50 protein-coding genes and 2 pseudogenes (2 of these 52 running past the window's edge) are annotated in these 57671 nt (G+C 44.5%); 28 read left to right on the top strand and 24 right to left on the bottom strand.

Features of this window, described 5'->3' with window-relative positions; genetic code table 11:
* Positions 1-52: the 5' end (the start) of a hypothetical protein gene (locus QT990_RS09780; RefSeq protein ID WP_333140884.1), read on the bottom strand. It extends 389 nt beyond the left edge of the window; the window shows 52 of its 441 coding nt (coding positions 1-52); it begins with the start codon at positions 50-52; the stop codon falls past the left edge of the window.
* A gap of 248 nt (positions 53-300) precedes the next feature.
* Between QT990_RS09780 and QT990_RS09785 the strand changes: the two genes are divergently transcribed.
* Entirely contained in the window at positions 301-513 is a 213-nt protein-coding gene (locus tag QT990_RS09785) for a helix-turn-helix transcriptional regulator (protein ID WP_333140882.1), read from the top strand.
* Positions 514-582: 69 nt separating this feature from the next.
* Positions 583-720, top strand: coding sequence for a hypothetical protein (locus tag QT990_RS09790; RefSeq protein ID WP_445252045.1), 138 nt, complete (start codon positions 583-585; stop codon positions 718-720).
* Here the strand turns inward: QT990_RS09790 and QT990_RS09795 are convergent.
* The gene (locus QT990_RS09795; protein ID WP_445252046.1) at positions 712-1956 is read right to left on the bottom strand and encodes an RNA-guided endonuclease InsQ/TnpB family protein; all 1245 of its coding nucleotides are present in this window, start codon (positions 1954-1956) and stop codon (positions 712-714) included. The two genes, QT990_RS09790 and QT990_RS09795, sit on opposite strands and share 9 nt — an antisense overlap.
* A pseudogene (locus tag QT990_RS09800) lies at positions 1850-2469 on the bottom strand (IS607 family transposase). The gene QT990_RS09795 and the pseudogene QT990_RS09800 overlap by 107 nt, the downstream one beginning before the upstream one ends.
* A 399-nt stretch (positions 2470-2868) precedes the next feature.
* Here QT990_RS09800 and QT990_RS09805 point away from each other — a divergent pair.
* The 4 genes from QT990_RS09805 (at position 2869) to QT990_RS09820 (ending at position 6434) form a co-directional block, all read left to right on the top strand.
* Positions 2869-3696, top strand: a complete 828-nt coding sequence (locus tag QT990_RS09805; protein WP_333140878.1) for a M15 family metallopeptidase — start codon at positions 2869-2871, stop codon at positions 3694-3696.
* 183 nt (positions 3697-3879) lie between these two features.
* Positions 3880-4458, top strand: a complete 579-nt coding sequence (gene coaD / locus QT990_RS09810) for a pantetheine-phosphate adenylyltransferase (RefSeq protein WP_333140875.1) — start codon at positions 3880-3882, stop codon at positions 4456-4458.
* Complete coding sequence (locus tag QT990_RS09815; protein ID WP_333140873.1) at positions 4341-5027, top strand: DivIVA domain-containing protein; 687 nt, start codon at positions 4341-4343, stop codon at positions 5025-5027. The genes coaD and QT990_RS09815 overlap by 118 nt, the downstream gene beginning before the upstream one ends.
* 354 nt (positions 5028-5381) lie before the next feature.
* Entirely contained in the window at positions 5382-6434 is a 1053-nt protein-coding gene (locus QT990_RS09820) for an acyltransferase (protein WP_333140871.1), read from the top strand.
* 14 nt (positions 6435-6448) lie between these two features.
* Here the strand turns inward: QT990_RS09820 and QT990_RS09825 are convergent, their stop codons facing one another.
* Positions 6449-7180: a TIGR04283 family arsenosugar biosynthesis glycosyltransferase gene (locus tag QT990_RS09825; protein WP_333140869.1), complete on the bottom strand. Its 732-nt coding sequence runs from the start codon at positions 7178-7180 to the stop codon at positions 6449-6451.
* Positions 7181-7405: 225 nt separating this feature from the next.
* Here QT990_RS09825 and ubiG point away from each other — a divergent pair, with 225 nt between their 5' ends.
* The 5 genes from ubiG to QT990_RS09850 all read left to right on the top strand — a co-directional run bounded on the left by ubiG (position 7406) and on the right by QT990_RS09850 (position 12107).
* Positions 7406-8251 carry a bifunctional 2-polyprenyl-6-hydroxyphenol methylase/3-demethylubiquinol 3-O-methyltransferase UbiG gene (gene ubiG / locus QT990_RS09830; RefSeq protein ID WP_333140867.1) on the top strand — a complete coding sequence of 282 codons (846 nt, stop codon included), beginning with the start codon at positions 7406-7408 and terminating at the stop codon, positions 8249-8251.
* Positions 8252-8737: 486 nt separating this feature from the next.
* A complete protein-coding gene (locus tag QT990_RS09835; RefSeq protein WP_333140865.1) occupies positions 8738-9064 on the top strand; it encodes a cupin domain-containing protein in 327 nt (108 codons plus the stop codon).
* A 162-nt stretch (positions 9065-9226) separates the two neighbouring features.
* On the top strand, positions 9227-9745 hold the full coding sequence (fldA, locus tag QT990_RS09840; RefSeq protein ID WP_333140863.1) for a flavodoxin FldA: 519 nt from the start codon (positions 9227-9229) through the stop codon (positions 9743-9745).
* A gap of 170 nt (positions 9746-9915) precedes the next feature.
* Positions 9916-10653, top strand: a complete 738-nt coding sequence (locus tag QT990_RS09845; protein ID WP_333140861.1) for an alpha/beta hydrolase — start codon at positions 9916-9918, stop codon at positions 10651-10653.
* A gap of 545 nt (positions 10654-11198) precedes the next feature.
* Entirely contained in the window at positions 11199-12107 is a 909-nt protein-coding gene (locus tag QT990_RS09850) for an alpha/beta hydrolase (protein WP_333306157.1), read from the top strand.
* Positions 12108-12187: 80 nt separating this feature from the next.
* Here the strand turns inward: QT990_RS09850 and QT990_RS09855 are convergent, their stop codons facing one another.
* From QT990_RS09855 to QT990_RS09875, 5 genes are all read right to left on the bottom strand, one after another.
* The gene (locus QT990_RS09855) at positions 12188-12631 is read right to left on the bottom strand and encodes a DUF4079 domain-containing protein (protein ID WP_333140855.1); all 444 of its coding nucleotides are present in this window, start codon (positions 12629-12631) and stop codon (positions 12188-12190) included.
* Positions 12632-12825: 194 nt separating this feature from the next.
* Complete coding sequence (locus tag QT990_RS09860; protein WP_333140852.1) at positions 12826-13620, bottom strand: WecB/TagA/CpsF family glycosyltransferase; 795 nt, start codon at positions 13618-13620, stop codon at positions 12826-12828.
* A 445-nt stretch (positions 13621-14065) separates the two neighbouring features.
* Entirely contained in the window at positions 14066-15433 is a 1368-nt protein-coding gene (locus QT990_RS09865) for an O-antigen ligase domain-containing protein (protein ID WP_333140850.1), read from the bottom strand.
* A 105-nt stretch (positions 15434-15538) separates the two neighbouring features.
* A complete protein-coding gene (locus tag QT990_RS09870; RefSeq protein ID WP_333306159.1) occupies positions 15539-16660 on the bottom strand; it encodes a glycosyltransferase family 4 protein in 1122 nt (373 codons plus the stop codon).
* Between the two features lie 436 nt (positions 16661-17096).
* Positions 17097-18257, bottom strand: coding sequence for a glycosyltransferase family 4 protein (locus QT990_RS09875; protein WP_333140846.1), 1161 nt, complete (start codon positions 18255-18257; stop codon positions 17097-17099).
* Between the two features lie 1194 nt (positions 18258-19451).
* Between QT990_RS09875 and QT990_RS09880 the strand changes: the two genes are divergently transcribed.
* On the top strand, positions 19452-19592 hold the full coding sequence (locus QT990_RS09880; protein ID WP_333465175.1) for a hypothetical protein: 141 nt from the start codon (positions 19452-19454) through the stop codon (positions 19590-19592).
* 27 nt (positions 19593-19619) lie between these two features.
* A pseudogene (locus tag QT990_RS09885) lies at positions 19620-19873 on the top strand (ATP-binding protein); the annotation flags it as partial.
* 134 nt (positions 19874-20007) lie between these two features.
* Here QT990_RS09885 and QT990_RS09890 read toward each other — a convergent pair.
* The 3 genes from QT990_RS09890 to QT990_RS09900 all read right to left on the bottom strand — a co-directional run bounded on the left by QT990_RS09890 (position 20008) and on the right by QT990_RS09900 (position 22847).
* On the bottom strand, positions 20008-20697 hold the full coding sequence (locus QT990_RS09890; RefSeq protein WP_333411249.1) for a type II CAAX endopeptidase family protein: 690 nt from the start codon (positions 20695-20697) through the stop codon (positions 20008-20010).
* 271 nt (positions 20698-20968) lie between these two features.
* Positions 20969-21514 carry a hypothetical protein gene (locus QT990_RS09895; protein WP_333411250.1) on the bottom strand — a complete coding sequence of 182 codons (546 nt, stop codon included), beginning with the start codon at positions 21512-21514 and terminating at the stop codon, positions 20969-20971.
* A gap of 1 nt (position 21515) precedes the next feature.
* Positions 21516-22847, bottom strand: coding sequence for an AAA family ATPase (locus QT990_RS09900; protein ID WP_333465176.1), 1332 nt, complete (start codon positions 22845-22847; stop codon positions 21516-21518).
* A gap of 74 nt (positions 22848-22921) precedes the next feature.
* On the opposite strand from QT990_RS09900, the gene QT990_RS09905 reads away from it, so the two are divergent.
* Positions 22922-24511 (top strand): Hsp70 family protein, encoded by a 1590-nt coding sequence (locus QT990_RS09905; RefSeq protein WP_333465177.1) that lies wholly within the window; start codon positions 22922-22924, stop codon positions 24509-24511.
* A gap of 73 nt (positions 24512-24584) precedes the next feature.
* Positions 24585-25412 carry a YwqG family protein gene (locus tag QT990_RS09910; protein ID WP_333465178.1) on the top strand — a complete coding sequence of 276 codons (828 nt, stop codon included), beginning with the start codon at positions 24585-24587 and terminating at the stop codon, positions 25410-25412.
* A 345-nt stretch (positions 25413-25757) separates the two neighbouring features.
* Here the strand turns inward: QT990_RS09910 and QT990_RS09915 are convergent, their stop codons facing one another.
* A complete protein-coding gene (locus QT990_RS09915; RefSeq protein WP_333465179.1) occupies positions 25758-26279 on the bottom strand; it encodes a L,D-transpeptidase in 522 nt (173 codons plus the stop codon).
* A gap of 101 nt (positions 26280-26380) precedes the next feature.
* Positions 26381-27019: a bifunctional 4-hydroxy-2-oxoglutarate aldolase/2-dehydro-3-deoxy-phosphogluconate aldolase gene (locus QT990_RS09920; RefSeq protein WP_333465180.1), complete on the bottom strand. Its 639-nt coding sequence runs from the start codon at positions 27017-27019 to the stop codon at positions 26381-26383.
* Between the two features lie 244 nt (positions 27020-27263).
* Between QT990_RS09920 and QT990_RS09925 the strand changes: the two genes are divergently transcribed.
* Together QT990_RS09925 and QT990_RS09930 are read left to right on the top strand one after the other, a co-directional pair.
* Positions 27264-27473: a hypothetical protein gene (locus QT990_RS09925; protein ID WP_333306176.1), complete on the top strand. Its 210-nt coding sequence runs from the start codon at positions 27264-27266 to the stop codon at positions 27471-27473.
* Between the two features lie 56 nt (positions 27474-27529).
* Positions 27530-28150 (top strand): hypothetical protein, encoded by a 621-nt coding sequence (locus tag QT990_RS09930; RefSeq protein ID WP_333306178.1) that lies wholly within the window; start codon positions 27530-27532, stop codon positions 28148-28150.
* A gap of 199 nt (positions 28151-28349) precedes the next feature.
* Here QT990_RS09930 and ftsH3 read toward each other — a convergent pair whose 3' ends face one another.
* Entirely contained in the window at positions 28350-30188 is a 1839-nt protein-coding gene (gene ftsH3 / locus QT990_RS09935; protein WP_006633639.1) for an ATP-dependent zinc metalloprotease FtsH3, read from the bottom strand.
* 285 nt (positions 30189-30473) lie between these two features.
* Here ftsH3 and QT990_RS09940 point away from each other — a divergent pair, with 285 nt between their 5' ends.
* The 7 genes from QT990_RS09940 to QT990_RS09970 all read left to right on the top strand — a co-directional run bounded on the left by QT990_RS09940 (position 30474) and on the right by QT990_RS09970 (position 42802).
* Positions 30474-30857, top strand: coding sequence for a hypothetical protein (locus QT990_RS09940; RefSeq protein WP_333465181.1), 384 nt, complete (start codon positions 30474-30476; stop codon positions 30855-30857).
* A gap of 352 nt (positions 30858-31209) precedes the next feature.
* On the top strand, positions 31210-31665 hold the full coding sequence (locus tag QT990_RS09945) for a hypothetical protein (RefSeq protein ID WP_333411256.1): 456 nt from the start codon (positions 31210-31212) through the stop codon (positions 31663-31665).
* Positions 31666-31681: 16 nt separating this feature from the next.
* Complete coding sequence (locus QT990_RS09950) at positions 31682-32941, top strand: class I SAM-dependent methyltransferase (protein ID WP_333140829.1); 1260 nt, start codon at positions 31682-31684, stop codon at positions 32939-32941.
* A gap of 36 nt (positions 32942-32977) precedes the next feature.
* The gene (locus QT990_RS09955; RefSeq protein ID WP_333465182.1) at positions 32978-35512 is read left to right on the top strand and encodes a methyltransferase domain-containing protein; all 2535 of its coding nucleotides are present in this window, start codon (positions 32978-32980) and stop codon (positions 35510-35512) included.
* Positions 35509-36381, top strand: a complete 873-nt coding sequence (locus tag QT990_RS09960) for a GDP-mannose 4,6-dehydratase (RefSeq protein WP_333465183.1) — start codon at positions 35509-35511, stop codon at positions 36379-36381. The genes QT990_RS09955 and QT990_RS09960 overlap by 4 nt, the downstream gene beginning before the upstream one ends.
* A 27-nt stretch (positions 36382-36408) precedes the next feature.
* Positions 36409-41898 (top strand): glycosyltransferase, encoded by a 5490-nt coding sequence (locus QT990_RS09965; protein WP_333465184.1) that lies wholly within the window; start codon positions 36409-36411, stop codon positions 41896-41898.
* A gap of 340 nt (positions 41899-42238) precedes the next feature.
* Positions 42239-42802 carry a DUF7638 domain-containing protein gene (locus tag QT990_RS09970; RefSeq protein WP_333140821.1) on the top strand — a complete coding sequence of 188 codons (564 nt, stop codon included), beginning with the start codon at positions 42239-42241 and terminating at the stop codon, positions 42800-42802.
* A 112-nt stretch (positions 42803-42914) separates the two neighbouring features.
* Here QT990_RS09970 and QT990_RS09975 read toward each other — a convergent pair whose 3' ends face one another.
* The 3 genes from QT990_RS09975 to QT990_RS09985 all read right to left on the bottom strand — a co-directional run bounded on the left by QT990_RS09975 (position 42915) and on the right by QT990_RS09985 (position 45895).
* Complete coding sequence (locus QT990_RS09975; RefSeq protein ID WP_333140819.1) at positions 42915-43106, bottom strand: hypothetical protein; 192 nt, start codon at positions 43104-43106, stop codon at positions 42915-42917.
* 290 nt (positions 43107-43396) lie between these two features.
* Positions 43397-44290, bottom strand: a complete 894-nt coding sequence (locus QT990_RS09980; protein WP_333465185.1) for a CNNM domain-containing protein — start codon at positions 44288-44290, stop codon at positions 43397-43399.
* Positions 44291-44809: 519 nt separating this feature from the next.
* Positions 44810-45895 carry a hypothetical protein gene (locus QT990_RS09985; protein WP_333465186.1) on the bottom strand — a complete coding sequence of 362 codons (1086 nt, stop codon included), beginning with the start codon at positions 45893-45895 and terminating at the stop codon, positions 44810-44812.
* A gap of 113 nt (positions 45896-46008) precedes the next feature.
* Between QT990_RS09985 and QT990_RS09990 the strand changes: the two genes are divergently transcribed.
* Entirely contained in the window at positions 46009-46917 is a 909-nt protein-coding gene (locus QT990_RS09990) for a YihY/virulence factor BrkB family protein (protein WP_333140811.1), read from the top strand.
* A gap of 404 nt (positions 46918-47321) precedes the next feature.
* The gene (locus QT990_RS09995; protein WP_333306189.1) at positions 47322-48335 is read left to right on the top strand and encodes a glycoside hydrolase family 104 protein; all 1014 of its coding nucleotides are present in this window, start codon (positions 47322-47324) and stop codon (positions 48333-48335) included.
* 80 nt (positions 48336-48415) lie between these two features.
* Here QT990_RS09995 and QT990_RS10000 read toward each other — a convergent pair whose 3' ends face one another.
* The 3 genes from QT990_RS10000 to QT990_RS10010 form a co-directional block, all read right to left on the bottom strand.
* Positions 48416-49132, bottom strand: a complete 717-nt coding sequence (locus QT990_RS10000; protein WP_333465187.1) for a DevA family ABC transporter ATP-binding protein — start codon at positions 49130-49132, stop codon at positions 48416-48418.
* A 325-nt stretch (positions 49133-49457) separates the two neighbouring features.
* A complete protein-coding gene (gene devC / locus QT990_RS10005) occupies positions 49458-50642 on the bottom strand; it encodes an ABC transporter permease DevC (RefSeq protein WP_333306193.1) in 1185 nt (394 codons plus the stop codon).
* Between the two features lie 166 nt (positions 50643-50808).
* Positions 50809-52236 (bottom strand): HlyD family efflux transporter periplasmic adaptor subunit, encoded by a 1428-nt coding sequence (locus tag QT990_RS10010; protein ID WP_333465188.1) that lies wholly within the window; start codon positions 52234-52236, stop codon positions 50809-50811.
* Between the two features lie 115 nt (positions 52237-52351).
* Between QT990_RS10010 and QT990_RS10015 the strand changes: the two genes are divergently transcribed.
* A complete protein-coding gene (locus QT990_RS10015; RefSeq protein ID WP_333465189.1) occupies positions 52352-52960 on the top strand; it encodes a TetR/AcrR family transcriptional regulator in 609 nt (202 codons plus the stop codon).
* A gap of 88 nt (positions 52961-53048) precedes the next feature.
* Here QT990_RS10015 and QT990_RS10020 read toward each other — a convergent pair whose 3' ends face one another.
* The 3 genes from QT990_RS10020 to QT990_RS10030 are packed head-to-tail and all read right to left on the bottom strand — an operon-like array spanning position 53049 to position 55519.
* Complete coding sequence (locus QT990_RS10020) at positions 53049-53828, bottom strand: hypothetical protein (RefSeq protein ID WP_333306197.1); 780 nt, start codon at positions 53826-53828, stop codon at positions 53049-53051.
* Between the two features lie 16 nt (positions 53829-53844).
* On the bottom strand, positions 53845-53997 hold the full coding sequence (locus tag QT990_RS10025; protein WP_333465190.1) for a hypothetical protein: 153 nt from the start codon (positions 53995-53997) through the stop codon (positions 53845-53847).
* 10 nt (positions 53998-54007) lie between these two features.
* Positions 54008-55519 (bottom strand): mechanosensitive ion channel domain-containing protein, encoded by a 1512-nt coding sequence (locus tag QT990_RS10030; protein WP_333411268.1) that lies wholly within the window; start codon positions 55517-55519, stop codon positions 54008-54010.
* 1218 nt (positions 55520-56737) lie between these two features.
* On the opposite strand from QT990_RS10030, the gene QT990_RS10035 reads away from it, so the two are divergent.
* Positions 56738-57671 carry the beginning of a PAS domain S-box protein gene (locus QT990_RS10035; protein WP_333465191.1) on the top strand. Its footprint extends 3548 nt past the window's final position, so 934 of the gene's 4482 nt are visible here — the first part of the coding sequence; the start codon lies at positions 56738-56740; its stop codon lies off the right edge, out of view.

The raw sequence follows: 57671 nt of genomic DNA on the forward strand, positions 1-57671 counted from the left end.
AGCGAGAGAGTGGATTTATTTGCTTGGCTTCTGAGTTTTGTTTTGGTATCATGGTTGGTGACTCCGACTTTTTTGGGGTGACTCCGACTTTTGTGGGTGAATGCGACTTGATTTTGGGTGAATCCTACTTTTTGTTGGTGAATCCTACTTTTTGTTGGTGAATCCTACTTTTTGTTGGTGAATGCCAAATTGTCGGTCATTTGAATAAATAGCTGTTCGCTCTTCAGTTTTCGACGCCGGGGGGCGATCGCTATTTATGATGTAAATATTTTAAGGCCAATACTGGCCTATTGTCAAGAAATGGGATTGGTTAAGTTGCGGATTCGAGAGCTGGCTGCCGAGAAGGGTTGGACTTTGACAGAGGTTTCTGAGCGATCGGGAGTTCACTACAGCACGCTTAAGAATTATGCTCGTTCGCCCGGGTTAGCAACGGTTGACGTTACTCATTTGCAAAAATTAGCTCGAACTTTTGACCTGTTGATTGAAGATTTGTTTGAGGTTGTGGAAGATTAGGCCCCGTCCTGCGGTTGCGGTGGTCGGCGCTTTCAATCTCATATATAGGTGAGGTGAAATTTCACCCTGATGTCAAGAGGCGAATTGGTTAAATTGCGGATCAGAGAGTTTGCTGCTAGGGAAGGCTGGACGCTAAAGGAAGTAGCCGATCGCTCTGGAGTATCCTACAATACTGTTAAAAGTTATGCCCTGACGGTATTACGCTGAACATATGTGGACAAACACATCTGACGCGATAGCAATGCTTCCAACGGCTAGGTTGAGAGCAAAGGAGCCGTCCCTCAAAGCACGGAGCATAATATTCCGTGCGCCACCCCAGTCTCGGTCGTGTTCATGACCGCATCGAGGGCATTTGAATGTTTTGGAGCCGCCTAACTTGTCATGCTGAAATCCGCAATGGGTGCAAGTCTTGCTAGTATAGGATTCGTTGACATCCACAACCACAACGCCACGACGCCCGGCCAAAGACTTAAGAAATGTCTTAAATCGGTAGCTTGCCCAAGTCAACATTGCTCTAGCTGTTTTAGTATTCAGCTTGCGTTTTGACTTGATAACCATTTGAGAGGTTTCAAATTTGGGCAGAAAGATGATTTTGTAGTTTGTGGTTAAATAATTGGCAACCTGCTTGTGACATTCATCAATCAAATTGCGAATGCGATTTCTGATTCGGTGAGCAGCTTTATACATTTTCTGTTTCTGTTTGCGCCCAGCTTTGGCTGCTTTACCTATTAGTTTGTCAAGGTGAGAACACAATCGATGAATGCGTCCAATGTCTGCCTTGCCAAACTCTAAAATAGCTTCACCGTCGTAGCCAGTTAAAAACGTTCTCACGCCAGGGTCTAACGCAATTACCTTACTAGCTTTGGAAAGAACTTCCTCTACACGAACGGGAAAAACAGCAAACCAGCGCTGCCTATCTCGTATCAATTGGGTTGCGTGTTCGCAAACAACAGGAAGAGTTTCGCTAGCTTTGACTTCTAACTTCTTTGTCAAACCTGGATACCACGTACCAGATTTGTAGTTACAGGCATGAAACTTAATGGTTTGCACGGGTTGCCGACAGCTTCTGTAATGAGCCTCTCCTTGCTGCTTTTTAGCCTGTTTCCAAGCGTCATGAGCATCAAAAATAGCGTTTTCTCTTGGATGATTAGGAGTGGCTTTTATCCAATCAGGTAAGTTGGAATTCATTACGCTATCTCGCAACGAATAGGCGCTTAGGCTGGGGTTGTTTTTAAGTATAGATATTGCTTTGTTGTAGCAATATCTGGCAGCAGCCAACCATTGTTTCCAGGTTTTATGCAACTCAGCTTCGGGATACACCCGAATTTTAAGCGTCTTATTTGGAGCTAGCTTTTTGGTCTTGTGTCTCGGTGCCTTCTTGTACGAGTTCTTTGATTTGCTTGGCGTGTTTTCTAAGGGAATAGAGTCTACTGGAGAAACTATGCAAGATGGCGATGATATCGGCAACAAGCTCTTGGTCGTCCTCTCGACTATCTTGGTTGAGAACCACGATTTTGCTGTCATGGATTTCACACAACCATTCAATGAGGTCGAACCCGAACCGAGCAAGTCTGTCTTTGTGGGCAACCACAATAACTTTGACATCTCCTTTGAGAACTCGTCCCAGAAGGGAGAGCAGTCCTTTCCGCCTAAGATTGAGTCCTCCTGCCACTTCCTTAATAACTTCTGCGCTTGGGTAGAGCGTTGATAGTCGCTCAACTTGTCGATGGAGGTCGCCAAGTTGAGGTCGGGTAGAGACGCGAGCATAGATAACAGTGGCACGTCTTCTTCCGTCTTCTGATTCTTCTTTAATGAACTTTTCGATGTCATATCGCCGTTGTCCTGATGGCGTTTTGACCCTGTTGATTTTACATAAGAGCTTCCCATCGCCTGATGGTTCGGAGGCAAACCCAAGCGAGTGTTAGCTGCTTCATTAGGTTTGACAAATTTTGGCATAAGCTGATTATTTCAGCTTATGTGCTTATTGTCCATTATTGTCCAGTAAATTAACGACTAGAGGAGTACCGATCGCCCGGTATGGCAATGGCTGACATCGGTGCTCTGCTAAAATTGGCGCGGACGTTTGATGTGTCGATCGAAGAATTGTTGGATTTTGTCGAACAACAGTAACAAATTACACTTAAAATAAACCAGCGCTACCAGCGCCAACCAGTTCGACCTCGCAGGGACGATCGACTGTGGGCCCAAGTAACAAATGCGAGAGTTGGCGGATGGGACGGGGCGAGGTCAGAAAGAGATGATATACTCTCAGCGGCAATTGTAGCTGTCCGATCGCCCATATCGGTCTACAATTTGTAACGTTGAGCCTTATTGAAGTGCAGGAGTGGAGCTGGCTTGGATAACGCTAGTCTGTCAAGAAAACCCGCGCAAGCCTCGGAGCTTGTCGCCGACGAAATTCCAGAAGCAGTGCGAGATCACCCATACCCAGAAGCAGGGCAGAGTCAGTCTAAGAAAAAAGGGCTGATTTGGAAACTGCTAGGGTTGGCCGCATTAGCCTTTGGGGTCAGCATCTGGCTGCACCTCAACTTTAACTTGTTCCCAGCCACCAGTCAGGCAGAGCAAACTCAACAAGACTCAGCGCCGACAAGTTCCGCGTCTCCGTCTGTCGCGAGTCCAGCTACCACTCCAAAAGTCCCCGCAATCCCAGAAAACCTGCTGGGACACTTGCCGTACCCAGAAGCACCAGCCAAAGACTTGGTAAGCGTCACCTCCGACGGTAGCGTCAAACTCCGCACCTCAGCAGCAGCAAAATATCAGGAAATGGCCAACGCCGCAGCGGCATCAGGCATCTATTTCGCTCCCATATCCGGCTTTCGCTCCCTGCAAGACCAACAGCACGTATTTTTTGACGTGAAAGCCGAACGCAGGCAAAACGCCAGCAAGCGAGCCGAAGTCAGCGCTCCTCCAGGTTACAGCGAACACCACACCGGTTATGCGATCGACATCGGCGACGGCAGCGCCCCGGAACACAACCTCAGCCCCAGTTTTGAAAATACCGAAGCATTCAAGTGGTTAGAAGCCAACGCCGTCGCCTTCAGCTTTGAAATGTCCTTCCCCAAAAACAATCGCCAAGGCGTCAGTTACGAGCCTTGGCATTGGCGGTTTGTGGGCGACAAGCAAAGCCTCGAAACTTTCTACAAAGCTCATTCCATGAAAAAGTAGAAGTCTGTTGACAGTTGACAGTTGTCAGTTGACAGTTGACAGTTGACAGTTGACAGTTGTCGGTTGACAGTTGTCAGAAGGAAGGCACTACACGGATACAAGGATAATAGACTCTCCCACTCCCCCACACACTCTCCCCCTATCCCACATTCCCCCACTCCCCCACTTCGTTGAGCCAAACTCGTGATTGCAATCTATCCAGGCAGCTTTGACCCCATTACCTTCGGTCACGCAGACATTATCGAGCGGGGATCTAAACTTTTTGACCGGGTAATTGTTACCGTAGTCAGAAACCCCAGCAAAACCCCTCTCTTCACCGTAGAGGAACGGATCGAGCAGATCCGGCGCTCTACCCAACACTTGCCAAATGTAGAAGTAGACAGTTTTGAGGGTTTGACAGTAAACTATGCTAAGATTCGACAAGCCAAAGTGCTGCTGCGGGGGCTCCGGGTATTAACAGATTTTGAAATGGAACTCCAGATGGCCCACACCAATAAAACCCTTCTGGGTGAAATTGAAACAGTTTTTTTGGCAACTTCTAACGAGTACAGCTTTTTAAGTAGTAGTGTAGTTAAAGAAATAGCCAAGTTTGGTGGCTCCGTAGATCATCTTGTTCCGAAACACGTCGCCCTAGATATTTACAAATGTTACGCCAGCAGGAACCAACTCGCATCGAACCCGACATTACCGGCCTCGGCACTGAGAACGAATCACCTCAGAACACAGCCGTCTTCGGAGATCCCACCCGAACCGCAGGAGTAGACATCCAGCGGGAATTGAACAGGCTTGAGGAAATTGTTCTCGACAGCCCGCGAATTCCTATGACCAGACGCACTCTGGTGGATGAAGAACAGTTGCTCGATCAGTTAGACTTGGTGAGGCTAAATTTGCCGATCGCCTTTCAGGAAGCCGAGACGATCATCCGGCACAAGGACGACTTGCTTCAAGAGGCGGAACTTTACGCTCAGGAAGTGATTGAAGCAGCAGAACAGAGAGCAGCAGAAATTTTAAACGATATGGGCCTGCTCCAGCAGGCGAAGATAGAGGCAGATCAGTTGCGGCAGCAAGTTTTGCTCGACTGCGAGGCAATTCAGCAGGCCACGCTGGCGGAAGTCGAACAAATTCGCTACCAGGCTCAAGAGGAATTGGAAGAGATGAGAGTCAGGGCGATGGCTGAATGCGAGGAAATTCAAAACGGAGCCGATGATTATGCCGACCAAGTGCTCGATAATATCGAGCACAAGTTAAGCGATATGCTGCGCGTGATCCGCAACGGGCGCGAGCAGTTGGATAGTGTTTCTGCGTCGCACATCCATCACAACAACGGTTAGCCAATAGTGAACTCATTGCTTGAACATTTCTAAAAGTCTACCTAATTTAGGTAGATTTTTTTTCGCAATAGTCTCTATAGTCTTTCTTCCTCAATCCCCGCACTCGGTGACTTATTTTGGCAGACATAAGTTTTGTGAAGATTGGAGCAAGTATAAAATTTTATGCTATTGTAATCCTCATACCAAATCCGGCTTAAAAACCCTCTTTATCTCTTAGTCCCCCTTTGCTCGGACTTCGTTTGACTCTATGCAGCGGTTTCAACCGCCGAATGATAAAAGGGGTAGCAAACCGGGATTGGGTATCAGACAAAAAATTCCTAACTTGATTCTAATTTTTACAATCTAATTTTTACCATGCAAAAAGTTTCTAATCGGTTCGCTGAATTTGATTTGATCCGAGCTTTAGCGATCGTCAGTGTTGTGATTACTCATGCTGGGTTCTTCGCATTTCGCGATCGCAGAATTTTATTTGTGGCGATCGATACATTGCAACTATTTTGCGTACCTGCATTTTTACTGTTGAGCGGTTTTTTTCTCACCAACAAACTGGAAAATCAAAATAATCCCGCACTGGTAGTCAAAAAAAGACTGTCCAAAATTATACCCCCTTATCTGTTTTGGTCAGTAGCTTTGTACATCTTAAATAATTTGGGAGAAATCCAAAAATTTGATTTACTTTCATTACTCAGAGATATCTTGACGGGTTCAGTGCTGCCTCCCTATTACTTCATCGTTGTGATTGTTCAATGCTACGGCTGGTGGTGGCTTCTCGTGAAATTAAGATTTTTACAACCCCGAAAAGTTTTGGCTTTGGGCTTAACAATTCAAGCAATTTTTACAATCTTCTTCTACTTAACCGCTTTCCAATACATATCAATACCTCTACCTTTGATGGAGCGCTGGATTTTCAGTTGGATTTTGCCATTTTCAACTGGTCTATTTTTGGGCGGCTCGTATGACAGAATTCAACCCGTTCTCGAACGGAAAAAAATGCAAATTTTAGGGGCAACGATACTTTTTTATCTAGCGAGCATTTGGGAATATTACCTGATAAGTGGAGTGAATTCGGAGGGATGGTTTCTCCGCTCGTTTTTTAAACTATCTGCTCAAGGATACGCAATTTTGTTCGTATTATCGATCCTCGCATTTTCTAAGAGTATCGCACTTCCCAGTAGAGTATCGGGGTTAGTCAAAATATTGGCCGCTTACTCATTCCCTATATATCTCCTGGATTCGACAGTAGTGAGATATGTGGCGTTAGTGTTTTATAAGTTTATTGACCCCGTACATCCGCTGCTGAAGCTCGGCTTTTTAGTGACAGGCACTTTGTTCGGTTGTTGGGCGATTATTTACCTGTTGCAGAAAGTTTTGCCAAAAAATTACAGCCAGTACATTCTGGGAATTTAATCTGATTTTGTGTGTCAGCGGATGTCTTCATAAAACTGCTTGAGATACCTTGGGGAAACGCCAAAACCCCACAAAAAACCAATCGAAAGATAGATCGCAATAGCTTTAAATTCGCCCCAATTCGCAACTCGACGATCGCTACTTTCCACTACCCGATTGACTAACTTAAGTCTCCCCCGTCGCACTAACTTCAAACACAAATCCGCTTCCTCCATAATTGGCAGCGCAGCATCGAAACCCTCGCATTCCCAAAAATCGGTACGGCGGCAAAAAATAACTTGGTCGCCAAACAGCAGGCGCAATCCTTTGAAAAATAAATGAGGTCGAAATAACAGCGGCGCGTAATAAGTTTTCAGGTAATTGTGGAGGGAAAAACCCCATCTTGTTTGCTGCGAACCAGCCATCAGGGAGATAAACCCGCCGCCGGAAATTTCGGCATCGGACAATGTTTTCTGGATGACCGCTACAATGTCGTCGGGAACTAAAGTATCGGCGTGGAGAAAGCACAGAATTTCACCGGTGGCGACTTGAGCACCTAAGTTCATTTGCAGGGATCGTCCGGCTATACTGCTAGAAATAACGCGGATGCCGGCGGAAAGTGCGATCGCCACTGTTTCGTCTTGACTGCCGCCGTCTACCACCAACACCTCCCAAGCGGGAGGATTAAGGATGCTGAGTTGGCGGAGGGTGCGTTGCAGACAAGTCGCTTCGTTGAGGGCTGGGATGATAATAGAAACGCGATCCATCTGGTTGAAAGTTATGCCAGAGCTATTATAATAAAAAACTGTGGCGATTCACAACTAACGATAAAATAGAACTTACGCGCGCGGATTCAGAAACCCGGTGTCTGCCTGCGAACTCGTCACGAAACCTCATAATTTTAACAAAAATTAGGTTGAGGGGCGTCCTATAAAATCAAGCCAAAGTGCAATCGCCCTCTATATTTTCCCCTAAGCAGGACTGAGAAAATCGTGCATAAAACAGAAGTAAAAAATGATTTAGAATTTTATGAGGAAAATGCCGACAATTGGTGGGACGAAAATGCTAAAATTTATGCCTTATACCATCTAAACAAACCCAGATTTGAGTTTTTCGACAGACACGCGACTAATTGGCAAGGGCTGAAAACCTTAGATGTCGGGTGCGGCGGCGGCTTTTCTTGCGAGTTTATGGCCCAGAGAGGTGCTATTGTTTCTGGAATAGATCGATCGGACAAATGTATTGTAGCCGCTCAAAATCACGCAGTTACCAGCGGTTTTGAGATTGACTACAGGCAAGGTTTTGCCGAAAATATGCCCTACGACGACAATACCTTTGATGTTGTAATCTGCGTGGATGTTTTGGAACACGTGGCCGATTACAAAAAAGTTGTGTCTGAGGTTCACAGGATTCTAAAGCCTGGGGGACTGTTCTTTTTTGATACAATCAACCGAACTTTTTCTTCGCAAATTGTGATGATTGGGCTGATGGAAAATATTTTGCAGGAGATTAGGCGGGGCGTTCACGATTGGGAAAAATTTATTACCCCGGAGGAACTATCTGTGGTAATGCAGGATATTGGTTTTGGCAAGATTGAAATTAAAGGTTTTGATATGTTTGGCGAAATTGGCGCTATGTTAGCCACAATGCACGGGTTTTGGGAAGATTTTACACGCGGAAAGCAGGTGTTTCCTTCGGCGGGTATTTTCAAACAAGTATCTCAAACTCTAACCTCTAATCTAGCTAACTATATGGATTACAAAAAGTCGGGGTTGTTTAAAATCAAAATTAATGAGGATCAGTCGATTATGTATGTTGGCGTTGGGGCGAAGAATTAGTCAGTTAATTGTTAACTGTTGTCATTAGGGGCGAGTGGAAGACGGATTTTTGCGATCGACAAATCCGGCTAAAGCCCGCCTCTATTGCATTTTTTAGGGTACGCACGCAGCGGTACACCTTATCCTGTTGAGTGCAATACAGATATTCCGTAGGGACACGGCACGACGCCGTATCCTTACTCTATTGCGGGCAAGTGAGAATTGCTATATTGGCGATCGCACTACAAACGTATTTTCAAGAAGTAACTGCAAATAATTACCAACTATTTTTTACGTTAAGCCCTGGCGCTGCGCTGTCTGAACATCCAAAAACACCGCCCCGTGTGAATTTGGGGCTGCTTGTGCTGAGTGTAAACCGAGTTTGACAGCCTTGTGTAACAAATCTTAATGTTTTCCTCTTGACAATTTATCTAAATTGCATGGTAGCTTATTGAATATTAATTGCAATAAGTGCCGGAAGTTAATAGTACCTGGAGGTCAATCACCGTGACAGCAGCAATAGTTTCCGCATCCGCCGATCGAATCAGCGACGGACAACCCGCCGACAGCCAAAAACTGATGAGTTTGGGTAAAAATTCCGAAATACCTGACCTCGATAACTCCAAAGATGTAACCCTCGCCGTCTTAGAAGGAGGGGGAACTCTCACGGTGTGCGATCGAACAGTCACTTTAAAACCCGGAGTATTTGTGTTTGTACCCGCCGGCATCCCGCGCAGTCTAAAAGTACAAACGACGCTGAATCTGTTACTAATTGACTGCGAAGCAGACCCCGATATGAGCGAGTCCGCTTGGTTGATGAATTTTCAAATTTAACCCAATGAAAAAACAGTGTCCTTGCTGTCTTGACTCCCTGATTTCTCAGGTTTGCCACAATCGCGTCTACTGTTTTTGCATGAATTGCAGGCAGGAAATGCCAAATCCTGAATCAAAAAAAATAAATCTCAAACCCTGTCAAGTTTCACCTTCGGAGTAACAATGTCGAAATCAATTGGTCTTTTCTACGGAACTACAACTGGCAAAACAGAGTCTGTCGCTGAAATGATTCGGGATGAATTTGGTGGCGATATCGTGACTTTGCACGAGATAGGCAGCATTGAAAATGATGATTTTGCTGAATATGAATGTCTGATTATCGCCTGTCCAACCTGGAATATCGGCGAACTGCAAAGCGACTGGGAAGGCTTTTTCTCAGAACTTGATGATATTGATTTTAGCGGCAAAAAAGTAGCTTATTTGGGAACTGGCGACCAAGAAGGATACCCGGATAATTTTATGGATGCAATGGGGATTTTGGCTGAGAAAATCACGGAACTGGGCGGCGAAACAGTCGGTTATTGGCCGGTAGACGGCTATGATTTTAATGAATCTAAAGCAGTAGTTAATGGCAAATTTTTGGGTCTTGCGATCGATGAAGACAACCAATCCGATCTGACGGAAGCACGGGTAAAATCTTGGGTATCTCAACTCAAGACAGAATTTGGGATCGAGGATTAATGGTGGGCGGGTTTTGCAATTACTCGTTACCAGGATCGGCCTGGTAACGCAGATCGGGGGGCTCTGCCTCCAATTTTACTCCGCGAGGCAAAGCCTTTGGATATCGGTTCCCAAGAATAGCCTGGGAACCAGTTAAAATTATTAATAGCTCCATTTCCCACTTGAAAGTGATGAGATATACTTCAGATGATGTGCTGTGGCTAAGTGCCAGTCCGAGTTTGCAATTATTCGATCTTTCTCTCCTTAACTACTTAAATCAGTCAGTACCAATACAAATATGGGAATACGAACAAACGCAAGATGAAGCGTGTTCTTTAGATGTCGCCGTTGAGCTACTACATCACTATTTGAAAGCGCGGAATCGCCCAATTCATCTAATCGGTCACAGTACCAGCGGACTAATTGGTTTAATGTATGCCCGCCGCTATCCTCACAAAGTCAGCTCTTTGGGACTGTTAGCTGTCGGCTTGCCATCTGCTATTAATTGGCAAGCTCATTACTATACACATCTTTCTGCTTTTTCCTGGAGTCGCGAACAAATTTTAACTCAAATGGTTGGCGATATGCTGGGAGAACAAAATCAGTATATCAATCAAAGATTTGTATCATATTTTGAAAAAGATTTAGCACTTTCGCCTTCGCCTCACTCGTTATTTAGTACGACCAATTTATCCGATGAGGGGGTAGAAGTACCTTTGTTGTTATGCAGTAGCAAGACAGACTTTGTAGTATCCCCTATTGTCATGCGCCGCTGGCTTAAGTTTCTGAAAAAAGGATCTCGACTTTGGGAATGTAAAGAGGGTAGGCATTTTTTTCACCACTTCTATCCAGAACAATTGGGCGAAAAAATACTGGATTTTTGGCTGTCTCTACACAGCCCGCAAGCAATTTTAACTTTTAAATTTTAGGTCGCAATTGCTATTCCCTGTTCAATTGACACCGAAAATTTCTGTGGCCAAGACTAGATAAATCTCGGAAATTTCGGGCCATTTTTGCAGACCTGCTTCTACTGTTTGGCCGCAGTTCCCCCAGTTTATTCTGCCAATTTTAGTTGGTAGGGTTTTGAGGGATGGAGTTTGAGTTATCATCAGTTTATTTGTGAGATTTTAGAATAAGTGTAAAAAATATTTAACATATGTTCAGATGTGTGAGTAAATGGTATGCTAATTTTATTGGATTTGTCAATTAGTTTTTTTGAATGAAACGCAGAGGCGTTCTTGATGCAGAGGAAGGTAATAGGAGATTAAAAAGGAATTATTGGCAACGATTATAAAATATTTTAACATCCGGTTAACAAACTCAGCCTTAGCGGGGGCTGAGGGATACTGAGTATCGATCGAATTTTAATGACTCGCCCCAACTCCTCAAATAGCGATCGAGCAAGCATATATACTTAAATGTTAGGGCGGACAGAGTGGCATCGCCCCTACCGATTCACAATTTATCAAGAATTATGCCAGCAAGTTTTCTGCCAAAGTCGATCGCACAACTCACAGAATCTACCTCAATTGCCTTAGCCCAAAGCATTCAACGGGAAGCAATTGCAACTCCCCTATCTTCTGGGCCAATTGCCACAACCTACGTGCGACAAGGCAGCGGCAACACACCGATTTTGCTAATTCACGGCTTCGACAGTTCCTTGTTTGAATTCCGCCGCCTGTTGCCGCTGCTAGCTGCCGAAAATGAAACTTGGGCGGTTGATTTGTTGGGTTTTGGCTTTACAGAAAGATCGGCAGGTTTGGCATTCAGCGCGAGGGCAATTGAAAGTCACCTTTATTATTTTTGGAAAACGCTAATTTCGCAGCCTGTAATCTTAGTCGGTGCTTCAATGGGAGGTGCTGCCGCAATTGATTTCACTCTCAATTATCCCGAAGCTGTAAAACAATTAGTGTTAATAGATAGCGCAGGTTTTGCCATCAGTTCTAATAAGGGAAAGTTTTTAATTCCTCCTTTAGGATATCTGGCAACTTCATTTTTACGCAATCCCAAAATTCGCCAGCGAATTAGCGTCAATGCTTATTTCGATAAAAATTTGGCTTCTCTAGACGCTCAAACTTGTGCTGCTTTACATTTGGAAATGCCCAACTGGAATCAAGCTTTAATTGCGTTTACCAAAAGCGGCGGTTACGGTGGTTTTGGGGAAAAATTATCGCAAATTCAGCAGCAGACGCTGATTTTGTGGGGAAAACAAGACCGGATTTTGGGGACGGCGGATGCGGAAAAGTTTGCAAGGGCGATCGCAAATTCTCAACTAATTTGGATACCCGACTGCGGGCACGTTCCCCACTTAGAAAAGCCACAGACTACCGCGCAGCATATTTTAGAATTCATCACAAAAAGCGGACTCACGCAAAAAAATTAAACCTAGGGTGCGCTGCGGCGCACCTTACATATATGTTTTCCCTTGCACATTGGTATACTTTGAGTTCAAATAGACCGGTTTCAAACTTTCGGCAAATACTTTTGTACTATCGTCCATCCTGTAAGCAACACAGTCACAAATCCCCCAAACAAGGCCACATTAGTGCCGATGTGGAGGGGACGCGCCCAAGGATGTTTAGGGCCAATTTGCAGCCCGCTTCCAACAGAAACCAACACCAAAGCCACAACAGCTAACCCCGCCGGTAAATGAGCCGAGTGACCCAAATTGCCGTAGTATCCTAGCGTACCGACTACACCAATTCCCAGCAGTAAAATTACCAAAGTCGCCATCCCCGCACCAGTGGCTAAATGAAAGGGACGCAGCCATTTTGGGCGCGGTTGTTTGGTACTCCTAGCGGCAAACATCCACGTTCCAGTAACGGCCAGCAACAGGTAAGCCAACAGGGAAACACCCATTGACCAAGCCGCTATTTTCCACAACCACAAGAAAGAAGGCAGATTCATCGGTTGCATCCCTAATTAGGATTTTCCACAAAAGGTTTCTTTCCGATTTTACCTGCACTTGAAAGCAAAAATGAATTATTTTGAGAGAAAGTGCGATCGGACTATCCACAGATTGCATCAGTCTTACCTTGAAGTCAAACCCACTTTCTCCGATACTCAGCTTAATTTACGCTAGAGATTTGTGGCTCACCTTTTTAGGAGCCACCTTTCCATTCTAGCTGGCTGGTTTTGCTCTCCATGAAAGGCATTTTATAAAACCCTAATTTTTGTTCTAAGATTAATCGGAAAAAAGGCAGACCTTCAATCAAATATCTTTTCCACAACCTTCTCGGTTCACTTAACAGTCGGTACGCCCATTCTATGCCGACTTCGCTCATCCATTTGGGAGCTCTGGCTTTGGAACCAGCTTCAAAATCAATGGTTGCACCTATCCCTAAGAAAATTTTGACGTGTGTAAATTTGCTCCTGTATTTAACCAGCCACTTCTCTTGCTTGGGGGACCCCACCCCTATTGCCAGAACTGTCGCTCCTGATTTATTGATCGCGTCAATTATTGTTTCACATTCTTCCTCATTTTTTTCAAAGCCAAAAGAAGGAGAAAGTGCTTCAACCACTATTTCTCTACCAATTTTTTGGTTAATTTTTTCCTGGGCTTTCCTAGCAATACCTTCAGCAGCTCCTAGCAAAAATATTTTAATCTTCTCGTTATCTTTGTGATACATATAAAATGCAGGAAACAAATCCGAACCTGAAATTTTTTCTTTGAGAGGAGTACCCAAAAACTTCGAGGCATACATCAATATTTGACTGTCGCAGACTCTATAACTAGATTTATTGTAAGCTTCATAGAAGTCGCGGTCATACTGCAACTTAATCAAGTGGTCTACATTTGGCGTAAATACAACACCGCCTTCGCAGTCGAGTTTTTCAAACAACTCTGTTATTGAGAAGTTATCTATCGAGACATTCAATAAATTAACTGTTTTCATTTATGATGCCCTTGCCGCTTTAGATTAATAAACTACAACTCAAACTATTATAACCCACAATACAGTTTCGGGTTTTAACTACTTGGGGGCTTCAGTGAACATACTTTTCTCAGTATATCCTCCTAGACCCTACCTGTCTACTCAGGATTTTTAAAGATTATGTAAAGAATCAGCTCGTTTTAGAAAAAGTGTATAAAGCGAATTTTTAAGTTTACAACTCGCAACACAGTTTTAATAAAAAAGCCATCCCGTGCTCATACTTGTTGAAGCATGGCAACTGAATGTAAAAAAGAGTTTATGAGATTAAAATTTTAGCCTAGTGAGAAATATCTCGCAACTTCCGAACTTGATTTCATGCAAAAATGGTAGATTTTTTAGTTGTTGTCTCCACGGAAGGCAAGATAGTGTCAAGCTTGAAGTGAAGCGGCGATCGCATTCCTGAAAATCATCCTAATTTTTGCTGAACCAGCGACTGTCTTCTTGGTGGCGAACTGGTTTTCTTGGGCTTAAGACTTTCTGGAGCTTTTAAGACCAGACCCGATATTGCTCCAGCAATCAGCGCAAAAATCGGGTTAGTCATAGCGTTCAAAACACAGTCAAACACGTACATAGTTAAGGCTACTCCCAGGGCGGCAGCGGGCGCTACTTTGGGATTAGACCAGGTTCTGGCGGGATACTTCACGCAAAAGACGATAACAGGAAGTAACAATGAAGAAAATAAACTAACTAAACCGACTACACCGTGGACGCCAAATGCAATAATCCATAAGCTGTCGGTGACTGAGATATCTTGACCCCACTCGCTATACACACGGTTCCCGCCGGAATCGCCCCAGCCAAAAAGAAAGCTTTGCCGCGCTTTTTCCCCCAAAATCTCTTCCATGTCAAATCTAAACTTCAAAGAGCCGGCTCGTTCTTCGCCAAATATTTGAGTGATGAAGCCAATCACGTCTTTGCTAGAAAATTGACCCGATGCAGCTATGTACAGATAAAACACTATATATCCAATTATGAATAGTAGGGGCAAAGAGGTGCGAAACCACTTGGCAGAGAATAATACGATCAACGCGAATACAAATAAACTGTAGGCGCCAGTCGAACGGCACAGGAAAAAAGCGATAGTTAATATAATTGCTAAAGTCTTGATGTTACGCCCCATAAACTTTTTGAGCGTCCCTGTTTGCCAAAGCCAAACTGCAATTAAGGCGGCTGTCATCATCCACAGCCCCACCATCAAACCGTGCTGCATAAACACTACTGGTCTCCACCCCCCCAAACGCCTTGCTTGACCCCAGTCCTCAAAGGCATTGACGCCGTAAACCATTTGGTGCAGAGTTGGGCCCTTAACCCCTTCAATTAAAGTAAAAGGGATGTAGGCTAACCCACCTGCAAAAATCCCGATCGCCAATTGTCGCAGCCCGTCTAAACTACCCACATACAAGCGTCCTAAAAAATAAGGCAGACCCCAAGCAACGATTTGGTTGAGAGTCGGAGAAATCGGGCTGCCACCATTACTAAGTTGTGAAACGATTGGGCACAAACAGTAAATTACCATTGGCACGTCCAGCCAACCGGGCTTAAAAGAGGTGATGCGCGAAGTATCGTAGATAAGAGTCCCCAGCAAAATGCCGTAGCAAGCTGCGGAGATTTTGGTATACGCTGGCAATAGGGGGATGGGATAAGAAGCTTGCGGTAAAAACAGCCACGCTGCCACAAAACTTATAATTACCGCCCGCTGAGCCGGAAACCTCACAAACAGGTAAAAAACGACTGGAATAAAGCCGAACATAGCAACTGGGATTAATGCAACCATAGGTCTTTTTTGGCAGTAAAATTGTAGAAAGACAACTCAAATTGCCCGATAAAAATTGTCGCTTAAACGATCGCCCAACCCCAATCTTTTAAATCAACCTCAATTTTACGTCTTGTTCGTTAATTGTGCCTGACGTTCCAAAGCAGTGTATAGTGCCGCCTCGAAGAGATTAGTTGCATCCTCCCAAGAATAATTTATTACCGTCTCCAAAGCAGTCTCGGACATTGCGCGCCATTCGGCATCAGGCAAGTGACAAATCTGCTCGATCGCTTTTGCCATATCCTCTGGGTCTTCTGACTTGACAAGTATGCCACCCCCGCCAGCAAGTAGTTCCGGAGCCGCACCAGCCGGAGTGCCGATGACTGGAGTGCCACAAGCCATAGCTTCTAAAATTGGCAAGCCGAAGCCTTCGGAGCTGCTGGAAAACAGCCAAGCATCGCATTTGCTGTAAAATTCTTTTAGTTGGTCTTGAGTAGGTGCTTTATTATACTCAGTACCCGGGGGCAGAAAATTGGGAGGAGGAGTATCGCCGGAACCAAAGGCAACTAAACGAAGGTTAGGAATTTTTTCAGCAGCTATAGAGAAAGCTTTCAGGGCCAGAACGCAGCCTTTCCAAGGAGTTGTAGTATAGTACATCCCGACTGTGGGAACTAATTGCTTGCCTCGCGGCTGCTTCGCTCGCGACTGGGGGTCGTAAAACTGTTTGGTGTCCACCGTAGGAGGGACGAGAGATACAGACAAATCGCCGTATTCATTCCGAGCTATGTCGGCCAGCCACTGGGCCACAGCGATTTTGTGCATCGGCAGCCGCCAAGTTGCCTCTACTCGACCTTTTGGTATGTAGTCAAAAGCCTCGTAGTGTTGTAGAAAATATACTTTCGTTCCTTTGCTGGGAGAGAGTTTTGCCACCCACTCGGCAGTTTCCCACCAAGTAGCCATGACAATATCGGCATCAGGTACGTCCACATCGGTAATTGGGCGGTTGGTTTCGAGAACTCGACTTTCGACCTCCACTTTATCAAAGTGAGACTTTGGTGTCTTGGGAGGGGACTCCCAACCCCTACCCCTCAGCAACGAGCGCAATTGTTGGATCAAAGCCGGTTGCCACGGGGGTTGAGAGACGATAAATATTTTGTGTCCTCGCTTTTGCAGCAGTTCTGTGTAAATAGATAACACCCTCATGCCACCTGTAAGACTAAGGGTAGGAAGGACAAAAGTAATTTTCATGAGTAGATGCTGAAGATGGATACTGGTTAAAACTCCTCCATAACAGCAAGTTCGCACTTACCAGCCTCTTTTGGCTTTTCTGCAGGGTGCGGGTGTCTGCAGGAGGGATCGTCACTTGATAGTCAAGCCGATCTTACTTTGTCGTCAGGGACTTTTCCCAATTACAAATGGGCAGATGTTTGACGACAAGACAAGTTTAACCTGTAACGGAGCCAGCCTTAAAACCTCCGTTGCCCTCTGGTTCAGATTTTGGCATCAATATATAACCAGTATTCCCTCGTCGCTGCAGTCAGAATTCGTCTCTAGACTGCTGGGTAGAAAACAGGATATGGGCGATTTTAGTTTTGGCAGAAGCACCCCACCAAACGATATTGAGTTTCTGCTGAGAATCCCGCCCCACAGCGAGTGGCTAGCGCAGAATTTCAAATGGCTGCAGTTAGCAAACCGGAATTGGTGGGTTTGCCACTACTGGGTCGGCATAGGGAGAAAAGGAATCTATGTTAACCTCGCGCTGCTTAGATTTCTCTACAGCAACTTTCAATGCCGCTTCAAAATGAGCCGCGGCATCATCCCAAGTATAATTGTTCACCTTGGCATAGGCGGCTTCGGACATGGCTTGCCACTTGGAATTTGGCATCTGACAGATACGCTCTATGGCTTTTGCCATTTCTTCGGGATCTTCTGGTCTTACAAGTATGCCAGTACCGCCGCTCAAAATTTCAGGAGCAGCGCCTGCGGGGGTACTGATGACGGGAGTGCGGCACGCCATCGCTTCAATAATGGGCAAGCCAAAGCCTTCTGAGCGGCTCGCCAGCAGCCAAGCATCGCATTTGCTGTAATAGTCTTTGATTTTGTCTTGGTCGGGTTGAATTACATACTCAGCATTGGCCGGTAAGGGCAATTCCGAGGAGGGGGCCCCTGTACCGAAGGCAACCAAACGCAGGTTGGGGATCTTTTCTGCTGCTAGGGAAAAAGCTTTGAGGGCGATGTCGGTTCCTTTCCAGTAGATTGTAGAGTACATTATGCCAACTGTAGGAACCGATTGTTTGTTGCGAGGACAGGCGTAAAATTGCTTGGTGTCCACGGTAGGAGGAGCTAAGGAAACTTGGTCATCGCCATATTTAGTCCAAGCTAGGTTAACTAACCACTGAGAGATCGTAATTTTGTGCATGGGCAGCATCCAGGTTGCTTCTACTCTACCTTGAGGTAGATAGTCAAAAACTTCGTGGTGCTGGATAAAATAAGCTTTGGCTCCTTTGCTGGGAGAGAGTTTGGCTACCCACTCGGCGGTTTCCCACCAGGTTGCAACTACTACGTCAGCATCAGGTACATCTTTGTCTTCTACCGGGCGGTAGTGATCGGTAATTTTGTGTTCTACACCTAAGTTATCGAAAAATGAGGGTTCGTTTTCAGGTGGGGAAATCCAACCGCGTCCCCGCAGCAGCGACTTGACTTGCTGGCGCATACTCGGTTGGGGGTGGGGTAGAGAGATGACGAACACGGAGTGTCCTCGCTTTCTCAAACGTTCTGCGAAAATAGATATTACTCGTATTCCACCAGTCAGAGACAGAGTAGGAAGAACAAAGGTGATTTTCATTTTTAAGTCCCGCTGAAGACTCCGGCTCGCGTACGACGCTGCTACCAGCGCTGATTTTAGAGCCCTAAAGGAAAGAGGGGCGGGTGAATATTAATTACCGCTTTCCTGGTGTTTACATAGAATCTAACCGAGTGACTGTTCGCAACACCCCAATATCTATCTACCAAAACTTCGCTGTCATTGCAATGATAATAACGATGGATGCGATCGCGAAACAGTTCCTATAGGGATAAGTGGCCGAGCAGCGAAATTTCTTCCCTAAGATGGATACCTCATCAAGTAGGAGCTTTGTTCGCCACAAACACCAAGCTAGACAACACCCTCTGTTAAACATAACATCATTTACTATCCAACGGACAGGGATGTACGGGAAACCGAATATCAGCCAACTTTTAATGTGGGGATAAAGGTAGCATTAACAACAATACGCAGGATATTGACATCGCCTTTGGCCAAATTTTATACTGCATTCAAGAGGGAAATTCTTACCTTGAGAATGGTGATTTCCCCATCGACATAACACATCTAAATATCGATCGGTGGCTATGATTTTTTGGTAACTGTGGTGTCGGTATTGCTTGATACACTATCCTATTTTTTCAAGATTCAGAGATGGTGGTTTTCTCAGATACCTGCAGGGGCGCGATCGCCCGAATCAGCGTCGTGGACGCGCGAATGAGGGGAGAAACCCTGTTTTTCAAGCGATATCCCTCGCCCTCAGTTTTCGTATGTTCATGAAAAAACCTGGTTGATTCGTCCACTGTTTGAAAAAATAGGTTGCCCAATCGTGCTACAGAACATAGAGTTTCACCGATATAAATTTAATTAGCTGCCTGAGTTTTAAATTTGTTAATAAAAGGCGATCGCCTGAAAAATTTGCCACAAGAAACTGCCACTGCCGGGCAGAGTATATGTAGCGTTCCTGCCCAATTCCAGTCTAAGTAATTACCGTAACAAAACTTGAGCAGCAACTTATCAAATGACCCTATAAAGATCAAAGGAATACTCAAGGGGGATCGGCCTATATCGTGCAAACTTTGACTCCTAAGCAGTAGCAGCAGCTTCGTGATATGTATCAAACGATTTCGCCTACAAAAAATTTGATGTTATGAAAGCATAATTTTTCCTAAGTAGGCAATTCCAGATGACAATCGGTGTGATATTGGGGGCCGGGCCGCCGATGCTTGTAGCGATATGTTGGCCAGTTTTCATGCAGCTAAAATTATGCGATCGCAAGCAAAACCAAACCTAGAATTAGAATCAGATGCCTTAACGGAAAACATCTTCCTGTGGGAAGATATGAACGTTCGATTATTGCACAGCATCAGTCAATAGCCCAGTTCGGATATTCCGGCTGCTGAAGAATGGATTAGTTTTAAAGTCAGCGATACTGGAATTGGAATACAGAGTAAATTGAGAGAGTATTTCAAGCTTTTAGGCAAGCGGACGAGTCTACTACTCGCCGATACGGCGGTACGGGTTTGGGATTGGCAATCGCCCAGAAATTCTGTCAGATGATGGGGGGAGATATTATAGCAATCCTAAATCATTTGCATAATTATTGTAGGGGCAATCCGACCCCTACCCCCCGTGGTTGCCCGATAGATAGGGGGTAGGCACGGGGAGTAGGGGTAGCACTACCCCTACAAATTTATCTGAATCATTTAGGATTGCTATAGTCGGGAGAACGAGTTGGGAAAAGTGTCAATTTTTACTGTATAATTGCCGACGATACTCGCTGAAAAAGCAGCTAGTTAAAGAGGATTTGCCAACCAATAATTGCCAAGGCCAAATCTGCGATCGCGTGGCTGATATAACTCGACCAAAGCGAACGGTAAGTCACATAAGAGTGCGACCAAATTATCCCGGCGGCGAAGACAGCTAAGGAACCTAAGAGAACAGCCGGCCAGTCGCTGTAAGCTGCTATTACAAAAATGTGGTGGAGGCTGAAAAATAGCGAACTCAGAAATATTGCTTTTGTGCCCGGTATGAGAATCTGGCACTTGTTGCAGACAAACCACCGCCAAGTAAATTCTTCAATCAGCGAGTTAACTAGCACAAAATATGCTTCTACAATCAAGTAAATAGTAGGGCTGCTAATACCTAATTGGTACGATTTTTCTTTAGCAACTACAGGATCGATCCAGTGCTGGCCAAAAAGGCTATAGATACCCAGAATTACCGCAAACATGAATATTCCCCAAATAGATCCATCCAGCAATTCTTGGCGCTTGGGCAGGGATAAACGCAGCTTTTTGCGATCGACAAAAACAGACCACGCGATCGGAAAAACTAGCAACCAAACTTGACAAAAGACTGACAGTGTTTGTCCCCAGCTTCCAGGGGCAATATACAAGGCTGCTATGATACCAATACTAGCCGCAGGTACAAGCAGTGTTAGAGCCAATAGTGCTGATTTGCGATCGCCCATATCCAGCATTTTTCACGCTTCATTTAAAAATAGGATTGAGATCAAACGAAAAAGCTTGGTGGCGCCCGACAGATTATACCATTTTCAAGAAACAATGCAACTGTAGGCCAGTGTTCCAAACCCTTATGCCGTCAGCCATTCCCAAGTGTTTAATCTAAAATTTAAAATGGTATGAGTTTTGTGCCGCTTATAAAAGTGGCGCTTATTTGTTGCAACTAAAAATTGGTAAAATGGCGATCGCACGGACGATCCTACTAACCCGGAATTACTCTAAATCTACTCAGTTGTCTGCTTTCTGAAATCCGAGCGATCGTTCTATTTCAGGTTGAGCACCATTTTGCAGCCAATCAAGGGGTTTTTCTGCTATTTGGGCTGGATTTACCCATATAATATCTTTAAGCGGATCAATATCTACTGCTACTTTAGCAAAACTTTGTCTCACTTTGTTATCAAGTGAAATTACTGTGCGATCGGTAGCGATCGCAGCTTCCACCAACCGCAAATCTTTAACCATTACTTCCCGCTCTTTATCGCTCTCGGCTATTGCTTCTACTTGACACCACAAATCATTATCTACCGCGATATCGCAGGGACATAATTTCTTCTTGGCCACCATCCGGCGCAGCCATATACGAGCAGATTTTGATTGATGTTTGTTCCACTCATCTCTAATATCTGGAGTCATCACAACTCGGTGAGAAAGATGCAAGACAGCTTCGAGAAAATCCCGACAGTACACCGATATGGGATAGGTTGCATCTTCTCCACCAGCAGCACGCGCAACAGAAGCATCTATTACCAGGCGTTTAGAAACTTTATCTGCCATGTTAACGCTTCCACAAAACAGCTTCTGCTGCATCCAAATAGCGGTTTTCTAGATGCAAAGAAACATCGCCCAAATCTTCAGGCCAATCTCCAAAAGCTCCCGTCTCGTCTAAATCGGCACTGCTGACTTCTGTAACACCATCGTCGCGCCGTTTAAACCAGTGAAGTTTTACTAAATCCGGTAATATTTTACCCTCGGCAACTAACGATTGAACTGCTAAAAGCAGCAATTCGCTGTGAGTTTCTATAACTACTCGCACACCTCGATTTGCAGCATCAACTAATATCTCTGCTAAAGCAGCTTGAGCGCGAGGATGCAAGTGAATTTCCGGCTGTTCTAGGTAAACTAATTGTCCTGGTTCTGCTACAAGCAAGGCAACTAAAATAGGCAAAGTTTGCGATACCCCAAAGCCAACATCAGCAATACTAACCGTATCGCTTGCACTCCCGCTGCGGGAGAAACGACCTACCAGCAGTTCAATTTGTACGTCATTAATCTGTCTGGCTTCAACTTTCCAATTGAGTCTCAGGAGTTCTAAGGCTTGACCCAATTTTATCAGTCGATCGTCCCACGTTTCTTGCCAGGAATTAACTATACTAGCAACATAATTTTCAAAAATTCCAGTAAATTCACTGCCAAATGCTGCGATATTGTAGGTGCGTTCTGGATTGCCTCTTGATCCGGGAACATGAATTATCTGGCGAATATGTTTTTGAAAGTTTATTGCCAAATGGGACGAATCCAACTGACTTTCGCCAAGTCGCAAGTCGAGAAAACCTCGCACATTACTCACCCTCCATAGTGGCGGTTCTTCCTCAATATTATCTAATAAGGTATAGTAATTTTCCGCCAAGTATTCGGGAAGAAGCTCAATCACTTCTTGATGTCGCATTCCCGGATAAATAGTAATAATTTTATCGCTATCAGGAAAACAGTAAATTGCCTTGACAATTCTAATACCAGGTTTTGGCTGCTTGCTGAAAACGCTTTTCAAAAAATTATCTCTCTCTAGATTAACCCTGACGTAAAACTCATCGTTGTAGTTTTCAGGTGACAGTTTAGACAATATCTGTTCTGCTGATGTAAATTTAACATTAGGCCCGTCAAGTTTTAAACCACCGGGGTCGTAAGGGGCTTCTAGCGTTTGCTTCATCAGCAATAGTGGCTGCATGATGCTAGACTTACCAGAACTGTTGGCACCGGCTAGAATTGTCAGCGATCGCACTTCAATCTGGCACTCTTCGTAAATAGACTTGTAGCCGCATACTGCAATTTCAGTAATTCCCTGTACAGGCTCTTCGTTCTCGGTTTCAAAGAAAGTGGATTGAGTCATAATATTATGGTTGTATTTGCGGCTATAAATACCATAATATAATCTAATCCCTAGTAGCTGTGTATTTTGGCTGAATGACGATCGCAATTGACTTTGGAACTAGCAACACCGTCGTCGCTCGCTGGAATCAAGCCCTCCAGCAGCCCGAAACTTTGAAATTACCGGGATTGTCGGCAATCTCGGCTCAAAATCCGCCCCTAATTCCCAGTTTACTCTACGTTGAGGACGCTGCTCAAAGTAAAGTCATACTCGGTCAGCAAGTCCGCGACAAAGGCCGGGATTTGAGTGGAGATTCTCGGTTTTTTCGCAATTTCAAGCGGGGAATTGGCACTTCTGTTCAGGGTTTTGTGCCAGAAGTTGACGGGCAACTAATTACTTTTGAACAAGTAGGTGAGTGGTATTTGAGCCAAATTGTGAAATCAATTCGCGAACTGCCTTTGCCGATCGACTCTTTGATTTTTACAGTGCCTGTAGATAGTTTTGAAGCTTACCGCCATTGGTTGGGCAAAGTGTCTCAATCTCTGCAAGTAGAACAGGTGCGGATGGTGGACGAGCCTACGGCGGCTGCTTTGGGTTACGGTTTAGCCGATCGCGAAAATCTGTTAGTCATTGATTTCGGCGGCGGTACTCTCGATCTTTCTTTGGTGCGTTTGGACGCTTCCTCCGACAAAAAGCCCCTCGGTTTTATTCTTAAGTGGGGCGAAAAGCTATTAGCTGAATCTTCAGCGCAAAAAACAAAAGTTGCCCGGGTTTTGGCTAAAGCCGGACAAAATTTAGGCGGTTCTGATATTGATAATTGGCTGGTTGACTATTTTGTGCAAACAAAAGGGCTGGCAAAATCTCCCATTACAACGAGATTGGCAGAACGGTTAAAGATTCAGTTGTCTTTAGTGAATCAGGCAGTTGAGGTTTATTTTGATGACGAAAATTTTGAGAGTTACGAATTAGAATTAGACAGAGCTCGTTTTGAATCTATCCTCGGTGAACATCAGTTTTTTGAGAAACTAGACGAGTGCATGAATCAAGTATTGCAGCAAGCGCGGCGCCAAGGCTTAGAAATTGGCGACATTGATGCAGTTTTGCTAGTTGGCGGTACTGTGCAAATTCCCGCTGTCGGGCGTTGGGTGCAGCAATATTTCGATACGGCAAAAATTCGCTGCGACAAACCCTTTGAGGCGATCGCCCAAGGTGCTCTGCAACTGAGTCAAGGCATAGAAATCAAAGATTTTCTCTATCACAGTTACGGAATTCGCTACTGGAACCGCCGCGAAAATTGCCACAGTTGGCACAGTTTAATTAAATCTGGCCAGTCTTATCCGATGAGCGAACCAGTAGAATTAGTCTTGGGAGCTTCTTTAGAAAATCAGCCTAGTATAGAATTAATTATCGGCGAATTGGGAGCGGAAACTGGCGGCACGGAGATATATTTTGACGGCGACAGGCTAATTACTCGCCAACTCGCGGGTCAAACATCGGTACAGCCCCTAAATGATAAAGAAGGAGCACGCAGCATCGCTCAATTGACGCCGCCTGGGTATCCGGGGAGCGATCGCATAAAAGTTTTGTTCCGCGTGGACGCACAGCGCTTTTTGCGAATTACCGTGGAAGATTTGCTGACAAATGAAACTTTGTTAGAGGATAAACCCGTGGTGCAGCTAAGTTAAGAATAGGTTTTACAGGTAAGGTGCGCTTCGGCGCACCCTACTGATTGCGTTCAAAAAAAATTGTTAAAAGCAGATGAACTACAAACTAGAATGTCCACTCTCTCCAGAACTAGAAAAGTATCGCGACAGAATCGAAGCTACCATTAAACCTTACATCGAAATTCAAACCCAGAATAATGATGACGTTAATTGGTGGCAGAGTAAATTTGGGGGATTTCCTTATTTACCTAAAGGCTTTGAATATCCCAAAACTTGTGACGGTAAATATTTATTTTTGCTAGCGCAACTCAACTTTGATGAAATACCGCCTTTAGATGGTTTTCCCGATCGGGGCATCTTACAGTTCTATATAGCTGACGATGACCTATATGGTTTAGAATTCGGCAATTCCGCCGATGTAGATAATCCCACAGTCGAAGACAGATTCAAAATAATGTATTTTCCTCAGCCAGACTTCAAAGTTGAAAACATCATTACCAATTATGATTTTTTGCCGGAACCCGAACTTTTTCCTATCTCAGGCTGTTGCAGCTTACAATTTACTAAAAAATATGCGCCGATTAGTACCAGTGATTACCAATGTACCGAAATTTTAGGCTCGGAAATTGATGAGTTATTTATGAATCAGGAAATAGAGGATGAATACCTAAAAATATCGTCTTTTTGTGGTCATAAAATAGGTGGTTATCCTGATTTTGTACAAAATGATGTTAGAGAATATAGCAGTAAATGCGATCGGGAACATAAGTCAGATATTCTTCTATTCCAAATGGATACCGATTGCAATGAGACAGTAGATATCATGTGGGGAGACACTGGTGTAGGTAACTTTTTTATTGATGAATCAGCACTCAGAAAATTAGATTTTAGTAAAGTTTTATACAATTGGGATTGTGGTTAATACCAATTATCTAAAGTCTTGCAACAATGATGAGTGTGGGTTTGTTTACGCTCACCCGCTCGTGTAAGGTGCGTCGCTCAAAGATTGTGGATATTCTTTAAGATTTTTGAGGGCGACGCACCCTACAGATACTGTTGCATGAGTTTTGAGAATTAGTATAAAAACAGCAGTAAAGTCAGCAAGCTAAAAAAAACCAGAACTGATGAACTCCGATCAAAGAAACCGGGTTTTTGACCGAATCTAGGGCTGTAACGCAGTATTTCGCAAAAAAACCCGGTTTCTGACCACCATAAGTTCTAATAATGTTCGACTATGCCCGATGCCCGATGCCCAATTCCCAATTCCCTAAACCTGAGATTTGTGCACCACCACGGGTGTTCCCACCGAGGCCCATTCAAATAGCCATTTAGCGTGATTGACAGCTACATTTGTGCAGCCGTGAGTAACGGGATTGCCAAACAAATTGTGCCAGTAAGCGCCGTGAATTGCCATGCCTCCGTCGTAATACATTGTATAGGGAACGTCGGGCACGTCGTAGTCATCCCCAGTCATTCTAGTAACGCGGTGTTTGGTTTGAACGGCAAAGGTTCCCGTGCGGGTGGGAGTCGATGATTTGCCGCTGGAAATAATTACCGCGTAAACTGGTGTATTTCCTTCCCAAGCTATTAACCTTTGTCTTGACAAATCTATTTCAATCCAGCGTTCGCTGGATTGCTGCAACAGCATAATTTTATTAGCAATTATGTTGTGCTGTTCGCTGGCAAATGCGGTCATTGAACCGCCGCAGAATGCAGCAAAAGTGAGGGCGCAGCCGGCACAGAAAGTTCCAGCGCGACGGAAGTAAATTGAGTTGATAATGCTGTTCATTTCTCACACCTCGTACTATTTTAGATTTTAGATTTTAGATTTTAGATTGGCTTGTCCTATTTTAGATTGTAGATTTGAAATGTTGGATTGGGAAACAAGGCTTAACAAGTTGTTAAGTTTTGGGTAAGAGCTCGTGCAATTTCGACGATCGCCCGCCAATCGCGATTTTCGACTAAGTGTTTAGGAAATAAGTCTCCGGCTAAACCCACGGCGATCGCCCCGGCGTCAATAAATACTTTCGCATTTTCCAGCGTCACCCCCCCAGTGGGAATTAAAGGAATGTTTCCCAGGGGGCCTTGCAGGCTTTTCAGGTAAGCCGCGCCTCCCAAAGCCGATATCGGAAACACTTTAACGCAGGTAGCGCCTGCTTGCCACGCGGTTACAATTTCCGTGGGAGAAAAAGCACCGGGGACGATCGGCACTCCGGCGTCAACTGCTGTTTTAATCATAGCTAAATCGGTGTGCGGAGTAAACAGAAATTGAGCGCCGCAGTCGATCGCTTGCTGCAACTCTTCTAAGTTTAATAAAGTACCGGTGCCAATACTAAAAGTAGGGAATTCGGAGCGGAGTTCGGCAATTAATTCAGCAGCTTTGTGAGTATTCCACGTAATTTCAATAAACTGGATTCCTCCTGCTGCTACCGATGATGCCATCTGCCGAGCGAGTTCTTTTTCGGAGGAACGGATAACTGCGATCGCGCGGTGTTTTTTTAGTTGTGTCAACCAAGATTGATGATTCATACAATTTTAGATTTTAGATTTTAGATTTTAGAATTCGGCGTGCTCAGTCGAAGGATTTTAAATTGGGCATATCCCAAATTTGAAACTCATATCATTCTGACTCGCCTCTAATTTTAATACAGGTTGCTAACTTCGATATATGGGCAATTACAATATGTGCGACGTTCAATTTTTAACGGACAATCTAGGCAACAAAACCGCTGCAATTGTTGACCTCAAAAACTACAGAGATTTTTGAGCTGACGTGCTGGCTGAATGCGGCGAACCGATCGACTTTCAGTTTTTAGTTGAGTCTCAAGACTCAAAAGTCGCGGTGCTGCTTGACTTCCAGAAGCACGGCGAACTTTGGGAAGATGTTTATGATGCGATCGTGACCGAGGGGCTAGAAGATGAACCGGGCATCCCTTGGGAGGAATTTACACGTTGCTGCTCTATACAAAAAAATGTAAACTAATATAGTAGTGTCTGCTGTGGATCCAGCCTCCTGCGGCAAATTTTCTGGGAGACTTTATGAATAATTATGATGCAGCTACTCCTCTCAAGTCCCACGGAGTTAGTCGATTATTAATGCAGTTCGCTTGGGCTAACGTCTCGTTAAACATCGTTTCCCTGCTTTTAACTTCGGTGAAAGCAATTGCACCAACGATTGAGGCGTCGCTTCAAGGTTTGCAGCAGATTTTGTTGATTGTTACAATTCTTGTCGCCTTGATTTTGTTCGTGCTTTTTCTAGTCTGGCTATATCGCTTGCACGTCGATCTCAAGGTTCTTTTCAATGATTATCCTATCACCCCAGGAGGAGCGATGGCAAGATTTCTCATACCGATATACAGTATATGGGGAATTTGGAATGCACTCTCAACATTTGCCAACAGATTTAATCAGGAAGGGGGAGAATTAGCAAAGTTTGCCGAGTATATAAATCCCCTGATCGGAGGGTTCTATGCTTTAACTATTGCCTCAAATATGTTGAACCGCGAATTTTCAAGAATGCAGACACAGAGTCCAGAAATAGAGCCTTTATGGTTGTTCTTGCTTAATGATGTAGTAGGCCTGGGTTTGTCGGTCATGTTATTGCTAATGGTAAAAAGTATGAGCAGTGCGGTTGTTGCCAAAGCTCGCCAGCCAAAATAAGGCATGACAATCAAGGTTTAGTCGCTAGGGGTTGGTAGTGGTAGGGTGCGTCGCTATGGGATAACTGCAACAGGGCGAGAACTGTCGCAGCGACGCACCCTACTATAAAAAATCGGGGCGATTCCAGACAATCCCGGAATCACCCCAATTACCGATTTCAAACTTTAGATTCAATCCAAAATTTCAAATCAAAAATCAATTAGGCGATCGTCGCCATTTTCACATCGCTATTAGCTAACAAATTTTGCAATTCATCCGCATCCACAGTTTCCTTTTCAACTAGCATATCTGCCAAAGCATTAAGGACATGGCGGTTGCCAACGAGTACATCTTTAGCGCGACGGTAAGCTTGTTCTACCAACAAACGCACTTCATCGTCGATCGTGGCTGCGGTTTCTTCCGAGAAATCCCGTTCAGCCATGATATCGCGACCCATGAACATATTGCCTTGTTGGCGACCGAGAGCTACAGGGCCTAGCCGATCGCTCATTCCGAAGCGAGTCACCATTTGCCGCGCTACTCTTGCCACTTGCTGCAAGTCGTTCGACGCGCCAGTCGTTACTTCTTCTTCGCCGAAGACAATCTCTTCAGCAATGCGGCCGCCCAAAGCTACCGCCATTTGATTTTGCAAGTAAGACCGAGAATACAAGCCAGAATCCATCCGATCTTCGCTGGGTGTGAACCAAGTCAAACCGCCAGCGCGGCCGCGGGGGATAATGCTAATTTTCTGCACGGGGTCATAATCGGGCATCAGCGCGCCGACTAAAGCGTGACCGGCTTCGTGGTAAGCTACCAAAGTTTTGCGCTTTTCGCTCATCACGCGGTCTTTCTTTTCCGGGCCTGCGAGCACGCGGTCGATCGCGTCGTTGACTTCATCCATCGAGACTTCGGTCAAGTTGCGACGGGCGGCTAAAATTGCTGCTTCGTTGAGTAGGTTGGACAAATCCGCACCGGTGAAACCGGGTGTCCGGCGGGCGATTTTTTCCAGATCCACGTCTTTCGACAAAGTTTTGCCGCGGGCGTGAACGTTGAGAATTTCTAGGCGGCCTCCGAAGTCGGGGCGATCGACTACAACTTGGCGATCGAAGCGACCCGGACGCAGCAGCGCCGCATCGAGCACGTCGGGGCGGTTTGTGGCAGCAATCAAAATGATGCCAGTATTGCCCTCAAAGCCGTCCATTTCTGTCAGCAACTGGTTCAGGGTTTGTTCCCGTTCGTCGTTGCCACCGCCCAAACCAGCGCCCCGCTGGCGGCCTACGGCGTCAATTTCATCGATAAATACAATACAAGGAGCGTTCGATTTAGCTTGTTCAAACAAGTCGCGGACGCGGGAAGCACCGACACCCACGAACATTTCCACAAATTCTGAGCCGGAAATCGAGAAGAAGGGAACGCCTGCTTCTCCAGCCACTGCTTTTGCCAGCAGGGTTTTGCCAGTTCCGGGAGGGCCGACCAGCAGCACGCCTTTGGGGATTTTTGCTCCGACTGCGGTGAAGCGGTCTGCATTTTTCAGGAAGTCCACGACTTCTGCGAGCTCTAGCTTGGCTTGTTCGATGCCGGCCACGTCGCCGAAAGTCACCTGAGTTTGTGGCTCCATTTGGACTCTAGCTTTGGATTTGCCGAAGTTCATGGCTTGGTTGCCGGGCCCGTTTTGCGCGCGCCGCACCAGGAAAAACAGTCCCACCAAGAGCAAGATCGGGAAGAACAGGCTGCTGAGGGCTTTTACCCAGAAGCCTTCGTCGCTTTGGGGCAGAACTGAAATATCTACGTTATTTTTGGTCAGGATGTTGATCAGTTCGGGGTCGTTTGGCAGGTTAACGAGTACCTTGTTGCCGTCCTGGGCTGTGACCAGGGCTTTGCTGCGATCGGAACTGATATTTATTTTGTCTACTCTCTTGCCTTCGACTTCCTGAATGAATTGACTGTACTTCCAAACTTCGCGGCTTGGGGGCTGTTTGTCAAAAAAAGCCGTTGCTAAGGCAATGACTACAATAGCCAGCAGTGCGTACAGGCCAGCGTTTCTCCAGCGTTTATTCACCGAGGTCGATCCTCCTAATTTTTAGTCCCTGTGATTTGGGAATTTTTATTTATGTTCATCAATCTTAACGTAATTGTAACTTGTTTTTGTGTGGTGAGGAATCCCGGCCATGCTGGGGCGGTCTCAGGTCGCGGGAACGGAACTTCTCATCTGCCCGCGAGTAAGCCATCAATTACAATATTAAATGATTTTTGTCAAGAGTTGGCGCCCCCCCAGCCCACAAGGTTTTCGGCGATCGGCGGGCGATTTTCAGTTAATCTAGTAGAAACCAAGAAGTGAGCAGCGATGCAAATTACCTACAGTACCTTAAAAAGTAGAAATTTTTTGACTGACAGCGAGATAGTGGATCAGGAGGCAAAAGTAGATACAGGAGCGACGATGCTAGTTTTGCCCGAATCAACTGCTGCACAGTTTAACTTCCCTAAGATTAGGAAGCAGATAGTTAAGTATGCTAACGAGCAGACGGCCCAAAGAGATATTGTTGGTGGGGTTGAAGTCGAAGTGTGCGGTAGGAAAGGTTGGTTTGAAGCAATCGTCTCACCTGGGAAAAAGTATGCTTTACTCGGTGCTATTGTGATGGAGACGCTCGATTTGATTGTCGAGCCCAGAGGGTTGCAAATATATCCAAATCCGCGCTCTCCGAATATGCCTATGGCTGAGATAGAGTAGAGCGTTGAATTTGTCAATGGAACGAGAGAGAGTGATGTTAAAGCTGCTCGCTTGCGATCGGATGTCTCAATCCTCAGCGTTTTCTATGTAAAATAATCCTGTGTGCGTGCAAAAACGTTGTATAAAATAGTAGGGACTATTCTGGGAACAACCAAAATGGGTGTTCGTCTGTTAGCAAACGATCTATATTAGTAGCTTGGCGGTAACAACTACGATAAAATCTTTAGTGTATGACTGAGCGCTAAGGCAGGAGCGAGGGTTACAGCGTGATGTGCGGAAACTTCCTTTAGAAAAAACGAGCTATCGCCAAACATCCTCAGTTAGATTCTTTTAAACCAATCACATTTTACCTATGGCAGAAACACTTGGCTCTCTCTGCGACAAATTGACAATTGTTAAATTGAAACAGTGGCATTCCGAAGACGAAATCAGACTCAAGAGCCTTGCTGTTCAAGAAAAACAGCTTCAGCAGGAAATGAACGAATTTATTAGCGCTGCTATATCGGGTCAAATTCCGAGCGAGCGCCTGACTTTCGCATCAAATAAAGTTTATAAAAAAGAAGGCAATTATGTGCCTGATGTCCTTGGCAGCATAGGCGAAATCTTCTCGCAGCTCGCCCACGTTAACTGCAACTTGTGGCACGAACAAGAAAAAGTCTATGAGTTTGAAAAAGTGGCAGCCTCAGAAAAAGATCGAGTTGTCAAACAGCTAGCGATCTTGAACTTAGAACGGAATAAGTGTATAGATGGAATAGATGGAAATTTCAAAGCACTGGTAGAAAAGCTAGGCTCTCAAAAAAATAACTAATTTTAGAGGTAAAACAATGCACTTAGGTCATCGTAAAACTTGTCGGGTATGCGGTTCTTCAGCCCTCACCCCAGTCATTAATTTAGGCGAACAGTATTTGCAAGGTTCCTTTGTCAAGCCAGGGAAAGAAGAACCACCCCTGAGAAAAATTTCCCTTTCTCTAGTGCGTTGCGATCCCACCAAAGATGAGAGAGCCTGCGGTTTATTACAGATGGAACATACGGTTCCGCCGGAAGTTTTATATTCTGCCTACTGGTATCGTTCCGGCACGAACGCAACCATGCGAAATCACTTGCAGGGAATTACTGAAGAAGCAGCATCCCTGATTGGCAAAAGCAATGCTCGTGTTTTAGATATTGGCTGTAATGACGGCACTTTACTAAAGTGCTATCCGCAAAACTTCATCAAATTTGGTGTCGATCCGTCAGACGTAGCTCAAGAAATAACCGGAGACATTACTGCAATTCAAGACATTTTTCCTTCCGAAGAACTCACCAAGGTTTTACAAGGCGAAAAATTTGACATTATTACGTCAATCGCCATGTTTTATGACCTGGAAGATCCGGTAAGCTTCTGCAAAGAAATCAAAAAAGCGCTTGCTCCTGGGGGTTTGTGGGTCTTTGAGATGTCTTATATGCCATCCATGCTCAAGATGAATTCTTACGACACAATTTGTCACGAGCATTTGGAATATTACAGTTTAGCAGTGCTGGAATATATACTGAAACAAGCTGACTTGAAAATAGTAGATGCCGTACTTAACGACATCAACGGCGGTAGCATTCGCTGTTATGCAACGCATCTTGACAACTTTGCCTTCAAAAAACAAGAAGCTGTGACGCGCATCAAGCTATTACGTCAGGCCGAATTTGACATGGAGCTGGATACCGACAAACCCTACAAAAATTTTCAAGACAGGATCAACGTGCATAAAGAGCAGTTAGTTTCGCTGCTAAAAATGTTGAAAAAAGAAGGTAAGAGCATTCACATTTACGGTGCATCGACTAAAGGCAATACAATTTTGCAGTGGTGCGGAATCGACAATCGCATTATAGATGTAGCGGCGGAGAGAAACCCAGATAAATACGGCGCCTATACGCTCGGTACTGACATTCCGATTGTCAGCGAAGCGGATTCAAGGGCAATGAAGCCGGATTATTATTTAGTCTTGCCGTGGCATTTTAAGGAAGAATTTCTCAAGCGCGAGGAAGAAATACTGCAAAGGGGTGTTGGTCTAATCTTCCCTTTGCCTAACGTGGAAATTATCAAATACTAAGTCAAGAAACAAGACAGCGCACAACAGGATAAAGCTATGACACATTTCTTCATTCATAACAGTTTTCACAGCGGCGATGTAATTTTGACAAGAGCCGTAATTCAGGCGGTTAGAATTACTTTTCCCGGGGCGAAAATTACCCTGGAGTGCGCTGAAGTCTCTACTTATCTTTGGCAGGATTTAGATTTGCCGATCACGCTTTATCAAAGTCAGGAATACAAAGGCACGGAACCAACGCCAAACTGCCCCGATACTGCCATATTTGTCAATATGTGGTTTGGCGTTTTTGATGATATTTTAAAACTCTACGGTATGACGTACCAAAATAACGTTCATACCTTTAATCGCCAGATGTATCAGCATGGCCTGAATCATCAATATCTTCTGCCGATACCGATTCATACCCCGACGATCGCCTTTTTTGGACGGACAGAACCGGAAATAGCAGTTAGAGCCAATAGTATTTTAGTAGAAAACGGGGAAGTTTTCTCGAATCAAAGCTATTTCTATTTAAACGAACACCTGAAGCAAATAGCATCGGATTTTCCTCAGCTCAACTTTTACTGTTCGGCTCCACCTAAATCTCCGGCTGCAAATCTGGTCGATTGCAGCGGCATGAATCTGAAAGAATTATCGCAAATAGGAGACAAATCTATTGGTTTGTTGATGAAAGGAAGCGCTATAAACGCGGCTTGCCAAACGGAAATTAATCGATATAAGCCTCGTTGTATTGTTGGCTGGGACTTAGCAGAGAAGCTTTGGGATAACTTGGAAAATCCGGTGGTTTATGCCAAGAATTATGCCGAAGTCCAACAATGGCTGACCAAGATTGTGGCAGATATTACCTTCTCTACAGCAGCAGTTAAGAATGCCAATCTCGTAGCTACGAAGGCATCAATTTTTCCGACAGAATCGGTAAGTAAAGATCGGGATAACTTGCTGGATAAAATTTTGATAATCTCGCACACAAAAACTAATTGTGGCGTGCATGAATACGGTTTTAATATAGCAAAAACGCTCAAAAATTCGACCAAATACTCTTTCGTATATGCCGAATGTTCGAGTGCTGAAGAGTTGCTCTATCGCGTCAACCAGGTAAAACCATCAGCAATTATCTACAACTATCATCCCACAACATTATCTTGGGTGAATAAGAGCATACTGCAATCTATTAACGGGTCACACATCGGGATTATTCACGAAGTCACGCAGCGCCTAGCAGATGTATCAAATAATTCCATCTTTCAGTACCATATCGGTCCAGATCCGACGTTACAGCTCAAGAATCCAATTGTCTTTAAAACAGGAAGAATTATCGCTCCGTATACGAATAATCACAAATTACCAGAGATTCCAACTATTGGTAGTTTTGGATTTGGACTGGAAGGAAAAGGATTTGAAAAGCTGATTGCTACCGTACAGCAAGAGTATGACGAGGCACTGATTAGGCTGCATATTCCCTTTGCAACTTTTGGCGATGCTGATGGAAGTAAAGCAGTTGCGATCGCCCAACGATGTCAGCAGTCGATATTCAAGCCGGGAATTAAACTAAGTTTAAGTCACGATTTTCTCAGTCAAGAACAATTACTGGATTTTCTAGCACAAAATACGCTAAACGCCTTCTTTTATGACAGACTTGAGAATCGCGGTATATCGAGTACGATCGATCACGCGCTGGCTGTCAAAAGACCGATCGCCATTACAAAAAGCAATATGTTCAGACATATTGTTTCGGCCAAGCCTTCAATTTGTATAGAAGATTCCAGCTTGAAACAAATTGTTGATAACGGTATTGCACCGCTGGTGCCATTTTACAATGAATGGAGCGAAGCTAATTTCATTTTGGATTATGAGCGTATACTTGCTCAAGTATTAGAAAAGCCACAGAAGTCCCACAGCCAGAGGTATTTAGATGTTGGGATTCCCAATGTAACATCATTCAATCGGATCTTGGATGATGCCGCGCGATCGCAGTACGCACCTAGGATTAATCAGTTATTTGCACTAGTTCCTGAGATGATGGCGCGGAAAATACCGGAAGCTAATATTCAGCAAGCCTTTATATTGGATACGGTAGACAAATTTGCTTCTCAATTAGTCAAGCCTAAAATTTTATGTGTTGGCAGTCATGAAGATAGTGCTGCTGCTGCTCTGAAGCAAGTCGGCTACCAATTGGAAGAAATCGATCCGGCGATTAACTGCGATCTCAACACTTATTTCCACAAGCCGTCTACTATTAAAGGGAGCTATGATATTATATTTTCAACATCTGTGATTGAACACGTTCAAAATGACGAGTTGTTTCTGATGCAAATCGCTGAACTTCTGGCACCTGGAGGTAGTGCCGTTTTAACCTGCGATTATAATGACCAGTATAAACCGGGCGATCGGATTCCGGGAGTGGACTTTCGCTTGTACACGCAGAAAGATTTCAAACAGCGACTTCTGCCTTTATTAAAAAATTGTGTTTTCCCTGACGTTCCGCAATGGGATTGTCCGAAACCCGATTTTATTTATGAAGGATGTCGCTATACATTTGCCACCTTTGTTTTTCAGAAAAATAAACTGTGAACGCTCTTATTTTCGGTGCTAACGGACAAGATGGATACTATCTCCATCAGTTGTGCAACGCTAAAGGAATTAAACCTGTAGCTGTATCGCGATCGGGAGATTGGATGCGTGGCGATGTGTCTGACTACAAACAGGTTGAGGAGTTCGTAAAAGAATACCAACCAACCTACGTATTTCACTTAGCTGCTAAATCAACAACACGACACGATGCGCTGTTTGAAAATCATGCAGCAATTTCGACAGGTACACTCAATATTTTAGAAGCGGTTTACAAGCATAGCGCCAATTCTAAAGTTTTTATTACAGGTAGCGGTGTTCAGTTTCATAATGATGGCAATCCCATTTCTGAAGATACTTGTTTTGAAGCAAGTAGTGCTTATGCCGTTGCTCGAATCCAATCAGTTTATGCTGCCCGATATTACAGAAGTCTCGGTATCAAAGCCTATGTAGGATATTTATTCCATCATGAAAGCCCTCTCAGAAAGCCAAATCATGTCAGCCAAAAAATTGTAGTCGCCGCTAAGCGTATTGTTCAGGGATCTGAGAAAAAACTTCAAATTGGCGATGTTAATGTAGAGAAAGAATGGACGTTTGCCGGTGATGTAGCAGAGGGAATTATGACGCTGGTAGAACAGGAAAATGTTTTTGAAGCTGTTATCGGTTCCGGCAAAACTCATTCTATAAAAGATTGGATAGAAGTCTGCTTTTTACACCTGGGTTTGGATTGGACTCGATATCTAGAACAAGCTGAAAATTTTCAGCCGGAATATAAACGATTAGTATCCAATCCTGCGCTAATGGACAGCCTACATTGGCAACCCAAAATTGACCTGCGACAACTCGCAGCTATGATGATCGACGCCATATAAAATCATAATCCACCTTTAGGTATTTCCATGATGAAACCATTATCTCAGCCCGCTTCTTATCCCTATACACCGATGCACAAACATTACGGTTTTGCGGTTTTTGGACCACAGGAAATATTGTCCTATCTGGAAACAGCGCAAAATCTAAAAAATAGCGAACCAAACTGCATAATTACATGGTTCATTACTTCCGAAAGTGAGATTATGTTGCAAAATAATCCTTGCCTTGACCAAGTTGTGGTTATGGAGGGAAGCGCGAAATTTCTCGAAACTGAGATACCGCGTTTGCAAACAGAACGTTCTTGGTCTGGTTTTTTTACTCCTGATTTTCCGAAAAATAATTCTGGCAAACGAATTTTGTTGGGACAACTAGGTTTAAATGGTGATTGTCTTCATGCTACTGTTGTAGCTCGACAAATCAAGCATGACTATCCAGGATGTCATCTAACTTGGGCAATTTCATCTCTTTGTCGTAGCATAATCGAAGAAAATCCCTTCGTGGATGAAATTTGGGAATTTCCAGCCGAAAATTGGAATGAAATATTTGCTGCTTGGTATCAGTTTGAACAAAAATTACAAAAGCGGGTTAAGCAGGGTGAATTTGATGAATTATTTTTCACACAAATTTACCCAGGAAATACTCAAAATTATGATGGGACAACGAAAGTTTCTCTATTGCGAGGCTATCCTAAACCAATTACAGTTCCTTTACAAAATATCTTGAGACTACGCCAAACGGAAGTAGAAAAAGTGCGAATATTTGCCGAACAACACAACCTACAGAACCGCCGTAATATAATTTTGTTTGAGTGTGCATCCAGCAGTAATCAATCATTTGTTACACTTGATTTTGCTTTGTCCTTTGCCCAGGGATTGCTGTCTCTTGTGCCAGATTGTAGTATTATTCTTTCATCTAAATCTAAAGTTCCGGTAGTAGATGCGCGAATTGTTGATGGTAGCACCTTAAGTCTACGAGAAAATGCAGAATTAACAAAATATTGTTCTCTTTTTATCGGTTGTTCGAGTGGAGTGACACAAACAGCATTGACAGATTGGGCAAAACCACTGCCCATGATTCAGTTATTACTGGCATCAACATCAGTATATGCCTCGATCGCACATGACTTAGAATACTGGGGACTGTCATCAGAACAAGTTTTAGAAATGACTGATTTGCCTCCAGAAAGACTGATTGAATGTGTTTACCTGGCGCTGACACGAGGATTTGCCGAAGCTCGTCTAAAATTTCATCAAAAAATACAAGTAGACTTTAATTTTTATCTCACTCATGTTCGCAGTTTTATTTTTCCACATTATGTCAAAGCATCTCGCTCACTTCTAAATACAGTAGCAAGATATGGCTGGCATCAGCAGCTTAAAACCTTTATTCAGACAGAATTAATGCCAACATTAGGTGTACAAACGCCCCCACTTCTCTCTGATGAAGTGTGTACTAAACTCTTAGAAGATTTCATTTTCAGCAAAGAAAAGCCACAAACTCCTCAAGAGGCTGTTAAAACTAACAAACAGCTAGCGAGACAAATGCCTTTAGTCAGTGTTTGTATTCCTACTTACAATGGTGAACAATTTCTAGAAGCAGCGCTAGCAAGTGCAATTGCCCAAACTTATTCTCACATAGAAATAATTGTTTCCGATGATAACTCAACTGACAAAACAGTAGAAATAGCAAAAATATTTCAACAAAAGTATCCAGCTAAAATTACGATCTTAAATCATCATCAATATGGATTAGTCCAAAATTGGAACTTCTGTATATCCCAAGCTAAAGGGAAATATATTAAATTTTTGTTCCAAGATGATCTACTAGAACCGGACTGTATAGAAAAAATGGTGAATTTAGCGGAACAAGACGAACAAATCGGCTTAGTTTTCTCACCTCGTAATATTTTGATGTCTGGGGGTGCTGAAGCTAATTCTGCTTATATGCCAGATTATCAAAATGCCAAAGACACCTACAAAGCTTGGTTGAATTTGAAAGCGATTCAATCAGGACAAGAACTGCTAGAAAAACCTCAGTTATTGAGCGATCCTATTAACAAAATAGGAGAACCAACTACGATATTAATTAAGAAGAACGTCTTCGATCGAGTAGGAGTTTTTGATGCTGATTTATGTCAGCTTGTGGATGTTGAAATGTGGCTCCGAATTATGAGCCAATATAAAATTGGGTTTGTCTATGAGACTCTTTCTCATTTTCGGATTCATCCTAGTCAACAAACTCGGAAAAATTCTGAAACTAGACAGACTATTTTATCAGATTGGTATAAATTTTATCACAAAATTCATGTAGACGATCGCTATCCTCAAAACTTAAGAGAGGAAGCGTTTAATAAGTATACAGCGTTAGGCAAACAACATCCTGGATTAACAACACAGCCTCTTAATGAACTACATAAATCTCGCAAACAACTTGCTGAAACTTGGCTGAGTTTACCTATTGAGCAACTAGAAAATGCTTATGCCAGCGAACTAGGCAAGACACATCAAATGCTACTCAATAGTGCCATTAAAGATGACCCATTTACGGACACAGAAAAAACATTTATCGATCGACTAGCATCGCATCTCTCCCAGGGAGTTAAAAATCCCAAAGATATTAACTACCTACTAGCAGCCGCCCTCTATCGTCGTGCAGATCAGTTAATGCTGAACTATGAAAATGCAGTTATACCTAACTGGTTTGTCAACGACTACCTCAAATTTATGTTTGCTGCGCCTACTCTCTTTCAAGAAATAGGAGAGGCTGACAATTATTGTCGGTATGTGCAGGGATGGGTCAGTTATTTGCATAGCAATATCTTCAAGAACCCAAACTCACAAGTCTGGCAGGACATCGCCTGGTTTTTTACTCAAAGCGCTAACTTTATTCCTCTGTACTTCAATAGTGAAAATCTCAAGGATATATACACAAAGCGCGCAGATATTATTGAATATGCCATGAAAAATCGTGGCGCTGCGATTGATTGCATTTTTCCGGCTAGACCTGCGAATAGGCCGAAAATTCGCCTTGGTGTCCTGACTAAACATTTCGGGGCGATGACGGAAACTTTCGCTACTTTGCCAGCTTTTGAATATCTGAATCGAGAGCAATTTGAAATTATTTTGTACGCTCTCAATCTCGACGGGAATAAACTAGAACAGTATTGTCAGAGTCGCGCTGACAGGCTGGTTAAACTATCTAATGACTTGCCAAGTCAAGTTCAGACAATCCGCGCTGATGACTTAGATATTCTGCTGATTGCTACCAATATTACTGCGGTTACTCATCCGATTAGTTTACTAGCATTGCATCGCTTAGCGCGGGTACAAACTACGTGTTTTAATTCTCCCATTACCACAGGAATGCGACACATTGACTATTACATTGCTGGTAAGTTGATGGAACCTGCACTTGAAGGACAGGAGCATTATCGCGAGCAATTAGCAACTATTGACGGGCCTGGCTGCTGTTTTAGCTATACCCTCGAACCTTACACTCCTAACATTAATTTCACCAGAAATAGTATCGGCATTTCCGAGGAATCGGTGGTCTTTATTTCGAGTGCGAACTTGTATAAGCTAGTGCCGGAGTTAAGGGAAACATGGGCAAAGATTATGGCGGCTGTTCCTAATTCTGTGCTGTTTTTAATGCCCTTCGGCCCTAGCTGGACTAATCATTATCCTGGGGGGGCTTTTGTGAATAATATGAAAGCCGTTTTTGCTAAGTATGGCATTGAGAGTAATCGTTTGCGCGTGTTGAAGAGTTTTCCTAACCGTGCGGATGTTAAAGAAGTTTTGAAGTTGGGAGATGTTTATTTAGATTCCTATCCCTATGCGGGGACTACTTCGCTTGTAGATCCGTTAGAGGTGGGACTTCCAACTGTGGTTAGGGATGGTGATACTTTGCGATCGAGAATGGGGGCTGCGGTGGTACGATCGCTCTCTATGCCTGATTTAATTGCCAATAGCGAAGCATCTTACATTCAACTAGCAGTTACCCTCGGCACTAATCCTGAACTTCGGCAGCGCTATCGCCAGGAAATTCAGCAGAAAATGCAAGCTAATCCGGCTTGTTTTGACAGTGTTGCATACTCTGGGGCGATCGGCAAATTATTCCAAGAACTCTTTGGCCAATGGCAAAGCAGCCACCTGGAAGCATCGCGCCACTTACAGGATAGCATTCCCAAGCAGCCAGATTTCGACGAAATTCTCTCGAACACCGTCAACCTTTACCAAAGAAACTCCTCAAACATCTCAGCAATATCCGAACTGCGTCAAATCCGCAAACAAATCGCTGATTTTTGGCTGAACGTTCCCGCCGAAAACCTCGAAGCAGCCTACAAAAGCGCTTCAGGTAAGAGCTATCAAATCCTGCTCAAGAGCGGCTTCCAACGTCAAGCGATGATCGAAAGCGAACAAAGGTTTTTGCAGCAATTAACCCAGATTAGCAAAGGATTAGTGCATCCCAAAGCTGTCAACGCCTTGCTTGCCGCGATGCTGTATTTCCCGCCGGGAACCATGCGAATTCCCGACGCTCGCAACCGCTTGCCGCACTGGTTAATTGGGGATTACGAACAAGTTTTTGAGACGGAAGCCGCCGCCAAGTCTGAGTCTACTTCTGACTTGCTAGCTCAATACATTCAATCGCCACAATTTGCGAATCAACTGTTAGGATGCGTCAATCTTTACCGCATCGATCCGTCAGACGAATCGGTTGTTTTGGAACTCCGCCAAATCCGAAAACAAATGGCTGATTTTTGGCTGACTGTTCCTTCAGAGAAACTCGAAACTTTTTACCGAGGAGAGGTTCGCAAGGGATATCAAGCAATACTTAGCTGCGGCTTGCAAGCAGAATCAATGACTGAAGCCGAACAGCAGTTTTTGCAGAGATTGACTGAAATTAGCAAAGGGTTGGTGCAGCCTCAAGCTATCAATGCTCTGCTGGGGGCAATGCTGTATTTTGTACCCGGAAAAATGCTGGTTCCCGATGCTCGCACCCGCTTGCCGCAGTGGTTGCTTGAAGATTACGAAAAGGTGTTTGAAAGCGCATTCGCGACAACAGAACCAACAGTTGTCAAACAAGATTATATGCCGCAGTTTCTCAATCAATTAACTGCTGCGGTCAATCTCTATGAAATCGACCCGACGGCTGAATTGGTAATAGCAGATTTGCGGCATATTCGCAAGCAAATTGCCGATTTGTGGCTGAGCGTTTCCGGCGAACAAGTAGAAGTTTTGTACCGGAGCGATTTTGGTAAGGGTTACAAAGCAATGTTGGGCAGCGGGTTTATTAAGGAGCCATTGAATGAGAGCGATCGCGAGTTTTTTAACTCGTTGGTTGTTGAGTTGAGTAAAGGGTTTGGAACGCCTAATGCGGTGAATAATTTGTTGGCGGCGATGCTGTTTTGTCGCCCTGGACTGTTACGGGTTCAGGATGCGAATACTTGTTTGCCGGAGTGGTTGTTGGCGGATTACGAGCAGTTGGTTGGGGGTGCCGTTAAGGTGGCTGTGGGGTAAACGAAGGCGGAGTAGGCGATATCTGTAGGGAAACGGCACTGCCCATTAATGTCAACTTAAGCTTTTAGTCCGCCAGTTCTCCCGCTCACCCGGCAGTCCGCCAGGGAATGAATTCCCTGTCTAATAGCGAAAGTCCTCTGAAAGAGGACTGAGAAGAAGAATTCTTAACTCATTAGTCCTCTTTGAGAGGACTTTCGCTTTGAGGCAGGGGTTTCAACCCTTGCCGGACTATGGGTTTTACCTTAAGTTGACACCCCTTGGGCACGGCGCCGTGTCCGTAAGAGGAGACGGCAGTGCCGTTTCCCTACTGGAATACGCTTGATTGTTAAGGGCAAAAGAAATGCTTCAATTATATAGAAACGGTGAAAATGGAGAAATAATTCGGGGTAAAGGGTTGTCGGCCTTTATACACAACGGCGACTACTACCAAACCATCATCCGAGTTTTTGAAGACGGTATGATCGATTGTTGGGAATGGGTTAACTTTGAGGAATTCAAAACCAAAGTTGCCGAGGGATGGGTTGTTACCCAAGTTCCCAAGGGTGCGAGGATAAGCTGTCACCATCTCTACTACGGAAATTCGACTTTAGAGTTTTATATAGAGATTGATGATTTTGTAAAAGAAGTAGAAGATACGATAAACCGGCTTCAGGGAAAGCAAACAGTTGCAGATACTTGTGTTCAAGCCTTTGCTAAATTCCTAACATTCCCAACAAAAGAAAATAAAAGTAGCTTGCGAGAAGCTTACAATGCTATTCCCAAACATCTGAGAATTTATGTGCTTGGTGATATGGATTGTAAAGATTCTGCTATCAGAATGTGTATCGAAGATACAGAAGTTTCCCAGAAAGTTCTAGAAAGCTTTAAGAGGCACTATGAATGGATCTTGGAACGGTTAAATTAAGCGAAGGTAGGTATGTGTAAATAAACTTTGGTATATCACAAGAAGTAAAGCTATAATAAACCTTGCGATTGCTTCGTTTCACTCGCAATGACATACTCATGTATTTGACAGCTCATTTACTACTATCTGAATCCTCAGTATTGTCCAAAACTCTATCTAGTGATGTTTGACTCGCTTGAAGCCAAAACTCAGCTTCATCATCAGGTAAGAGTGTTACTAATACTTTTGCCCCTTCGGGTAACTCTGATAACTCCAGCAGTTCAATTTTCCCTTGTCGAACAGTAGCCCAAAGTGTTTTCAGCATATCCACCTCATAAACTGTGCTTTATGCAATTTGCAGATTTTTGGTACATTGTCGCACTGAGCGACTAATTACAACCTCACAGGGAGCATCTCACCTTTGCAGCCCTCCGCTAGAAATTGGAGTTTTGAGGCAGGAGGCAGGAGGCAGGAGGCAGAAGGAAAGAGGAAGAAGGAAAGAGGAAGAAGGAAAGAGCCAGAAGAAGGAAGGAGCCAGAAGAAGTATTTTTACAAATATGAGATGCTCCCACCTCACATACATAGATCGAGGAAGTATTTAAGCCTGATTTAGGATCAATTTAACACAAGTTCTGGCTGCTGAGTCTCAAATAAGGGGCGAGTTACCTGACGCAGCAGCACGGTTTCTAAACTGCCTTCTACTACATTTGCTGCTTCTATTTCCAACTCGCCCCACACTAGCCGATCGCCTTGATTGGGCATTTTACCTAAATTGTGGATCGCGAATCCGGCGATTGTTTGGTAAGCTTGGTTAGTCGGCAGGTTTAACCCGAGTTTTTCGTTAACTGCTGTCACTTCCCATAGGCCAGAAATTAGTGCCGAATGAGCATCTTTTTGAACGAGAGTTGCTTCGGAAGGTAACAGCAGCGGTTGAGACTCTTTACTGGTAATCCAACCGGTCAGCAGCCGGACGGTACCGTTGAGAATTGCTAGCAGCGGCCACAGTAATTTTGAGCAGAGTTCGAGGGCCGGCATCAACAGCAAAGCGGTGCGTTCTGGGGCGTGGGTTGCTAATACTTTCGGGATTAGTTCTCCTAAGACTATTTCTACGTAAGTTACTAGGATAAAAGCTGCGGGAACTGCGATCGAATGAGCAGTCAGCACGGCCGAAAAATGACCGATCGGCAATTTGTCGATCCACGGTTCGATCCAGTGTACAGTCGCGCCCTCACCCAACCAACCCAACAGCAAACTCCCTGCTGTTGTGCCAGTTTGAGTCACAGACAGGTAATGCGGTATGTTGTTTTGAGCTTGGTGGACGAGTTCGGCAGTTTTAGCGGTTGGGCGATCGTCCAACTGGGCAAGTTGGCGGATTTGATGGCGATCTGCTGATACTAATGCTAGTTCTGACGCCACAAAAAAGGCGATTAAAAGTGTTAAGCCCGCCAACATTGCTAATCTCAGCGTTGTTTGAGCGACTTCTATTTCCAGGCAAGTAAGGTTGTTCAAGATAGATATCTAATATGATAGATGTTTTAAGTTAATTATTTTATTTTAGCTGGGGATTGAGATAGATCGATCGCCAGACATTGTGGATCTCCGCACTACCCGTATTCGTAGGTGCGGCTGCACCTTACCCGTAGAACTTGTAAACTCTTTCTCTTCTCTTCCTTCGCGCCCTAGCGCTTACGCGCCGCTTCGCTAACGCACCTCGAAGCGGTTCGTTTTAACTGAGATATTGCACCATTCTCAATTACTTTTTTAGGAACAGGCTTTTCGGCCTGTTCCACAAGAAGACTCATTCTTTGTGGAACGGGCCGGAGAGCCCGTTCTTGACAATGGTGCAAGATATCAGTTTTAACTGAGATATTGTACCATCCTCAATTACTTGTTTAGGAACAGGCTTTCCGGCCTGTTCCACAAGAGATGAATTTTCTTGTGGAACAGGCCGGAAAGCCTGTTGTTGACAATGGTGCAAGATGTGAGTAAAAAAAAATCTAATTCACAACACCGGAACTGATTGCTGTATCAACTCTCCCTTACTCCCCGGAGCGAGTTAATTTCCGTAAAAGTCTGCACCGGATCGGACTTCAACCCGCCTTGAATGTAATTCAACTTCACTTCTTCTAACAAATCCGACAGCAGCGACTGCAATTCCCCAAGAGTTTTCTCATCTTGCAATTCCCGCCGCAAACTTTGATTAAATTCTTGGCTGAAATTATCTAGAATTTTTCTACCTTTATCGTCTTCATAAGTAGTAGATACCACATCAACAGCAGTTTGAGCCAAATAATTCGCTAGCTGTTCCGTCATCTCAGTCGGCAAAATATTAATCGGAGAGAAAGTTTGCAGGATTTGATAAAAATCCGACTGTTTGATGGTTGTTTCCAAATTGTGGTGCAGCAATTCTTCTAAATCCGGTTGTACCTGCGGCAAAACTTTGTAAATTGTCAGATCCAAAATCCGCTTGGTAATTTGTTCGATCGTATTTTCCTGATTGACGTGAAGGTACGGCTGCTGCGCCAGCAACATCTGCGCCGCGTCGCCCTGTTTTATCGAAGTTTTAGCTTGATTGATAAACCGCACCATCATGTATTCCGACATCGTATGGGCTAAATAAGCCACCGGTTCGTAGGTAATTTGAGCAACTACGCGATCGAGATTCACCAAACCCGACTTGTGCAGCCGCACCAATACCGGCAGAATGCGGCACCCCTGCCAAATCGGCATCACCAGAAACACCTCGTACCAGCGCCTTAGCAGAAAATCAAACCAAGTTACCCCCGGTTTACGGCGGGTGTGGAACAGACTTTTAATCAAAAACTCCGCCCCAAAAAAACCGATAAAAAACGTATCAATTCGCCAAAACTGGTCAGCGCTTTTCAAATATTCGGGATTTGGCAAACTCGAATTAATGCCTTTAATCGGGTCATAAATTTTAACTAAACCCGGAAAAAAGCTCTGATAAACAGGGCGCAACTGAAGGTAACTGAAATGGAAAAGCACCAGCAAGAAATTAACTACCGCTACTAATGCGCTTAATTTAGCCCAAGAAATTGCTTTTTTAGACAATGTTACATCGGTGTTGTTAACAGTTGTGTGGGAATCTGACATAAAAGTAATTTTCCGAATTGGGTAATCGATAAATCTATCTTGTGGCCGACGCTAAAAAACTCCTAACCTCTTAAAATCCCTGGTAAACGCTAAGTATAAGGAAACCCAAGACCGTGAACTTAAAAACAGTGATATCACTCCTAAAACAAACTTTTACTGAATGGCAAGAAGATAAAGCGCCAACCTTAGCCGCCGCCCTAGCCTATTACACAGTCTTCTCCCTCGCCCCGCTGCTAATTATCGTAATTGCGATCGCCGGTTTAGTCTTTGGTGCAGACGCAGCCCAAGGTCAAATCGTCACCCAACTCCAAAGTTTAATCGGCAAAGAAGGCGCCGAAACCGTCCAAGAACTCATCCTCAAAGCCTCCGAACCAAAGTCGGGAATGATTGCGACTTTAGTAGGTATCGCTACACTTTTGTGGGGGGCTTCCAACGTATTTACTAATCTCAAAGAAGCCCTCAATACTATTTGGAATGTTTCACCGCCCCCCGGACGAGGCATCTGGGGATTCCTGCAAGACCGCATATTGTCTTTTGCAATGATTTTAGGCATAGGCTTTCTACTGCTAGTATCTTTAGTCATTAGCGCCATTTTAGCCGCCGTCAGCTATTGGTTGAACGGCTTGCTGCAATTACCAGTCGGCATTTGGCAGATTGTGGATTTTGCTCTCTCCTTTGGCGTAGTTACGCTGCTTTTTGCCTTAATTTACAAACTTTTGCCCGATGTCCATCTTGCCTGGAATGATGTTTGGATCGGCGCCGCCATCACCTCAGTGCTGTTTACGATCGGCAAATCCATAATTGGAGTTTACCTCGGAGGTAGCGGTATTGCCTCTACCTACGGTGCTGCGGGATCGTTCGTGATTATCTTACTTTGGATCAATTATTCAGCTCAGATTCTCTTCTTAGGTGCTGAGTTTACTCAAGTTTGGGCTAACCGCTACGGTTCCCTGATGCTGGCAAAACGCAAAAATTTGATCGGCATTCAAGCTGAGGAATCCTCCGGGCCCAAACACCGGTAGAATTCTTAATATTAGATACAAAAAAATGCGATCGCTCACTTTTGAGTCAGCCGGATGCCAGCACCTTGAAACCTATGTCAGTTGGGACGGCGAGGCCTGTGGAATCACTAAATTTTAGACTCAACCCATCGCCAAATCTGCCCATGAACTTGACCGGGCGAACACTTAGTAGTATCACTGGATATGGTTGAAACCAGTTTATCTTGATCCCTGTCGCTGCCCTTCGGTGATGACCGAAAAATTTGAAGTTTGCGATCGCCCCGAAAAAGATTTGTTTCCTTGCCAGTCCCGAATTTCAACGGTGAAACCAATCTCAAGTCCACAAACAGGGATATTTCAACCTGAACTCATATCAGGAGGTACTTTTGTACGCATCAAAACATCTGGGAAGCCACCTGCTCCCTATGTCAGACATGGAGCTAATTCGCCTGTGGGTAAACGGTAAATCCCCCCGCAACCGGCGCTTTAGCTGGCAGGCGGCCAACCATTTTCGAGTGTTTGTCGCAAAACCACTGGCACAAGTTACTTTGACAGATGTGGAGACTTTCGCCGCAGCGATGAGAGCTCGGAAACTTCCACCGCGTTTCTACCAGCAAACCTTGGTAGCGCTGAAATCGCTGTTCGCCTTCGGCCAGCAAACGAAAATTTTGCCCGCAACACTCCCCCTTCACCGGTGGCCGGTTCTGCGCGGGAATCGCTCCAAACGCCTTCGTTTTCAACTCTCTTGGGGTTTCTTAATCTGTTTGTGCTTTTTCTTAGGTCGAATGACGCCGCGACTGTGGGGGCAATCGGTCTCGGCAGAAAGCTCGCCCACCCCGAAACGCCTGCCGCAAGTTGCGGCCCTCAATTCACCAGACAAAGGAGAGGATAACATCGATCGCGATCGATCGCCCGAAACTGCAACCCTGAATTCACCAGAGCCCATACAGGATAGCAGACTCGATAGCATCGCGCCCGAACTTCGAGTCAAAGCCTTTCTCGACACCATAGCCGCCGCCGAAGGAACCGCTAGCCCCGACGGCTACCGCACCCAATACACCGGCACGAAATTTGTCAGCTTTCAAGATCATCCCAGAGAAATGAGGTGCGGCCGTCGCTATGGCAAAAAACTCTGTTCCGACGCAGCGGGGCGATATCAGTTTCTCAGCACCACTTGGGACAGATTTGCCAAAAAATTTGGCGTCCGCGATTTCAGCCCCGAAAATCAAGATTTGATGGCTATAGAGTTAATCCGAGAAAAAGGTGCATTAGAAGATATAGAAGCGGGTAGATTGGAGTCAGCAGTCAGAAAACTCGCTTACATCTGGCCTTCTTTTCGGCGTTATGGCGGTTCCGTGGAATCGTCGATGCCCAAACTCGAAGCAATGTACCTGCAAAACTTGGGGATTTATCCGCAAGGATTGGTTGTTAGCAATTAGTTCATTGTTATGGGTTATTTGTTATTTGTTATTAGAACCAACAAATAACAACCAACAAATAACAACTAACTAATAACTATTTATGCTAATTTTCCATCTTCCATGTGAACGATGCGATCGGCAATATCCAAAATTCGGTTATCGTGGGTTACTAACAAAATAGTACAACCCTGTTCTTTAGCCAGTTGCTGCATCAAATTCACCACTTCGCGACCGGATTTGCTGTCCAGGGCGGCTGTTGGTTCGTCAGCTAAAACAATTTGCGGTTGACTGACCAAAGCGCGGGCGATCGCAACTCTTTGTTTTTGTCCCCCTGACAAATCATCTGGATAATAGTTAATCCGCTGTTCCAGTCCTACTAACTCTAGCATTTTTGCAGAGCGATCGCGCATTTGAGAACGCGACAAATTCCCGTGAACTTCCAAACCCATCTGCACGTTTTGCAGCGCCGTCAAACTGCGGTGCAAGTTGTGCGCCTGAAAAATATAGCCAATTTTGCGTCGCGCCCTTACCAATTGGTCTGAACTCGCTTTGCACATCTCTTGACCGAGAATTTTGAGACTTCCCGATTGACCGGATCTCAATCCGCCAATCAAAGTTAAAAGCGTGGTTTTTCCAGAACCGGAAGGCCCAGTCATCAGCACGATTTCACCTGCTTTAATGTCGAGATTAATGTCAAAAAGTACCTGTTTTCGCAGTTGACCTTGACCGAAGTAGTGGTCGAGTTGGTGCGCGGAAATTATAGGTGCAGGAATCTCTAATGCGTTGGTTGTTGGGTAGAGAGTAGTAGAATTCATAACTTTTTGGTTTGAGGTTTTAGATTTAAGAATAAACAGCTTTATTCGCCGAAAAGGCCGAGAAAAAAAAGAGAATGATTACAAAAAATATGTGTGTAGTCAGGAGTTTATACAAAATCTGGCTTGAATACCCCCTTGATTCTTTAGTCCGCTTGGAGTGGACTTCGTTTGACAAGAAGCGGTTTCAACCGCCGAATCTTCTACTATCAGGTAAGGTGCGTCGCTTTGAGATTGTCGCTCTTTTTTAGGATTTAAGGGTGGCGACGCACCCTACAGCTACTGTTGCATGACTTTTGAGAATTAGTATTATCTTATTCATTTTCCCTTAAAACATATCGGCCGGGTCTGCTGCTTGCAGTTTACGAGTGGCAATTGCTCCCGAAATAGTGCACATAATCACGTTCAAAAGTAATACTATAAATGCTCTCAGCAGCGTCATATAAAGCGGTAAATTTGTAGCTTGGCGAGTTAAAGAGTAGAGTCCGAAAGAGACTCCTACTCCCGGCAAAAAACCGAGGACGGAAAGAATTAGAGCTTCTTCAAAAACGATGCCCAGTAAATAAACATTGCGGTAGCCCATCGCTTTGAAAGTAGCGTATTCTCCCATGTGGTCGCTGACATCGGTTGAGAGAACTTGATAAACAATAATCACCCCAACGACAAAACCCATCGCGACGCCTAAATTAAACACAAAGCCGATCGCAGTATTCTTAGCCCAATAGTTTTTCTCAAAATCGATAAATTCTTGTTTGGTTAGTACCTTGACATCCGGCGGCAAATATGCTTTCAAAACTTGTTGAACTTCCACGGGGTCCGCACCCGGTTGCAGTTGAATTAATCCGGCATTAACACTCGCGGCGTTTTGTCTCGCAAACAGGCGCAGGTAATTTTGATCGCTAGTCATCAAAATACCGTCGGCGGCAAAAGATGCTCCAACTGTGAATAAACCGCTGACGTTAATCCTGCGTCGCTCGACCTCAGCTTTAACGGCTTTTCCTCGATCGATTTGTGCGATCGTTTTTTGGTAATCTCCCCTAGAAGCTCGATCGAACAACACAGTATCCGGCAATTTAATCGCGCTCAAATTTTGGTTAACTTCTGGAAGCGCAAACGCGGGGTGATTCGGATTGAAACCGACCACCATCAGCGACGTTTCGCGCCGAGTTTCGGGATTTTTCCAGTTAGCAATTTTCACGTAAAGCGGCTCGGCTGATTTCACGCCCGGTACGTTCATTGCTTGATACAATCTACGTCTGGGGAAGGAAGACAAATTAATCAAATTTCGCGCTTGGGGGTGAATCAAAACTAAGTCTGTTTCCAAGCTTTGGTGCAGCCGCGTATTGCTGGTGTAAAGCGCATTTTGAAAGCCCAACTGCATGAACATCAAAACGTCAGCAAAGGCAATTCCTGCTACTGCAACCAGCATTCGCCCTTTGTCGTGACTCAGTTGCAGCCATCCGAGGGAAGTTCTGCGTCTTAACTGTTGTAATGGTTTTATGAGTCCAAGCATAGGATTTTAGATTTGGGATTTGGGATTGAAGAGATAGGGCTGATGGTTTACTCTCTTCGTACTGAAAGAATATGTGATTATTGAACCGCGAAGACGCGAAGGACACGAAGGAAGAGAGAGGAAGAAGTAGAGAGTTTTTTACCGGGGAGAAAGTAACATTTTTTACTTAATCCTTAATTTCCCCGATCGCCACTTTGACTTGCAAATTGGTGAATCCCGCTACTTTCTGGCTGGAAGCTTCATCTAAGCGCACTTTTACTTCCACAATTCGACTATCAATATTCGCAGAAGGATCGGTGTTAACAATGTTTTGCCGCTGCACTTGCAAACCAATATGTTCGACAGTTCCCCGCAATTCGCCGGTCAAAGCATCGCTAGTAATTTTGGCGGTTTGTCCGAGGCGTACTTTGTCCACATCGCTTTCGTAGATTTCGGCAACAGCCAGCATCTCGCGAGTTTGTCCGAGTTCGACAATGCCGTCGTTGCCGACTTTTTCCCCCGGATGCGTGTGAATTTTCAGGACTTGGGCGTCTCTGGGAGCACGGATGTAAGCTAGATCCAGATTGGCTTTGGCTTGTTTGGCGGCTGTTGCGGCCAAACTGACTTCGGCGGCGGCTGCTGCTATGTCAACGGGACGCACTTCGGCGATGCGATCGAGATTTGCTTTGGCTTCGTCGATTTGCTGTTGTCGAGATTGCTCAATTTGGCTGAGTTTGGCTTGGGCTTCGTTAATCTGCTGTTGGCGGGATTGTTGAATTTGATTTAGTTTGGCTTGGGCTTCGTTAATTTGTTGTTGGCGGGATTGGCGAATTTGATTCAGTTTTGCCTTTCCTTCGTTGATTTGCTGTTGGGCTGTTTCGGCGGCGAGGCTTTTGCTGTCGCTAGTTGAGGCGGAAATTGCTCCCTGTTCATACAGTTGGGAGTAGCGCTGATCCTCGCTTATGGCGTTGCGGAGTTCGGCTTGTAGACGGGCAATTGTGGCTTGTTGGGTTTGAATTTCTCCTTGTTGTTCGGCCCTGATGCGCGCAATTGTGGCTTGTTGCGCTGCCATTTCGGTGCTGCGATCGATTTCTAGACGGGCAACGATCGCCTGTTGCGCTGTGATTTCGTTGCTGCGATCGGCCATTATGCGGGCAATGGTGGCTTTCTGGGCTTGAATCTCGCCGTTTTTGGCTCCAGCTTTGACTTTTGCTAGGTTTGCCTCGGCGACGCGCACTTGTTCTTGAGCTTGGTCGAGGGCGGCCGAGAGGCGATCGCGACTGTCCAAAATTGCGATCGCCTGGCCTGTTTTCACCCTGTCTCCTTCTTTTACCAAAAGCCGATCGATCCGGTTTCCTTCGGCTGCACCGGAGGCGGAGACTTTAATTACTTCTCCTCTGGGTTCGAGTCGCCCCAAGGCTGTAACTGTGGTTAATTGGGATGCTGTGACGGCTGCTGCTGCGGCTACTGCATTGGGATCGGGTATGCGCGATCGCCAGATCGTGTAGCCTGTGGTTCCCGCTGCCCCCAGGGTTGCTACTGCTGCCACAACTAGGAGTTGTTTAACTAGGGATGGATTTGAGGATAAGCCGTCTGCTGTTGGTTGGTGTACCATGACATACCTCTTTGTGAGAAAATAAAACTAAACGGTTTAGTTACGATGCTTTTTCATACTAAACCGTTCAGTATAATAATGTCAAGCTCCCAAATAAAAATTACAGAAGCAAGGTATGGCAAGGACAAAACCGATGGAAGCAGACGCAGCAGCAAGTGACAAAACCGAGCAAATCCTGCAAGGCGCGATGCAAGAATTTTTAACCCACGGCTACGCGGGGACGAGTATGGACAAGGTAGCGAAGACGGGAGGAGTTTCCAAAGCCACGGTTTACAGCTATTTTGCCGATAAAGAAGGATTATTCGCGGCCTTGGTACAGCGGCTGGCGCGAAAAAAAGTCCATTTTACGGTTCTGGATGAAGAACCCGCCGTAGCGCTGCGATTCGTTGCCACAACTATATTGGATCAGGTGACCCAGGAACCAGAATATCTCAATTTTGTGAGGTTAGTGATTGCGGAGTCGGGGCGTTTTCCCCAGCTAGCGCAGACTTTTGTGAGAAACTTAGGTAAACCGGGGATCGAGCGGCTCACTGAATATTTGGCATCGCATCCAGAGTTAAAATTATCCGATGCGGAGGCAACGGCGCGGATTTTTATTGGATCGCTGGTATATTTCCAGTTAACGCAGCATATGATGCACGGCAAAGATATTATCCCAATGGAGCGCGATCGATTGATCGACGCTCTGCTGCATTTGATTTTATCCCCGCAGTCCAATTCCTAAGTGCGATCGACAAAATCTAGGAATTTTATTCGAGAATCATTTAAATGCCATAAAGAGCGAGATCCCTTTATGGCTGCGATCGCAGGTTCTATTCAGGTGTTTTCCCTAACCTCTCCCTCAATTCCTCCGCCGATAACTGTGGCAGTTGTTCTACAAACAATGTCAATTCTGCCACAGGCAATGCCAATAAATTAGTAACGGCTGTAGGCAGAATATCGCTCAATTCAGGCGATCGTATTTGCAAGACACTTTCAGCCAACAATTTCACTGCTGATTCCCGCCCTGCTTCATCGACTGTTAACATCGATATTGCCAGCAACAGCACTGTAAATTCCGCCGCCGCCAACTTGGATATTGGAGATAGAAAAGCCGTCATTTTTGGGCTTAATTCTCCAAATCGAACTCGCAGAAAGTTTTCTAAGATTAAGCGCTGTTGTTCTTGTCTACCTCGTTCTAGTCCTTGTTCTAGTCCCTGTTCTAGTCCTTCTTCTCTAGCTTGTTGCTGTGCTGCTTGTATTTGTTGTTGAAAAAGTGGTGCAATGGCCATAATTAACTCCCGCTCTTCTGGCTCTAATTCTTGTGGCGCATCGGTTACTAAATTTGACTGTAACCGATACAGCAATTCTAGCGCGATAATCCGCAACGGATCGTCTGTTGCTAAAGCGCTTAATTGGGAAATAGCCCTTTGCTGCACTCCCCCTTTGCCCAAAATCCTCAACCACAGAGTTTCTGGAGTTTCTGGCAACTGGTGAATCGCCACAATTGCAGTCCGCAAAGATTCCCCCAAAAAATAGATTCCCTGCATCCAATTCTCTGTGTCTGGTATCGCATTAAAGCTATCTACCAATGCTTTCGATGCTGTGGGCATCAATCGATTTTAGATTTTAGATTTTAGATTTTAGATTGAAGAAAGTGAAGTAAACATCGATTTCTCGGACTTCTGAAGTCACATCGCGGCCGATATTAACCGTTCCGAGTGGCGACAGCAATTCCTCCAGGTATTCTTTTGCAAAGAGATCGTGAATAAATCGCGTCATAGGAATTATTTCAAACACTAAATAGATTTTTTAGCCGTTTTCTCACCCATTCTACAGGATTTTCCTCCTCTTCTGCTGCCTCTACTAATTCCATTTCTCGCAATAATTGCTGTCTCTCGCTGAGTTCTTCTTTGTGTTTGACTATTTCTTTAATAATCTGTTCAGATAAATCCGGTCTTTCAGTTAAAACTTTCTGGAAACCTTCTTTATTGATGGCAAACAAAATAGTTTCTTCTAAAGCTCTCACCGAAGCTGTTCTGGGGATGCCCAACATCAAAGAAAGTTCCCCGAAAAACTGACCAGAACCGAGGTTATTCAGATGTTTGTTAATAGCTTCTACAAAAACTTCTACTGAACCTGAAAGAATCATGTAAAAAGCATCTCCGGGGTCGTTTTCGTGAAACAAATATTCTTGCGATCGCAGCCGTTTGCGGTATCCAACTTCAATCAATTGCCGCAATTCCAGATCGGTCAGATTTTCAAAGTATTCCACCTCTCTTAGCAAACCGCTAAGCGACGATGGCTTTTTGAGTTTCTCTGCAAAAATTGGCGGTTTTTGCTCATTTTCCGTGTAACTGTTCGGGAGGTCAATTGCAGTTTCTTTTTTGTTTAACATTGACAACAGAACTTCGGGGTTTTGCAAATAAATTTCTCTGTCATTGAACGGAAATTCGATTTTTTGCTGGCGGAAATTGTATTCAATTGCAAAATTCAAAGAACTTTTAATTAATTCTCTTTCAGTCGGCCTGTCCGTCCACACTAAAAGTTCAAATTTAAAACTATCATCACCAAACTCGACAAACAATACTTTCGGGTTCGGTTCGTACAAGACTCCAGCTTCTGCGTAAGCAATATTTAACAGAGTTTCTGTCACTAACAGCGGGTTACTATTCTCGGCTACTTCTACGGGAACTCGCAGACAGAGTAGGGAGTTTTCGTAACTCCAGTTAACAATTTTGTTGCTAATCATTTTGCTGTTGGGAACTATGACGCTAGAGTCCTCAGTAGTTTGTAGGATGGTCGATCGAATCGATATTTTTTTGACGATTCCCATTAATCCTTCTAATTCCACAAAGTCTCCGACTTTCACAGGTCTGTCTAAAAGCAGCGTTAAGCCACTGACAAAATTAGTTGTTAAATCTTGGATTCCGAAGCCAATTCCGACTCCCAATCCCCCCGCGACTACTGCAAAAGAAGCGAGGTTGAAACCGATGCTTTGGATGGCGACTATCACCCCCAAAGCTACTATTAAATACCCAATAATTACTGCGATGGCTTCCCTGTTTCCCTCGTCAATTCCCAGTCGGACTAGCAACCGTTCCTTAAGAAAGTTCGTAAAAGAGCGTGCTATGACAAGGATAGCCATAAACAATACAATCAGTTCCACCAGTGACTGCATGGATACAGGATTTTCACCGATTTTAAATAGGGTAGCTGTAAATATTTGCGATATCTGTGTCAATACTTCTTCTGGGATTGTATTAAATTTGAATTCCGGTTCTAAGGTTTTTGATGTTGTCATTTTTTAAGTGGGTAGTAAAGAATAAAGTCCTCAGTACCCAAGTTAAAAATAAAATACTGAAGTCTTTATCACAAATGTTAGCCTATTTTGGTAAAAAAACTGAAGTTTTTACATAGATATGTGGTTCCTCATACTACGCAGTTCTCCCTATTTCCAATTTTTCGGATACGTTGTCTTCCCAGACCTGCGGTTATTGTGCCATTTTTGCGCGAGACGAGATCCGACTCATCTATTATTAAAGTGATTGCTCTATAGCAATCATCGCATCATTTGTGAACTTCTTACTCCCTCCCCGAACCCGGGGGGAGGGTTGGGGTGGGGTAAAAAAATACGACTCCTGCAAGGATTGCTATAGTAAATTTATTCAACATTAACTCAAGGCGATTTTATGATACTCTCCACTAATTTGTTTTGGAATTCCCCTTATAAACTCAAGCAGGGATTATTCAATAACTATTTAAGTGGACAAGTCAAATCTCCAAGTATTACAATGACTTTAACTCCTAGGAGAGATATTGCTATTACTCTGCCAGTGGTGTCCGTCTTGTTTATTTCTAAGGATCGCGAATTAAATAACTTACAATTTTAATTGTTATTGTAGGATGGGCGTCCCGCCCGTCCTTTTTGGACGGGCGGGACGCCCATCCCACTTTCAAGAGTGGAAGTTATTTAATTCTCATTCCTAAGTGAAAATTTAACGGATATAGCTAAAATTGATAACGTTCCAAGAAGACTTGGCATTCTACAGACATGGGGGACAAATTATAACTTAATCACATTTGTCAATCCGTAATTTTACTGAAAATACTGCTTATTTAGGAGTGGAAAATTGGCGATTTGGGGGTGGGTGGGGATAAATATGCCGATCGCCATGATTGCTCGATCGCCCAAATCTAAGTTCTACAGCCAAAATCTGAGTAAATGCTGAGCATAATTGCTGATTGACCAATGCTTCCCTAGCTTAAGTTGTCACCAATGTTCTACCAATAGGATTGATTAGCAATAGAATTGATGAGAATGAGAAATAGAAATACTTGGCGATACATCCGAAGAATTAAGGGAAATAGTGTCGCAAGGGATACATATATCGCAGATTGAAAGCCTAATAGTCGCGCTACTGAACGTTTTCTTCATTACCCAAATTGGAGGCAACGAAAACCTTGCGATCGCACAATTGGACAGAAGTTCTAGAATAAAAGCTGAAATGCACGATCGAACATGACCAAATTACCACCAGAGAAAACCCAACCGCCACAGCAAGAAAGCGCAACAGCACAGGCATTGCGGCAGGCTCACTTCGACGCTTTTTTTGCAGGTGCGAATGCCGGAATGGTGATTTTTGACCGCCAACTCCGGTATGTCCAAATAAACGAAGTTCTGGCCCAGACTAATGGCGTTTGTGTGGCAGACCATATTGGTAGGTCAGTGCGTGAAGTGCTGCCAGAATTGGCTCCGACTGTGGAACCGATGCTGCAAGGCATTCTGGATACAGGCAAGCCGGTTCTCGACTATGAATTAGTGGGTGAAACGCCGAAAGAACCGGGCATCCTGCGCTACTGGCAAGCATCTTACTACCCTTTGTTGGATGAAAATGGCATCGTTTTTGGTCTTGGTGGGATTGTAATTGAAATTACCGATCGCAAGCGGGCCGAACAAAAGCAGGCACGACTGACGGCAATTTTGGAAGCAACTTCCGACTTAGTAGGAGTTGCGGATGCGACTGGGCATAGCGTCTATCTCAACAAAGCCGGACAGGAAATGCTGGGGATGTCACCAGAGGAAGCACGCTCTCCGTTTACTATAGATTCTGTATTAGCTCCCTCAGCAAAAGCAAAGTTCCACAACGAAATAATTCCCACCGCCTTGCGAGAGGGTAGGTGGGCTGGTGAAATCCTATTTTTGTCACGGGATGGGCAAGAAATTCCAGTCTCCCAGGTTTTGATCGTTCACAAAACGGAAGCGGGCGAAGTCGAGTTTATTTCCACTATTGTGCGGGATATTCGCGATCGCAAAAACGCAGAAGATGTCCTGAAACAAAGTGAAGAACGATTTCGTTCTTTGATCGAAGCTACCGCTCAAATTATTTGGATCGCTAATGCTGAGGGCGAATTGGCCGGCGAGCAACCTACTTTATGTGCATTTACAGGACAGA

Origin of the sequence: Microcoleus sp. T3_B1 (genome assembly GCF_036700445.1) — a bacterium.
Classification (GTDB): domain Bacteria; phylum Cyanobacteriota; class Cyanobacteriia; order Cyanobacteriales; family Microcoleaceae; genus Microcoleus.

Bases quoted from the DNA above. Each gene is read 5' to 3' on its own strand.
- QT990_RS09785 (WP_333140882.1), top strand. From the start codon at position 301: ATGGGATTGGTTAAGTTGCGGATTCGAGAGCTGGCTGCCGAGAAGGGT.
- QT990_RS09790 (WP_445252045.1), top strand. From the start codon at position 583: ATGTCAAGAGGCGAATTGGTTAAATTGCGGATCAGAGAGTTTGCTGCT.
- QT990_RS09815 (WP_333140873.1), top strand. From the start codon at position 4,341: ATGTTACGCCAGCAGGAACCAACTCGCATCGAACCCGACATTACCGGC.
- QT990_RS09820 (WP_333140871.1), top strand. From the start codon at position 5,382: ATGCAAAAAGTTTCTAATCGGTTCGCTGAATTTGATTTGATCCGAGCT.
- QT990_RS09825 (WP_333140869.1), bottom strand. From the start codon at position 7,180: ATGGATCGCGTTTCTATTATCATCCCAGCCCTCAACGAAGCGACTTGT.
- fldA (WP_333140863.1), top strand. From the start codon at position 9,227: ATGTCGAAATCAATTGGTCTTTTCTACGGAACTACAACTGGCAAAACA.
- QT990_RS09845 (WP_333140861.1), top strand. From the start codon at position 9,916: ATGAGATATACTTCAGATGATGTGCTGTGGCTAAGTGCCAGTCCGAGT.
- QT990_RS09850 (WP_333306157.1), top strand. From the start codon at position 11,199: ATGCCAGCAAGTTTTCTGCCAAAGTCGATCGCACAACTCACAGAATCT.
- QT990_RS09855 (WP_333140855.1), bottom strand. From the start codon at position 12,631: ATGAATCTGCCTTCTTTCTTGTGGTTGTGGAAAATAGCGGCTTGGTCA.
- QT990_RS09860 (WP_333140852.1), bottom strand. From the start codon at position 13,620: ATGAAAACAGTTAATTTATTGAATGTCTCGATAGATAACTTCTCAATA.
- QT990_RS09865 (WP_333140850.1), bottom strand. From the start codon at position 15,433: ATGGTTGCATTAATCCCAGTTGCTATGTTCGGCTTTATTCCAGTCGTT.
- QT990_RS09870 (WP_333306159.1), bottom strand. From the start codon at position 16,660: ATGAAAATTACTTTTGTCCTTCCTACCCTTAGTCTTACAGGTGGCATG.
- QT990_RS09875 (WP_333140846.1), bottom strand. From the start codon at position 18,257: ATGAAAATCACCTTTGTTCTTCCTACTCTGTCTCTGACTGGTGGAATA.
- QT990_RS09880 (WP_333465175.1), top strand. From the start codon at position 19,452: ATGTTGGCCAGTTTTCATGCAGCTAAAATTATGCGATCGCAAGCAAAA.
- QT990_RS09890 (WP_333411249.1), bottom strand. From the start codon at position 20,697: ATGCTGGATATGGGCGATCGCAAATCAGCACTATTGGCTCTAACACTG.
- QT990_RS09895 (WP_333411250.1), bottom strand. From the start codon at position 21,514: ATGGCAGATAAAGTTTCTAAACGCCTGGTAATAGATGCTTCTGTTGCG.
- QT990_RS09900 (WP_333465176.1), bottom strand. From the start codon at position 22,847: ATGACTCAATCCACTTTCTTTGAAACCGAGAACGAAGAGCCTGTACAG.
- QT990_RS09905 (WP_333465177.1), top strand. From the start codon at position 22,922: ATGACGATCGCAATTGACTTTGGAACTAGCAACACCGTCGTCGCTCGC.
- QT990_RS09910 (WP_333465178.1), top strand. From the start codon at position 24,585: ATGAACTACAAACTAGAATGTCCACTCTCTCCAGAACTAGAAAAGTAT.
- QT990_RS09915 (WP_333465179.1), bottom strand. From the start codon at position 26,279: ATGAACAGCATTATCAACTCAATTTACTTCCGTCGCGCTGGAACTTTC.
- QT990_RS09920 (WP_333465180.1), bottom strand. From the start codon at position 27,019: ATGAATCATCAATCTTGGTTGACACAACTAAAAAAACACCGCGCGATC.
- QT990_RS09930 (WP_333306178.1), top strand. From the start codon at position 27,530: ATGAATAATTATGATGCAGCTACTCCTCTCAAGTCCCACGGAGTTAGT.
- QT990_RS09940 (WP_333465181.1), top strand. From the start codon at position 30,474: ATGCAAATTACCTACAGTACCTTAAAAAGTAGAAATTTTTTGACTGAC.
- QT990_RS09945 (WP_333411256.1), top strand. From the start codon at position 31,210: ATGGCAGAAACACTTGGCTCTCTCTGCGACAAATTGACAATTGTTAAA.
- QT990_RS09950 (WP_333140829.1), top strand. From the start codon at position 31,682: ATGCACTTAGGTCATCGTAAAACTTGTCGGGTATGCGGTTCTTCAGCC.
- QT990_RS09955 (WP_333465182.1), top strand. From the start codon at position 32,978: ATGACACATTTCTTCATTCATAACAGTTTTCACAGCGGCGATGTAATT.
- QT990_RS09965 (WP_333465184.1), top strand. From the start codon at position 36,409: ATGATGAAACCATTATCTCAGCCCGCTTCTTATCCCTATACACCGATG.
- QT990_RS09970 (WP_333140821.1), top strand. From the start codon at position 42,239: ATGCTTCAATTATATAGAAACGGTGAAAATGGAGAAATAATTCGGGGT.
- QT990_RS09975 (WP_333140819.1), bottom strand. From the start codon at position 43,106: ATGCTGAAAACACTTTGGGCTACTGTTCGACAAGGGAAAATTGAACTG.
- QT990_RS09985 (WP_333465186.1), bottom strand. From the start codon at position 45,895: ATGTCAGATTCCCACACAACTGTTAACAACACCGATGTAACATTGTCT.
- QT990_RS09995 (WP_333306189.1), top strand. From the start codon at position 47,322: ATGTCAGACATGGAGCTAATTCGCCTGTGGGTAAACGGTAAATCCCCC.
- QT990_RS10000 (WP_333465187.1), bottom strand. From the start codon at position 49,132: ATGAATTCTACTACTCTCTACCCAACAACCAACGCATTAGAGATTCCT.
- devC (WP_333306193.1), bottom strand. From the start codon at position 50,642: ATGCTTGGACTCATAAAACCATTACAACAGTTAAGACGCAGAACTTCC.
- QT990_RS10010 (WP_333465188.1), bottom strand. From the start codon at position 52,236: ATGGTACACCAACCAACAGCAGACGGCTTATCCTCAAATCCATCCCTA.
- QT990_RS10015 (WP_333465189.1), top strand. From the start codon at position 52,352: ATGGCAAGGACAAAACCGATGGAAGCAGACGCAGCAGCAAGTGACAAA.
- QT990_RS10020 (WP_333306197.1), bottom strand. From the start codon at position 53,828: ATGCCCACAGCATCGAAAGCATTGGTAGATAGCTTTAATGCGATACCA.
- QT990_RS10025 (WP_333465190.1), bottom strand. From the start codon at position 53,997: ATGACGCGATTTATTCACGATCTCTTTGCAAAAGAATACCTGGAGGAA.
- QT990_RS10030 (WP_333411268.1), bottom strand. From the start codon at position 55,519: ATGACAACATCAAAAACCTTAGAACCGGAATTCAAATTTAATACAATC.